The organism is Micromonospora humidisoli, from assembly GCF_016900955.1.
GTDB lineage: Bacteria > Actinomycetota > Actinomycetes > Mycobacteriales > Micromonosporaceae > Micromonospora > Micromonospora wenchangensis.
Map to the genome: position 1 here is coordinate 57,672 of NZ_JAFEUO010000006.1, position 57,671 is coordinate 115,342.

At 72.4% G+C, this 57,671-nt stretch carries 45 protein-coding genes (2 of these 45 cut by a window edge); 35 read left to right on the forward strand and 10 right to left on the reverse strand.

From position 1 onward, the window contains the following. From JQN84_RS21815 to JQN84_RS21880, 14 genes are all read left to right on the forward strand, one after another. Positions 1-323, forward strand: the final stretch of a protein-coding gene (locus tag JQN84_RS21815) for a radical SAM family protein (RefSeq protein ID WP_204960395.1). 808 nt of this gene lie to the left of the window's left edge; the window shows 323 of its 1,131 coding nt (coding positions 809-1,131); its start codon lies beyond the left edge, outside the window; it ends in the stop codon at positions 321-323. A 31-nt stretch (positions 324-354) separates the two neighbouring features. Continuing rightward, a complete protein-coding gene (locus JQN84_RS21820) occupies positions 355-612 on the forward strand; it encodes an acyl carrier protein (RefSeq protein ID WP_204960396.1) in 258 nt (85 codons plus the stop codon). After that, entirely contained in the window at positions 609-1,499 is an 891-nt protein-coding gene (locus JQN84_RS21825) for an SDR family oxidoreductase (RefSeq protein WP_239485944.1), read from the forward strand. Before JQN84_RS21820 ends, JQN84_RS21825 begins: the two co-directional genes overlap by 4 nt. A gap of 21 nt (positions 1,500-1,520) precedes the next feature. Further along, a complete protein-coding gene (gene aroA, locus JQN84_RS21830) occupies positions 1,521-4,697 on the forward strand; it encodes a 3-phosphoshikimate 1-carboxyvinyltransferase (protein ID WP_204960397.1) in 3,177 nt (1,058 codons plus the stop codon). Next, complete coding sequence (locus JQN84_RS21835; protein WP_204960398.1) at positions 4,694-5,842, forward strand: acyl-CoA dehydrogenase family protein; 1,149 nt, start codon at positions 4,694-4,696, stop codon at positions 5,840-5,842. The genes aroA and JQN84_RS21835 overlap by 4 nt, the downstream gene beginning before the upstream one ends. After that, a complete protein-coding gene (locus JQN84_RS21840) occupies positions 5,839-6,633 on the forward strand; it encodes an SDR family oxidoreductase (RefSeq protein WP_204960399.1) in 795 nt (264 codons plus the stop codon). The genes JQN84_RS21835 and JQN84_RS21840 overlap by 4 nt, the downstream gene beginning before the upstream one ends. After that, positions 6,630-8,648 (forward strand): oxidoreductase, encoded by a 2,019-nt coding sequence (locus JQN84_RS21845; RefSeq protein WP_204960400.1) that lies wholly within the window; start codon positions 6,630-6,632, stop codon positions 8,646-8,648. Before JQN84_RS21840 ends, JQN84_RS21845 begins: the two co-directional genes overlap by 4 nt. Continuing rightward, a complete protein-coding gene (locus JQN84_RS21850; RefSeq protein ID WP_204960401.1) occupies positions 8,645-10,678 on the forward strand; it encodes an ABC transporter ATP-binding protein in 2,034 nt (677 codons plus the stop codon). Before JQN84_RS21845 ends, JQN84_RS21850 begins: the two co-directional genes overlap by 4 nt. Next, positions 10,675-12,543 (forward strand): ABC transporter ATP-binding protein, encoded by a 1,869-nt coding sequence (locus JQN84_RS21855; RefSeq protein WP_307821389.1) that lies wholly within the window; start codon positions 10,675-10,677, stop codon positions 12,541-12,543. Before JQN84_RS21850 ends, JQN84_RS21855 begins: the two co-directional genes overlap by 4 nt. 31 nt (positions 12,544-12,574) lie before the next feature. Next, on the forward strand, positions 12,575-13,831 hold the full coding sequence (locus JQN84_RS21860) for a cytochrome P450 (RefSeq protein ID WP_204960402.1): 1,257 nt from the start codon (positions 12,575-12,577) through the stop codon (positions 13,829-13,831). A gap of 23 nt (positions 13,832-13,854) precedes the next feature. Continuing rightward, on the forward strand, positions 13,855-15,660 hold the full coding sequence (locus JQN84_RS21865) for a condensation domain-containing protein (RefSeq protein WP_204960403.1): 1,806 nt from the start codon (positions 13,855-13,857) through the stop codon (positions 15,658-15,660). Between the two features lie 78 nt (positions 15,661-15,738). Continuing rightward, on the forward strand, positions 15,739-17,046 hold the full coding sequence (gene fabF, locus JQN84_RS21870; protein ID WP_307821390.1) for a beta-ketoacyl-ACP synthase II: 1,308 nt from the start codon (positions 15,739-15,741) through the stop codon (positions 17,044-17,046). After that, the gene (locus JQN84_RS21875; RefSeq protein WP_204960404.1) at positions 17,043-18,128 is read left to right on the forward strand and encodes a branched-chain amino acid aminotransferase; all 1,086 of its coding nucleotides are present in this window, start codon (positions 17,043-17,045) and stop codon (positions 18,126-18,128) included. Before fabF ends, JQN84_RS21875 begins: the two co-directional genes overlap by 4 nt. Beyond that, positions 18,128-19,741, forward strand: coding sequence for a beta-ketoacyl [acyl carrier protein] synthase domain-containing protein (locus JQN84_RS21880; RefSeq protein WP_307821391.1), 1,614 nt, complete (start codon positions 18,128-18,130; stop codon positions 19,739-19,741). Before JQN84_RS21875 ends, JQN84_RS21880 begins: the two co-directional genes overlap by 1 nt. Positions 19,742-19,790: 49 nt before the next feature. Here JQN84_RS21880 and JQN84_RS21885 read toward each other — a convergent pair whose 3' ends face one another. The 6 genes from JQN84_RS21885 to JQN84_RS21910 form a co-directional block, all read right to left on the reverse strand. Continuing rightward, a complete protein-coding gene (locus tag JQN84_RS21885; protein WP_204960405.1) occupies positions 19,791-20,255 on the reverse strand; it encodes a PaaI family thioesterase in 465 nt (154 codons plus the stop codon). Between the two features lie 122 nt (positions 20,256-20,377). Next, positions 20,378-21,889 carry a family 43 glycosylhydrolase gene (locus JQN84_RS21890; protein ID WP_204960406.1) on the reverse strand — a complete coding sequence of 504 codons (1,512 nt, stop codon included), beginning with the start codon at positions 21,887-21,889 and terminating at the stop codon, positions 20,378-20,380. 78 nt (positions 21,890-21,967) lie between these two features. Then, complete coding sequence (locus JQN84_RS21895) at positions 21,968-24,013, reverse strand: family 43 glycosylhydrolase (RefSeq protein WP_239485945.1); 2,046 nt, start codon at positions 24,011-24,013, stop codon at positions 21,968-21,970. A gap of 85 nt (positions 24,014-24,098) precedes the next feature. Further along, a complete protein-coding gene (locus JQN84_RS21900) occupies positions 24,099-25,211 on the reverse strand; it encodes a cellulose binding domain-containing protein (protein ID WP_204960733.1) in 1,113 nt (370 codons plus the stop codon). Between the two features lie 517 nt (positions 25,212-25,728). Continuing rightward, positions 25,729-26,727 carry an acetylxylan esterase gene (locus tag JQN84_RS21905; RefSeq protein WP_204960407.1) on the reverse strand — a complete coding sequence of 333 codons (999 nt, stop codon included), beginning with the start codon at positions 26,725-26,727 and terminating at the stop codon, positions 25,729-25,731. 15 nt (positions 26,728-26,742) lie between these two features. Continuing rightward, on the reverse strand, positions 26,743-27,783 hold the full coding sequence (locus JQN84_RS21910; protein WP_204960408.1) for a LacI family DNA-binding transcriptional regulator: 1,041 nt from the start codon (positions 27,781-27,783) through the stop codon (positions 26,743-26,745). 390 nt (positions 27,784-28,173) lie between these two features. On the opposite strand from JQN84_RS21910, the gene JQN84_RS21915 reads away from it, so the two are divergent. The 9 genes from JQN84_RS21915 (at position 28,174) to JQN84_RS21955 (ending at position 39,404) form a co-directional block, all read left to right on the forward strand. Further along, the gene (locus JQN84_RS21915) at positions 28,174-30,450 is read left to right on the forward strand and encodes a beta-xylosidase/alpha-l-arabinosidase (protein WP_239485946.1); all 2,277 of its coding nucleotides are present in this window, start codon (positions 28,174-28,176) and stop codon (positions 30,448-30,450) included. Positions 30,451-30,460: 10 nt separating this feature from the next. Next, entirely contained in the window at positions 30,461-31,429 is a 969-nt protein-coding gene (locus tag JQN84_RS21920) for an ABC transporter permease (RefSeq protein WP_204960410.1), read from the forward strand. Then, positions 31,426-32,370: a carbohydrate ABC transporter permease gene (locus tag JQN84_RS21925; RefSeq protein WP_239485947.1), complete on the forward strand. Its 945-nt coding sequence runs from the start codon at positions 31,426-31,428 to the stop codon at positions 32,368-32,370. The genes JQN84_RS21920 and JQN84_RS21925 overlap by 4 nt, the downstream gene beginning before the upstream one ends. A gap of 78 nt (positions 32,371-32,448) precedes the next feature. Next, on the forward strand, positions 32,449-34,062 hold the full coding sequence (locus tag JQN84_RS21930) for an ABC transporter substrate-binding protein (RefSeq protein WP_281896792.1): 1,614 nt from the start codon (positions 32,449-32,451) through the stop codon (positions 34,060-34,062). Between the two features lie 77 nt (positions 34,063-34,139). Continuing rightward, a complete protein-coding gene (locus JQN84_RS21935; protein ID WP_204960412.1) occupies positions 34,140-35,696 on the forward strand; it encodes a GH39 family glycosyl hydrolase in 1,557 nt (518 codons plus the stop codon). Continuing rightward, complete coding sequence (locus JQN84_RS21940; RefSeq protein WP_204960413.1) at positions 35,693-36,376, forward strand: DUF624 domain-containing protein; 684 nt, start codon at positions 35,693-35,695, stop codon at positions 36,374-36,376. Before JQN84_RS21935 ends, JQN84_RS21940 begins: the two co-directional genes overlap by 4 nt. Beyond that, positions 36,373-38,478, forward strand: a complete 2,106-nt coding sequence (locus JQN84_RS21945) for an alpha-glucuronidase (RefSeq protein ID WP_204960414.1) — start codon at positions 36,373-36,375, stop codon at positions 38,476-38,478. The genes JQN84_RS21940 and JQN84_RS21945 overlap by 4 nt, the downstream gene beginning before the upstream one ends. A gap of 61 nt (positions 38,479-38,539) precedes the next feature. Next, on the forward strand, positions 38,540-38,983 hold the full coding sequence (locus JQN84_RS21950) for a helix-turn-helix transcriptional regulator (protein WP_204960415.1): 444 nt from the start codon (positions 38,540-38,542) through the stop codon (positions 38,981-38,983). A 10-nt stretch (positions 38,984-38,993) separates the two neighbouring features. After that, complete coding sequence (locus JQN84_RS21955) at positions 38,994-39,404, forward strand: VOC family protein (protein WP_204960416.1); 411 nt, start codon at positions 38,994-38,996, stop codon at positions 39,402-39,404. Positions 39,405-39,431: 27 nt separating this feature from the next. Here JQN84_RS21955 and JQN84_RS21960 read toward each other — a convergent pair whose 3' ends face one another. From JQN84_RS21960 to manD, 3 genes are all read right to left on the reverse strand, one after another. Then, positions 39,432-39,728 (reverse strand): hypothetical protein, encoded by a 297-nt coding sequence (locus JQN84_RS21960; RefSeq protein WP_204960417.1) that lies wholly within the window; start codon positions 39,726-39,728, stop codon positions 39,432-39,434. 144 nt (positions 39,729-39,872) lie between these two features. Continuing rightward, positions 39,873-40,250 (reverse strand): hypothetical protein, encoded by a 378-nt coding sequence (locus JQN84_RS21965; protein ID WP_204960418.1) that lies wholly within the window; start codon positions 40,248-40,250, stop codon positions 39,873-39,875. An 89-nt stretch (positions 40,251-40,339) separates the two neighbouring features. Next, positions 40,340-41,548 (reverse strand): D-mannonate dehydratase ManD, encoded by a 1,209-nt coding sequence (gene manD, locus JQN84_RS21970; protein ID WP_204960419.1) that lies wholly within the window; start codon positions 41,546-41,548, stop codon positions 40,340-40,342. Between the two features lie 380 nt (positions 41,549-41,928). On the opposite strand from manD, the gene araB reads away from it, so the two are divergent. The 12 genes from araB (at position 41,929) to JQN84_RS22030 (ending at position 56,530) form a co-directional block, all read left to right on the forward strand. Then, complete coding sequence (gene araB, locus JQN84_RS21975) at positions 41,929-43,626, forward strand: ribulokinase (protein WP_204960420.1); 1,698 nt, start codon at positions 41,929-41,931, stop codon at positions 43,624-43,626. Then, entirely contained in the window at positions 43,623-44,300 is a 678-nt protein-coding gene (locus tag JQN84_RS21980) for an L-ribulose-5-phosphate 4-epimerase (RefSeq protein ID WP_088644181.1), read from the forward strand. Before araB ends, JQN84_RS21980 begins: the two co-directional genes overlap by 4 nt. Before the next feature lie 166 nt (positions 44,301-44,466). Next, positions 44,467-45,480, forward strand: coding sequence for an ABC transporter substrate-binding protein (locus JQN84_RS21985; RefSeq protein WP_204960421.1), 1,014 nt, complete (start codon positions 44,467-44,469; stop codon positions 45,478-45,480). 62 nt (positions 45,481-45,542) lie between these two features. Then, positions 45,543-47,090: a sugar ABC transporter ATP-binding protein gene (locus JQN84_RS21990; RefSeq protein ID WP_204960422.1), complete on the forward strand. Its 1,548-nt coding sequence runs from the start codon at positions 45,543-45,545 to the stop codon at positions 47,088-47,090. Continuing rightward, complete coding sequence (locus tag JQN84_RS21995) at positions 47,087-48,157, forward strand: ABC transporter permease (RefSeq protein WP_145919611.1); 1,071 nt, start codon at positions 47,087-47,089, stop codon at positions 48,155-48,157. Before JQN84_RS21990 ends, JQN84_RS21995 begins: the two co-directional genes overlap by 4 nt. Next, positions 48,154-49,146, forward strand: coding sequence for a galactofuranose ABC transporter, permease protein YjfF (gene yjfF / locus JQN84_RS22000; protein ID WP_204960423.1), 993 nt, complete (start codon positions 48,154-48,156; stop codon positions 49,144-49,146). The genes JQN84_RS21995 and yjfF overlap by 4 nt, the downstream gene beginning before the upstream one ends. A gap of 31 nt (positions 49,147-49,177) precedes the next feature. Continuing rightward, positions 49,178-50,683 carry an L-arabinose isomerase gene (araA, locus tag JQN84_RS22005; RefSeq protein ID WP_204960424.1) on the forward strand — a complete coding sequence of 502 codons (1,506 nt, stop codon included), beginning with the start codon at positions 49,178-49,180 and terminating at the stop codon, positions 50,681-50,683. A gap of 6 nt (positions 50,684-50,689) precedes the next feature. Next, positions 50,690-51,712, forward strand: a complete 1,023-nt coding sequence (locus JQN84_RS22010) for a LacI family DNA-binding transcriptional regulator (RefSeq protein WP_239485948.1) — start codon at positions 50,690-50,692, stop codon at positions 51,710-51,712. 247 nt (positions 51,713-51,959) lie between these two features. Then, positions 51,960-54,239 (forward strand): FAD-dependent oxidoreductase, encoded by a 2,280-nt coding sequence (locus JQN84_RS22015; RefSeq protein ID WP_204960425.1) that lies wholly within the window; start codon positions 51,960-51,962, stop codon positions 54,237-54,239. Beyond that, a complete protein-coding gene (locus tag JQN84_RS22020; protein ID WP_204960426.1) occupies positions 54,236-54,556 on the forward strand; it encodes a putative quinol monooxygenase in 321 nt (106 codons plus the stop codon). Before JQN84_RS22015 ends, JQN84_RS22020 begins: the two co-directional genes overlap by 4 nt. Next, the gene (locus tag JQN84_RS22025) at positions 54,553-55,842 is read left to right on the forward strand and encodes a cytochrome P450 family protein (RefSeq protein ID WP_204960427.1); all 1,290 of its coding nucleotides are present in this window, start codon (positions 54,553-54,555) and stop codon (positions 55,840-55,842) included. Before JQN84_RS22020 ends, JQN84_RS22025 begins: the two co-directional genes overlap by 4 nt. A 16-nt stretch (positions 55,843-55,858) precedes the next feature. Next, a complete protein-coding gene (locus JQN84_RS22030; RefSeq protein WP_204960428.1) occupies positions 55,859-56,530 on the forward strand; it encodes a TcmI family type II polyketide cyclase in 672 nt (223 codons plus the stop codon). Positions 56,531-56,581: 51 nt separating this feature from the next. Here the strand turns inward: JQN84_RS22030 and JQN84_RS22035 are convergent, their stop codons facing one another. Next, positions 56,582-57,671 carry the 3' portion of a M14 family metallopeptidase gene (locus tag JQN84_RS22035; RefSeq protein WP_204960429.1) on the reverse strand. 1,346 nt of this gene lie beyond the right edge of the window, so 1,090 of the gene's 2,436 nt are visible here — the last part of the coding sequence; its start codon lies off the right edge, out of view — the gene reads right to left on this strand; the stop codon is at positions 56,582-56,584.

Sequence of the window (57,671 nt, forward strand, 5' to 3'; positions counted from 1 at the left end):
GCTACGACGTCTGCCCCAGCATCAGCGTGGACCACCCGGACCACGCCGAGCGGATCCGCAACGGCAACCCGGTCCTGGACGGCTTCGCCGTCTACGGCGCCGACTACCAGACCCTCCAGTTCTGCTGCACCTCCGGCAACTGCGCGGACTGCCGGGACAGCCAGGGCGTCTACAGCTGGCTGCTGGTCAGCATGAACCGGTTCCTCGACGACACCGGCCGGCTGGAGACCTGGCTGGAGCTGGCCGAGAGCTACTGGCGTCAGTGGTACTGGGCGCAACGGCACCACACCAACTTCGCCCGCCGCGCCCCGTTGACGGCCTGACCGATTCCCCTGCGAGACAAGGAGCACCCGGATGTCCTCACCATCGACCGAGATCACCGCCCCCGCCGTCGAGGAGCGCCTACGCGCCGAACTGATCGACCTCGGCGTCGAGGACGACGCGATCAGCACCGACGCCAAGTTCGACGCCCTGGACATCGACTCGCTCGACGTCGCCGACCTGATGGCCATGGTCGTCAAGGAGTACGGGGTGGAGATCCCGCGCAGCGAACTCGCGGACGTCACCATCGGTCAACTCGTCGAGCGGATCGTGGCGGGCGCGTCGAGTTGAGCTCGTTGCTGAGCCTGGACAAGCGCACCTACCTGGTCACCGGGGTCCTCAACAACGAGTCCATCGCCTGGCACGTGGCGGCGGCCCTGCAACGCGAGGGTTGCGAGGTCATCCTCACCTCGTACGGGCGGGTCGGCCGGATCACCCGCCGGGTGGCCGAGCTGCTGCCGTCCCGCCCCGAGGTGCTCGACCTGGACGTGATGTCCGACGCGAGCGTCGAGGAGCTGGCGGAGCGGATCGGCAGCCGGTGGGGCCAGCTCGACGGGGTGCTGCACAGCATCGCCGCCGCCCCGCCGGACGCGTTGGGGGCCGGGTTCGTCACCGCTGCGGCCGGCGGGGTGCTCGACGGGTTCCGCGCCTCGGCGTACTCGTTCCAGCAGCTCACCACCGCGCTGTCGCCGCTGCTGAGCCAGGCCCCCGGCGGTGGCGCGGTGGTCGGGCTGACCGTCGACTCGACCCGGGCGCTGCCCGGATACGGGTGGATGGGGGTCTACAAGTCGGCGCTGGAGGCGGTCTGCCGCTACCTGGCGATGCACCTCGGCCCGACCGGGATCCGGGTCAACCTGGTCGCCGCCGGGCCGGTCGAGACCGTGTCGGCGCGCGGGGTACGCACCTTCTCCGCTCTGGCCGACCAGTACGAGCAGTGGGCACCGCTGGGCTGGGACCGGGCCGACCCGGCCCGGGTGGTCGGTGCGGTGCTGTTCCTGCTGTCGGACCTGTCCCGGTACACCACCGGGCAGGTGGTGCACGCCGACGGCGGCATGCACGCCGTCTTCGGCGGCGTCCCGGCCCCCGGCCCGGCTGCCACCCCCGGCCCCGCTGCGGAGCCGGGGCCGGGGCCGGACCCGGCTCCGGCGACACCGCCGCCACCAGACACCGCCGGCTGACACACACTGCGGGGAGGGACTGTGCGTCTCGTCATCAAGGGCACGGCCGAGCCACTCGTGGGCGAGTTCGACGTCCCGGCGTCGAAGTACCACGCGCACCGGGCGCTGATGCTCGCGTCGCTGGCCGACGGGACCAGTCGCATCCACGGGGCCTGCCACGCCGGCCACGTGCAGCACACCATCCGGGCGTTGCGGGACCTCGGCACGGCCGTCACCGTCGAGGACGACGCGTTCGTGGTCCGTGGCGGCCGGTACCGCCCGGTGCGTCCGGAGGTCTCCGTCGGCAGCTCGGGCACCACGCTCTACTTCCTGACCGGGCTCGCCGCCCTGGCCGCGACCCCGGTCGGCATCACCGGGCAGAAGTACTTCCGGCGGCGGCCGATCCGGCCGCTGCTCGACGCCCTCGCGGGCATCGGCGTGCAGATCACCTCCACCGGCGGGCTGCTGCCGATCCGGGTCGCCGCCCACCCGCCGACCGGTGGCCGGGTGCGGATCCCCGGCACGCTCTCCCAGTGGATCTCCAGCCTGCTGCTGGTCAGCCCGTTCGCCACCGGCCCCACCGTGGTCGAGGTGACGGGCGAGTTCAACGAACGGTCCTACGTCGACCTGACGGTGGCGATGATGCGCCAGTTCGGGCTGCACGTGCAGGTCAGCGCGGACGGCCGCCGGTACGACATCGAACCCGGTCAGCGGCCCACCCCGGCGGTGGTCCGGCTGCCGCCGGACGTCGGTGCCGCCGCGTTCGGCCTGGCCGCGACCGCCCTGCACCCGTCCGACGTGCTGTTCCGGGGGTTGCCGGCGGTCCCCGCCGACCAGCTGGACCACCCGGAGGCGCACCTGCTGGACAGCCTCACCACCATGGGCGTGCCGCTGACCCGCGACCCGGCGACCGGCTGGATCAGGGTGCGCCACGACGGGCTGCGGCTGGCCCCGGTGCGGGTGGACTGCCGAGCGGTGCCCGACATGCTGCCGGTGCTCAGCGTCCTCGGCTCCCACGCGCACGGCACCACGGTGCTCGACCACGTGGCCCACGTACGACTCAAGGAGTCCGACCGGGTCACCGCGATGTTGCAACTCAACCGGATGGGCGGCCGGCTGCGGCTCGACGGCGACCGGCTCGTCTGCGAGGGCGTCGGCCAGTTGCGCGAGGCCGACCTGTCCTCGTTCAACGACCACCGGGTGCTGATGGCGCTGGCGGTGGCCGCCTCCCGGGCCACCGGTGAGAGCCGGCTGACCTACCCGAACGCCCACCGGATCTCCTTCCCGCAGTTCCTCGACCAGATGAACGGCGTCGGCCTCAACATGTCGGTCGACCGGGCCCGCGCCCGCCGGCTGCCCCGGCCCACCGACCCGCGCCCCGCCGGTCGACGGGCGGCCGGTACGACCGGCACCCGTCCGTCGCCGGGCCGCTCCGCCGGCCCGGCCGTGCCGACGGCCGCCCCGCCGACGTCTGCCGAACTGCCCACGCCTGCCGAACTGGCCGCCGTCCCGGTGGCCGAGCTGGTCCGTCGGCACGCGCAGGCACGCGGCGACGACGCGGCCGTGGTCGAGGCGGCCTCTCCCGGCCGGGCCGGGGTCACCACGAGCTGGCGCGACCTGGACCGGGCCGCCGACCGGGCCGCGTCGCTGCTGCGGGAGCTGGGCGTGGGCCCCGGCGACGTGGTCGCCTGGCAGCTGCCCAACTGGTCGGAGTTCGTGGTGCTCACGCTGGCCGCCACCCGGATCGGGGCGGTCTGCTGCCCGCTGATGCCGTTCTTCCGGGAACGGGAGGTGAGCCGGCTGCTACGCCGTTCCCGGGCCCGGGTGCTGGTGGTCCCCGACCGGTTCCGGGGTCGCGCGTACCTCGCCGAGACCGCGGCGATGCTGGCCGGCCCGGACGCCCCGGGCGTGGCCCACGTCCTCGTCGTCGCCGGCCACCCCACCCCGGACGGCCACCCCACCCCGGACGGCCACCCCACCCCGGACGGCCACCCCACCTCGGACGGCCGAGCCCCGGTGGACGGCGCACCCACGCCGGCGGGCACCGCCGGCCTGCCGGCGGACACCACACGCCTACGGTGGCAGTGGTTCGGCCCGGCGCTGGCCCGGCAGCGGCCCGACGACGCGGCGGCCGCCCGCCGGCCCGACCCGGCGGCCCTGGCCCAGCTGATGTTCACCTCCGGCACGTCGGGCGAGCCGAAGGGCGTGCTGCACCGCGTCGACACGCTCACCCGGGCCGCCGCCATGCAGGCCCGGCACCTCGGCCTGACCGCCGCCGACCGGCTGTTCGTCCCGTCACCGCTGGCCCACCAGACCGGTTTCCTGTACGGCATGTGGCTGGGGTTCACCATCGGCGCGCCCGTGGTGCTGCAACCGATCTGGGACGGCCGGACCGCGCTGGAGACGTTGCACCACACCCGGGCCACCTTCGTCCAGGCGGCCACCCCCTTCCTCGCCGACCTCGTCGAGGCGGTGGAGACGGGCGGGCAGCCGCCGCCGGCGCTGCGGGTCTTCGTCGCCACCGGCGCGGCGGTGCCCCGTAACCTCGCCGAGCACGCCACCCGGACCCTCGGCGCGGCGGTCTGCGGGGCCTGGGGCTCGACCGAATCGTGCCTCGGCACGCTCAGCGCGCCGACCGACGCGCCCGCACACGCCTGGGGCACCGACGGACGGGCGCTGCAGGGGGTCCGGGTCAGGGTGACCGACGACGCCGGCACCGTGCTCGGCCCCGGCACGGAGGGCAACTTCGAGGTCGCCGGGGACTGCCTGTTCGCCGGGTACCTCGACCGCCCGGACCTGACCGCGGCGGCGCTCACCCCGGATGGCTGGTACCGCAGCGGCGACCTGGCCACCATCGACGACGCCGGCTACCTGCGGATCACCGGCCGGGTGACCGACGTGATCAACCGGGGCGGCGAGAAGATCCCGGTGGCCGAGGTGGAGCAGCTGCTGCACACCCACCCCGCCGTGCGTGAGGTGGCGATCGTGGCGATGCCCGACCCCCGCCTCGGCGAACGGGCCTGCGCGTTCGTGGTGACCCGCGCGGAACTCACCTTCGCCGGGATGCAGCGGTTCCTCGACGACCACAAGGTCGCCAAGCAGTACTGGCCCGAGCGGCTGGAGACGGTGGCCGCGCTGCCCCGCAACGTGGTCGGCAAGGTGCAGAAGTTCGTGTTGCGTGACCAGATCAGCGCAACGATCGGCGAGGAGGCAGAGTGACCCAGGCCGATGACACGTCGTTCGCGACGTTGGCCCGCGAGGTCGAGGCGTTCGTCCGGGGCCCCGGCGAGGAGTACGCGGCGGCGATCGAACGCGACCGCAACGTCCCCGCGCAGCTCTGGACGGACCTGCGCGACCGGGGCTACCTGCGGCTCGCCGCGCCTGTCGACTACGGCGGGGCCGGCCTGTCCTTCACCCAGTACCTGCACCTGCTCGAACTGTTCTCGATGTCGCACGCCTCGCTGCGGATGATCGTGCACGTCTGCAACGGGGTGTGGCGCTCCATCGACCAGTTCGCCTCCGACGAGCAGCGCAAGAAGTTCGTGCTGCCGCAGGTCGCCGGGGACCTGCGGGTCGCGTTCACGCTCACCGAACCCACCGCCGGCACCGGGGCCGACCTGCGCGCCAGCGTCGTACGCGACGGCGACACCTACCTGCTCAGCGGCGAGAAGCACCTGATCACCTTCGGGGTGAGCTGCGACTACTGGCTGCTGTTCGCCAGGCTCGACGGCAGCACCGGCAAGGACGGCACGGTGGCGCTGATGGTCGACCGGCACGTCGAGGGCGTCCGGGTCGAACCGATGCCCGACACCATGGGCGTACGCGGCACCGACCACGCGCACCTGATCTTCGACCGGGCGCCGGTGCCGGTGGCCAACCGGCTCGGCGGGGAGGGCGACGGATTGGCCGTCGCGCTCGGCGGCTTCCTCACCCCGAGCCGGATCGGCGTCGCGATGACCTGTGTGGGGCTGGCCCGCCGGGCGCAGGAGCTGGCGGTCGAGCACGCCCGCGACCGGGTCACCTTCGGCAAGCCGCTGACCGCCCGGCAGGCGGTGGCGTTCGCGCTCGCCGAGAACGCCGCCGACATCGAGGCCGCCCGGCAGCTCACCCTGCACGCCGCCCGCCGCTGGGAGGCCGGGGAGAGCGACGCCGGGGCGCTGTCCTCGATGGCCAAGCTGGTCGCGGTGGACATGCTGACCCGGGTCACCGACAAGGCGTTGCAGGCGCACGGCGGCATCGGCTACTGGGAGGGCAGCACCATCGAACGGGTCTACCGCGACGCCCGTGCGCAGCGCTTCGAAGAGGGCACCAACGAGATCCAGAAGACCGTGATCGCCCGGGAGATCCTGGCGGCCGGCCGGTGACCGCCTTCCAGGGCCGTACCGCGCTGATCACCGGCAGCTCCCGGGGCATCGGGCGGGCGCTGGCGCTCACCCTGGCCCGGGGCGGCGGCTCGGTGGTGGTCAACTACAAGAAGAACGCCGAACTGGCCGAGCAGGTCCGCAAGGAGATCACTCAGCTCGGCGGGCGGGCCGTCACCGTGGCCGCCGACATGGAGCAACCCGAGGAGATCGAACGGCTCTTCGCGGTGGCCGCGCAGGAGTTCGGCACCCTCGACTACTTCGTGTGCAACGCGGCGGCCAGCTCGTTCAAGAACATCATGGACCTCAAGCCGCACCACCTCGACCGGTCGTACGCGATGAACATGCGCTCGTTCGTGCTCGGCGCGCAGCAGGCGGTGCGGCTGATGCCCGACGGCGGCCGGATCGTCGCGCTGTCCAGCTACGGCAGCATCCGCGCCTACCCGACGTACGCGAACCTGGGCGCGGCCAAGGCGGCGATCGAGTCATGGGTGCGGTACATGGCCGTGGAGTTCGCCGGACGCGGCATCAACGTCAACGCGGTCAACGGCGGCATCATCGAGACCGAGTCGTCAGGCTACTTCTACGACGTGCCCGGGATGGCCCCGCTGTCCGGGGTGCTGCCGCTGATCCCCAAGCAGCGGATGGGCACCGCCCAGGAGGTCGCCGACGTGATCGCCTTCCTGCTCTCCCCGGCCGCCGAGTACGTCACCGGGCAGACCCTGGTGGTCGACGGTGGACTGTCGATCGTCTCACCGCCGTTCAGCCGGGACCTGAGTGGTCCGCTGACATGACGGCCGGACTGGAGCGGGTGCTGCGGCCCGGCCGGATCGGCCGGCTGGTGCTGCCGCACAGGATCGTGATGGGGGCGATGCACCTGGGCTGGGACCACCGCGACGACGGCGGCCGGTCACTGGCCGCGTTCTACCTGGCCCGGGTGCGCGGCGGCGCCGGGTTGATGGTCACCGGCGGCGCGGCGGTCGACCCGGCCGGCGTCGACGTGCCGAGCTCCGGGGTGCTCGACGACACCGCCTTCCGGACCCGGCTGCGCCGGGTCGCGGGGGAGGTCGGCGCGGCCGGCGGTCTGCTCGCCCTCCAGCTCTTCCACGCCGGCCGGTACGCCCGGCCGGCCGCCGGCGGCCCGCACCCGGTCGCCCCGTCGGCGGTGCCCAGCCGGATCTCACCGCTCACCCCGGCCGCGCTGTCCACCGACGCGGTCGCCCGCATCGTCGAAGACTTCGCCCGGGGCGCGTCGCACGCGCGTGACCTCGGGTTCAGCGCCGTGGAGATCATGGGTTCCGAGGGGTACCTGATCGACCAGTTCCTCTCCCCGCTGACCAACCGGCGCGACGACGAGTGGGGCGGCGACCCGCAGCGCCGGATGCGGTTCGGGGTGGCCGTGGTGGCGGCGGTGCGGGCCGCCGTGGGCCCCGACTTCCCGGTCGTGATGCGGATGACCGGCGACGACCTGCTGCCCGGCGGCACGGACCGGGACACCGTGACGGCGTACGCCCGCGCGCTCGCCGCCGCCGGCGCCGACGCGCTCAACGTCGGGGTCGGCTGGCACGAGTCGCCGGTGCCGACGGTGCAGGCGCTGGTGCCGCCGGGGCACTGGGTGCCGGTCGCGGCTGCGGTCAAGGCGGCGGTGGGCGTGTTGCCCGTGCTGGCCAGTAACCGGATCAACCGGCTGGCCCAGGCCGAGGCGGTGCTCGCCGCCACCCCGCTGGACCTGATCTCGATGGCCCGGCCGTTCCTGGCCGACCCGGCCCTGGTCGAGCGCAGCCGCCACGGCCGGCCGGTGAACGTCTGCGTGGCCTGCAACCAGGCGTGCATCGACAGGTCGCTGGTGGGTGCGGCGGTGTCCTGCATGGTCAACCCGATCGTCGGCCGGGAGGCCGACCCGGTGCCGCCGGACGGGCCCCCACCGCGCGTCGACCCGGCGGTGCGGGCCGGGTCGACGCCGGTGGGCGGGCCCCGCACGGTGGCCGTGGTCGGTGCCGGCCCGGCCGGGCTGCGCGCCGCCCACGACCTGGCCCTGGCCGGGCACCGGGTCACGGTCTACGAGGCCGACGGGGAGCCCGGTGGCCAGTTCCGGTTGGCCTGCCGGGTGCCGGGCAAGGCCGACTACGCCGAGGCGATCCGGTTTCTCACCGCCGAGCTGACCCGGCTCGGCGGGCGGCTGCACACCGGCCGGCGGATCACCGACGCCGACGAGGACCTGCTGCGTCGTCACGACGGGGTGATCGTCGCCACCGGGGTGTTGCCGCGCCGCATCGACCTGCCCGGTGACGGGCTGCCGCACGTCCGCGACTACGGCTCGGCCTTCGCCGACGACGCGCTCGGGCGGCGGGTCGTCGTGATCGGCGGCGGCGGCATCGCCGTGGACCTCGCCCACCTGGCCAGCCAGCATCCGGACCGGCAGGTCACCGTCCTGCTGCGCGGCGGGCGGCTCGGCCCCCGGATGGGGCGTTCCACCCGCTGGGCGGTGCTGGCCGAGTTGCGCCACCGGGGGGTCCAGGTGGTGACGGGCGTGCGGGACCTGCGGATCGACCCCGACGCCGTACGCCTGGTCGACGGCACCGCAGCGGCCCGGTCCGTACCCGCCGACACGGTGGTGGTCGCCGCCGGCCAACTGCCCGCCGACGCCCTGGTGCACACCGTACGCCGGGCCGGCGTGTGGCACCGGGTGGTCGGCGGGGCCCGGGACACCACCGGGCTGGACGCGGTCCGGGCGTTCGCCGAGGGACACGACGCCGCGTTGGCGTTCCAGCGGGCCGTGCGGACCCGGCGGGTGGGGGAGCCGGCATGACCGAGGACGCGACGACGGCCGGCGTCGTGGCCGGGGTGGTCCGCCGGACCGCGGTGGACCGGTGGCGCATCGTCACCCTGCTGCCCCGGGCGGGCGTCCCGGCGGTGGCCGCCGCCGTACTGGTGAACCTGCTGCTCGCCGCCGCGCCTGTGCTGTTCGTCGTCGCGACGAGCCGGATGATCGGCTGGCTGCCGCAGGCGGTCCGCGACGGCGTCGAGTCACCGGCCTTCGGGCACCTGGTGACCGCCTTCGTGGTGGCCGCCGGGGCGCTCAGCGCCCAGCAGTTGCTGGCCCAGCTCCAGGTCACCACCGGCCTGCTGGTGCAGCGTCGGATCGACGGCGCGGTGGCCGACGAGCTGATGGCGGCCGCGCTGGGCAGCACCGGCACCGCCCCGCTGGAGGACCAGACGCTGCTCGAACAGCTCACCGAGGCGTCCCGCGAGGTCGAGCACGGCATCCAGAGCCCGGGGGCGGCGGGCGCCGGGATGCTGGCCCTGCTCGCCCGCTACGGGCAACTCCTCGGGTACGCGGTGGTCGTCGGGGCCGCCTTCGCCTGGCCGGCGGGGGTCGGTCTGCTCGTCGCCGTGCTCGCGTTCCGGCACGGCCAACGCGGCGGCCTGCGCCGCTACGCGGCGATCTACGGGTCGGTCGTGGCCCGGGTCCGCCGGTTGACCTACTTCCGGGGCGTGGCGATGGGCGGGCCGGCCGCCAAGGAGATCCGCATCTTCGGGTTGCTGCCGTGGCTGCGTGAGCAGTACCGGCAGGCGTACCTGGACTGGATGCGTCCGGTGTGGGCGCAACGGCGGCGGGTCTACCTGCGGCCGTACTTCCTCTACACGGCCGTCGGGTTGACGGTCCTCGTCGCGGTGCTCGCCGCGCTGGGGCTGGCCGGCGGGCAGGGCCAGGTGGGGCTGACCCGGCTGGCGCTGGTGATCCAGGCGGTGCTGGCGGCGGTGCAGCTCGGCGAGTTCTATCCCGAGGCCGACGTGCAGACCCAGTTCGGCATGAACGCCTACCGGGCCGTCGGCGAGTTCCGGGCCGGGATGCGCGACCGGACGTCCCCCGACGACGGCCCGACCGACGACGATCCGGCCGACGCCGACCCGGAACCGGCGGCGGGTGCGGAGCGCGCCCCGGCGGCGGACATCCGGTTCGAGGGGGTGTCGTTCCGCTACCCGCACGGCGCGACGCCGGTCTTCACCGACCTGGATCTCACCCTGCCGGCGGGGGCCTGCACCGCCATCGTCGGGCTCAACGGAGCGGGCAAGACCACGCTGGTCAAGCTGCTGTCCCGGCTGGCGCTGCCGGACGCGGGCCGGATCACCGTGGGCGGCCGGCCGATCGACGCGCTCCCGGCGGCCCGCTGGCGACGCGACCTCGCCGTCATCTTCCAGGACTACCTGCGGTATGCCACGAGCGCGGCGGACAACATCGCGCTGGGGGCGGTCCGGCACGCCGACGACCGGGACGGCATCCGGGCCGCCGCCGAGGCCGCCGGCATTCTCGCCACCCTCGACGCGCTGCCGCGTGGGTTGGACACCCCGCTGAGCGGGCAGCTGCGCGACGGGGTGGACCTGTCCGGCGGGCAGTGGCAGCGGGTGGCCATCGCACGGGCGTTGTTCGCCCTCCGGCACGGCGCGTCGGTGCTGGTCCTCGACGAGCCGACAGCCAGTCTGGACGTCCGGGCCGAGGCCCGGTTCTTCGACGAGATCATCGCCGCCACCCCGGGGGTCACCACGATCCTGATCTCGCACCGGTTCGCCACCGTCCGCCGGGCGGACCACATCGTCGTGCTGGCCGAGGGGCGGGTGGCCGAGCAGGGCTCGCACGCGGAACTGCTCGACCGGGGCGGCCGGTACGCCAGGCTGTTCACCCTCCAGGCGGAACGCTTCGCCACCCCCGCCGCCGACACCCCGCCGCCGGACCGTTCCGACGCCGGCCCTGCGCCGGACGATCCCGGCACCGGTGCGCCGGTCGACGGACCGGACGGCGGCGCGGTGGACATCGGGTCGACGCGGAGCGTCAGGTGAACCGGGGCGTGCTCTCCGCCGGCTGGGCGCTGTGGCGCACGTCGCTGCGCCAGGACCGGCGCAAGGCGCTCACCGCGCTGGTCCTGGTCGTCGCGGGTGCGGTGGCGTGGCCGCTGGTGGCGGTGCTGCTGCGGGTGCTCTTCGACGCGGTCACCGCCGGCCGGTCGGTCGCCGCGAGTCTCGCCGGGGTGGGCGTGGCGGTCGGCCTGATCGCCGGGTTGACCCTCGGTCACTTCGCCCACATCGCCTACTTCGAACTCGCCGAACTCGACGTCCTGCACGTGCACCAGGAGTTGATGGACGCCACCAACGGCACGCCGGGGATGGCGCATTTCGAGCGGTCCGCGTTCGCCGACAAGATCACTGTGTTGGAGCAGGACGTCGAGCAGCTCCGGGTCGGCCTACAGGCCGTGCTGACCGGCGTCGGCCTGGCCGTGGCGATGGCGTTGACGACGGTGGTGCTGGCCGTGCTCCATCCACTGTTGTTGCTGTTGCCGCTGGCCGCCGTGCCGCCGTTGCTGGCCGGGCGGTGGGCGGAGCGGACGGTGGACCGGGCCCGGGAGGCGGGAGCCGAGTCCACCCGCCGGGCGGCCGGGCTGTTCCGGCTGGCCACCGACGCCGCCGCCGGCAAGGAGCTGCGCATCTTCGGGCTCACCGGGGAGGTGCGGCGGCGGCACCGCGGGCACTGGCAGGACGCCACCCGACGGCTGTGGCGGGCCCAGCTGGTGGCGAGCCTGGTCCGGATGACCGGGCAGTTGGCGTTCGCCGCCGGTTACGTGCTGGCGGTGCTGCTGATCCTGCGCGACGCCGTCGCCGGCCGTCGCGGGGTGGGTGACGTGATCCTGGTCGTGACCATCGCCGCCCAGGTCAACCAGCAGGTCGCCGGAGCGGTGGGGGTGTTGCAGGACCTCCAGCGGCTGCGCAGCGTCTACCACCGGCTCGACGAGGTGCACGACCTGGTCCGCACCGCCGACCGGCACCCGACGCCCGGCGACCCGACGCCCGGTCACACCGCCGCCGGGCCGACCGTCGGTGCCGGGTCGACAGCCGCTCTCGGGTCGGTCGCCGCCGGTGCGCCGCCGGCCCGGCTGCGGGAGGGTATCCGGCTGGCCGGGGTCACGCTGTGCTACCCCGGCGGCGCGGAACCGGTGGTCGACGGTCTCGACCTGCATCTGCCGGCCGGTGCCACGGTCGCCGTGGTCGGCGAGAACGGCGCCGGCAAGACCACAGTGGTCAAGCTGCTCTGCGGCCTGCTGACGCCGACGTCCGGCCGGATCCTCGTCGACGGCGTCGAGCTGGCCGCGTTGTCCCTGCCGGCCTGGCGTGCGCGGATCGCCGCCGGCTTCCAGGACTTCGTCCGCTTCGAGCTGCCGGCCCGGCAGGCCGTGGGCGTCGGAGACCTGCCCCGCCGCGACGACGACCAGGCGGTCCGTACGGCGCTGGGCCGGGCCGGCGCCGACGACCTGGTCGGGCAGCTCGACGAGGGACTGGACACCCCACTGGGCCGCAGCCACACCGACGGGGCGGAACTGTCCGGCGGCCAGTGGCAGAAGCTCGCCCTCGGCCGGGCGTTCATGCGCGACGACCCGCTGCTGGTGGTGCTGGACGAGCCGACCGCCGCGCTCGACGCGGAGGCCGAGTACGCCCTGTTCGCCCGCTACCGCGAGCAGGCGCGGGAGGTGGCCGCCCGGACCGGTGCGATCAGTGTGTTCGTGTCCCACCGGTTCTCCACCGTGCAACTGGCCGACCTGATCGTGGTGCTCGCCGACGGCGCTGTCGCCGAGGCCGGCAGCCACGCCGACCTGCTCGCCGCCGGGGGTCAGTATGCCGAGATGTTCGAGCTCCAGGCCAGGGCGTACCGGTGACCGGCCCCCAACGATTGCGGAGGACATGGCAGTGACCAGCGCGACACGGACCGACGAGTTCGACCCCTTCTCGCCCGAGTCCATGGATGACCCGTACCCCGCCTACGCCGAGCTGCTGCGCGCCGAGGAGCCGCTGTACCTGGCCCAGCGCGACATGTGGCTGGTGATCCGCTACGAGCACGTCCGGTTGGCGGCGAAGAACCACGCAGGCCTGTCCTCGGCCGACGGGATCGCCTACCACCGCTCCACGTTGCCCGTGCTGTTCGGGCTCGACCAGCCGGACCATACCCGGCTACGCGCCCTGATCCGGCACGACTTCTCCCCGCGCGGGGTGCAGTTCTGGCGGCCGTTCATCGAGCGGGTCTGCGGCGACCTGCTCGACGAGGCCGTGGCCACCGGCGACATCGACCTGGTCCAGCAGGCGATCATCCTGCAACCGGTGAAGGTCATCACCACCATCGTCGGGGTGCCCGACGACAACCTGGCCAAGCTCAAGCTCACCGCCGGTGTGCTGGAGAGCTTCATCGCCAACGCGAAGGTCGGCGAGGACGCCCCGCAGGACCCGGACGAGAACGCGTTGCGGTTGCAGGCCGCGAAGGCGGCGCTGTCATCGGTCGCCGGACTCTCCGGCTACCTGGGCAACCTGCTCACCCGGCGGCGCGACGAGCCGGCCCGCGACGACGTGGTGTCGAAGCTGTTCGCCGCCGCGGCCACCGGCGGGGTGACCGAGAACGAGATCCTCTGGCTGTGCCTCACCCTGCTGGTCGGCGGGCAGGAGACGATGACCCACTTCCTGGGCAACATGCTCGACGCGCTGCTCAACCACCCCGACCAGTTGCGCCTGGTCCGCGAGCGGCCGGAGCTGATCGGGCCGACGATCGAGGAGACCGCCCGGTTCTATCCGCCGGTGCAGAACGTCTTCCGCACCGCCACGACCGACGTGGTGGTCGGCAACACGACCATCCCGCAGGGCGCCCGGGTGGAGCTGTCGTTCGCCGCCGGCAACCGGGACCCGCGCAAGTTCCCCGACCCGAACGACTACCGGATCGACCGGGTGACCGACGGTCACCTCGGCTTCGGGGCGGGCATCCACACCTGCGTCGGCGCGCACCTGGCCCGCCTGCAGGCCACCACGTTCCTGCGGATGCTGCTCGACCGCACCGACGACATCGAACTCATCGGTGAGCTGGTCAAGGTCAAGAGCCCGGCGTTCCGCGGGCTCGACCACCTGCCGCTGCGGTTGACGCCGAGGTCGTCCGGCCCGTTCGCGCCGGCGGCGCGGGCGTAGTGGGCACCGGGGAGGGGGACGGGGTGACCGACAGCAGCACCGACACCAGCACCGACGCCGGCGCGTTCAGTCTGGCGTTCACCGGGGAAGGGGCCGGTGCCGGGCCGCTGACCTGGGCACAGAGCGTCATGTGGGGGCCGATGCAGTGGTTCGGCAAGGAGGCGAACCAGTTCAACATCGGCCGGGCCCTGGTGTTGCCCGCACCGGTCGCGCCGGACCGGTTGACCGTCGTCCTGCGGGACCTGGTCGAGACGCACCAGACCCTGCGGACCCGGTACGTCCAGCGGACCGACGGGCCGCGCCAGGAGGTCGCCGCGAGTGGGGCGTACGACGTGGTGGTGGTCGACGACCAGGGCGACCCGGCCCGGGTCGGTGACGAGTTGGTCGCCACGCTGAGTGAGGCGGCGTTCGACCACGAGGCGCAGTGGCCGCTGCGGGTCGGCTGCGCCCGCGACCGGGCCGGGCGGATCAGCGCGGTCGCCCTCGTCGGATCCCACCTGGCGTTCGACGGCTGGGCTTTCACCACCCTCACCGGCCTGCTGCTCGACCGGCTCACCGGGCCGCCGTCGACCCCCGCCGCGCCGCCGTCGGGTCAGGCCGCGCCATCGCCGGCCCCCGCCGCGCCGCCGGCTGCCCGGCCGGCCGGTGGGGTGCCACAGCCGTTGACGCAGGCCGCCTTCCAGCAGTCGCCGGCCGGGCAGCAGACCAGCCGGCTGGGGCTGCGGCACTGGGAGCAGGGGCTGTCGGTCGCGCCGGCCTCGATGTTCGACCTGCCGACCACGCCGACGGGCGGCCAGCCCGTCGAACGGCACCTGCTGGACTCGGCGGCGGTCACCGCGGCGGCGACCGCGCTGGCCACCCGGACCCGCACCTCGTTCTCGACCGTGCTGCTCGCCCTGACCACCCTGATCCTGACCGCCTACAACGGGCACCACACCGCCGTGTTCAAGCTGATCGCCGGCAACCGGCTGGACCGCGACAGCCGCGACCTGATCGCCCTGAACACCCTGGACGCACTGCTGGTCCACCGGGTCGACGACGACGTCGACCTGCTCACCGCGATCCGGAACCTGCACCGGCCGGCGTTCGACGCGTACCGGCGGGCCCAGTGCGACCCGGCCGAGGTGCGCCGGGTGGTCGAGCGGGTCGGCCGGCGACGCGGGGTGGCGTTCGACCTGTCCGCCTACTTCAACAACGGGCACCGGGGCAGCGACTGGGCCACGACCGACCCGGACCCGGGGCCGGACCGGCTCGCCGTGCTGCGCCGCGACTCCCACTACTCCCGACTGGAGCCGCTGTCCAAGAGCGACATGAGGTTCTACGTCGCCGCCAGCAACCTGGGCGACGGCCGGTGCCGGCTCGGGCTGCTGGTCGACACGGCGTACCTGCCGGGGGCGCTCGGCGAGACCGTCATCCGGGGGATCGAGACGCTGCTGTGCGACGCGGTCGCCGAGGAGGTGCGGGTCGCCGAGATCGCCGGGCGGATCGGCCTGACCCCGGCCCGCCGGGGCAGCGACTGGGTGTCCACCCCGGCCGGTTGGGTCCGCCCGCAGGCGGTGGCGGACCTGGTCGGCGAGGTGGCCGGGGGCGTCCCCGCGGCGGCCCTCGTCGACCCGGCGGGCGACGGCGGGGTGACGGTGTACGTGGCCGCCTCCGAACGCTCGCCGCGGGAACTGCACCGGCGGGTCCTCGACGCGCTGCCCGGCCGACCCGGGGTGGCCGCGCCGGCCGGGTACGTGGTCTGCCGGTCCGTGCCGCCCGCCGGGGCCGGGCCGGACGCGTGGCGGGACGTGCCGGTGCTGGCCCGGGGATCGGGGCGCGATGCGTAGCGCGGCGGGCGGGTCACCGGATGCCGTGGACGGATGCCGGGCGTCGATGGTGACTGATAGTGTTCTATCGGTCGTTCGGTGGCGGGAGAACGGAGCCGGGGCGCGATGCTGGGGGGCGACGGCGAGATGATGACCGACGACGTCGTCATCACCGGGATCGGTGCCGTCACGCCGCTCGGCCTCGACCGCGACAGCACCTGGCAGGGTCTGCTCGCCGGCAAGTCCGGCGTCGGTCCGGTCACCGCCTTCGACGCGAGCGCGCTGCCCACCCGGATCGCCGCCGAGGTGCGCGGCTTCGAGCCGGCCGAACACTTCACCGGCAAGCAGCTGCGGCGGATGGCCCGGTTCAGCCAGTTCGCGGTGGTAGCCACCCGCGAGGCGGTCGCCGACGCCGGGCTCACCGTCGACGCCGGCAACGCCGCCCGGGTCGGCGTGGTGGTCAACGCCGCGGTCGCCGGCTTCGACACCGTCGAGGCCACCGTACGCGGACTGCTCGCCCCCGACCCGACCGCACCCCTGTCGCACTTCGTGCCGTCCTCGCTGACCAACATGCCGGCCTGCGAGGTCGCCATCGAGGTGGGCGCGCACGGGCCGGTCAACGCCAGCGCGCTGGCCTGCGCCAGTGGCGCGTACGCGCTGCTCGACGCCCGCCGGTTGATCCTGTCCGGGGAGGCCGACGTGGTCATCTGCGGCGGCACCGACGCGGCGGTCACCCCGGCCATGTTCGCCGGCCTGGTGAGCATGGGGGCGATGTCCCAGCGCAACGACGACCCGACCGGTGCGAGCCGGCCCTTCGCCGCCGACCGGGACGGCTTCGTCTTCGGCGAGGGCGCGGTGATCCTGGTGCTGGAGTCCGCCGCGCACGCCCGCCGCCGGGGCGTCACCCCGTACGCGACCGTCGCCGGTGGTGCGCTGACCAGCGACGCCTTCCACGTCAGCGCCCCCCGCCCCGGCGGGGTGTTCGCCGCCGAGGCGATCCGGCAGGCCCTCGACCGGTCCGGGGTCCACCCCGACGAGGTCGACTACATCTGCGCCCACGGCACCTCGACGAAGGCCAACGACCTGACCGAGACGGTCGCCATCCGGGCGGCCCTCGGGGCGGCGGCCGACCGGGTCGCGGTCAGCGCACCCAAGTCGATGCTCGGGCACCTGATCGGCGCGGCGGGCGCCCTCGGCGCGATGGTGTGCGCCCTGGCGATCCGTGAGGGCGTCGTCCCGCCGACGGTCAACCTGCACCAGCCCGATCCGGAGTGCGATCTGGACTACGTGCCCCACCAGGCCCGGGAGATGCCGGTACGGGCGGCGCTCACCAACGCCTTCGGCTTCGGCGGGCAGAACTGCGTCGTCGTGTTCACCGATACCCCGTCGCGAGGAGAGTCCGGATGACCGCGCAGTTCCCGCTGATCCCCACCGACCACCCCACCCCGCCGCAGACCCGGGAGGAGATCCTCGCCGACCCGGGTTTCGGCCGCTACTTCACCGATCACATGGCCACCGCGGTGTGGTCGCCCGACGCCGGCTGGCACGACCACCGGGTGGGCGCGCTGGAGCCGTTCACCATGCACCCCGGCGCGGCGGTCCTGCACTACGCGCAGGAGATCCTCGAGGGGCTCAAGGCGTTCCGGCACGCCGACGGCAGCGTCTGGCTGTTCCGCCCGGAACTCAACGCCCGCCGGTTCGCCGCGTCGGCCCGCCGGATGGTCCTGCCGGAGCTGGACGAGGAGACCTTCGTCGAGAGCGTGGCCGCGCTGGTCCGCGCCGACGAGGCGTGGGTCCCGCCGTACGGCGGTGAGCAGAGCCTCTACCTGCGCCCGTTCATGTTCGCCTCGGAGGCGTTCCTCGGGGTGCGTCCCGCCCAGCACGTCACCTACTGCGTGCTGGCCTGCCCGGCCGGGTCGTACTTCCCCAACGGGGTTACCGGCGTCACGCTCTGGGTCAGCACCACCTACAGCCGGGCCTCGATCGGCGGCACCGGCGCGGCCAAGTGCGGCGGCAACTACGCGGCCAGCCTCGCCCCGCAGCGGGAGGCCCTGGGCCACGGCTGCGAGCAGGTGCTCTACCTGGGCGGCGAGGGGCGACGCAGCATCGACGAGTCGGGCACCATGAACGTCTTCTTCGTCACCCGCGACCACCAGCTGCTCACCCCCGGCCTGGGCACCATCCTCGACGGGGTGACCCGCGACAGTGTGCTGACCCTCGCCGCCGAGCACGGCCTGGAGCCGGTGCAGCGCACCATCGACCTGGACGAGATGCGTGCCGGGTTCGCGGACGGGTCGATGACCGAGGCGTTCGCGGCCGGCACGGCGGCGGTGATCACGCCGATCGTCGGGCTCAAGAGCGACGACTTCGCCCTCACCATCGGCGACGGGGCACCGGGCAAGTACACCCAGCAGTTCCGGGATCGGCTGCTCGACATCCAGACCGGCCGGGCTGACGACCCCCACGGCTGGATGCGCCGGGTGCTGTAGTGCCCACCCCGATCGCGGTCGTCGGAATGGCGGTCCGCGCGCCCGGCGGGGTGTCGAGCCCCGACGCGTACTGGTCGGCGCTCGTCGCCGGCCGGGACCTCACCGGCGAGCTGCCCGACGACCGTCGGGCCGGGTTCGGCACGCAGTGGGACGGCATGGTCACCCGGGGCGGCTACCTCGACGCCGTGTTCGACTTTGACGCGAAGTTCTTCGGCATCTCGCCCCGGGAGGCCCGGGTCCTCGATCCGCAGCACCGGCTGCTGCTGGAGGTGGTCTGGGAGGCGTTCGAGGACGCCGCGATCCCGGTCGCCACCGTGGCCGCCGGCACCGGGGTCTTCGTCGGGGTGACCGGCCGGGACTACCGGCAGTGGCTGACCGGGGACCCGAACTCGTACTGGACGATCGGCAACGGGCACAGCTTCACCGCCGGGCGGGTCGCGTACACCCTGGGGTTGCAGGGGCCGGTGTTCGCGCTGGACACGGCCTGCTCGTCGTCGCTGGTGGCGGTGCACACGGCGGCGCGGGCGCTGGCGGCGGGTGACTGTGACGCGGCGGTCGCCGGCGGGGTCAACCTGATCCTCGCCCCGAGCACCACCCGGTCGGTGGCGCAGACCGGGGCGCTGTCGCCGGACGGCCGGTCGCGTCCGTTCGACGCCGGGGCCAACGGGTTCGTCAGGGGTGAGGGCTGCGCGATGCTGCTGCTCAAGCGGCTGGCCGACGCGCAGCGCGACGGTGACCGGGTGCTCGCGGTGCTGCGCGGCACCGGGATCAACCACGACGGCCGGACGGCGACGTTCACCACCCCGAACGTGGCGGCCCAGGCGGGGCTGATCGACACGGTGCTGGCCGCCGCCGGGATCGCCCCCGGTGAGGTCGGCTACCACGAGGCGCACGGCACCGGGACCCCGCTGGGTGACCCGGCCGAGATGTCGGCGGTCGCGGCGGCGCTCGGTCGCGCCGACGGCGCGCCGCTGCACGTGGGTTCGGTAAAGGGCAACATCGGCCACACCGAGTCCGCCGCCGGGGTGCTCGGGCTGGTGAAGGCGGTGCTCTGCCTGCATCGGCGCACGATCGTCCCGCAGGCCAACTTCCGTACCCTCAACCCGCGCATCGACCTCACCGGCACCGGCATCGAGATCCCGGTCGCCCCGCTCGCCTGGGACGACCGGTTCGGGGCCTGCGCGTCGACCAGTTCGTACGGGATGAGCGGCACGAACGCGTTCGCGGTGCTGTCGCCCGCGCCGCCGGTGCCGTCGGCCGTGCCGGCACCGGTGGACGGGTTCCCGGTGTCGGCGGCCACCGGGCCGGCGCTGGCCGAGCTGGCCCGCCGCTACGCCGACCGGCTGGCCGGGTTGCCGGCGGCGGACTTCCCGGCGTTCGCCGGCACCGCCGCGGCGGGACGGACCCGGCTGGCGCACGCGGTGTGGGTGCGGGCGTCCGGCCCGGTGCGGGCGGCCGAGGCGCTGACGGCGGTGGCCGCCGGCACCGCCCACCCGGACGTGCGGGTGCTCGGTGCGGACGATCCGCTGCCGACGCCGAAGCACCGGGTGGTGGCAGCGCTGCCGACCTACCCGTGGCAGCGGCGCACCCACGTGGTGGACCGCCCGGACTGAGCCGGGCCGGTGCCCCGGTCGCCTGGTGAACCGGCCGGCTTACGGTGGGTCAGCCGCCGGCCCGGACGGCGTGGTCGGCGCGCAGGGCTGCCCGGGTGGCCCGCGACGGCAGCGCGAAGTGCAGGGTGGACGCGGCCACCAGCGCGCCCCGGCGGTCGCTGGCGCGGGCGTCCACCACCGCCGACCGGCTGGCCAGCTTGATCACCTCGGCGGTGACCCGCAGTTCGCCGGGCTCGGCGGGTTCGAGGAAGCTGATGCTGCTGTGCGCCAGCACCATCGCCGGTGTCGGGCCGATCAGCACGGTGACCGCGACGAAGCCGGTCAGGTCCATCGCCCAGAACATCGCCGGCCCGGAGATCGTGCCGTCGAGGCGCAGTTCGAGGCAGTCGGGGCCGGTCACCGCGACGACCCGGTCGTCGTCGACCGACTCCAGGCGCAGGCGTTCGGCACCGGAGATGACCTCGGCGAGCCAGGCCCGCGCCTCATCGACCGACATCACAGCGCGGCTAGGCATGGACGCCACTATAGGCGATGACCGGGTAGCGCTCCGTCCTACGTGATCACCCTGGCGTACCGGATCCACCACCCGGACGCCCCGCCGGGCCACCCCGGGTGGGGTGGCCCGGCGGGCGGTGGTCACTCCAGCACGAACGTGGCCTCGGCGTTGCCGGTGGCGTCGGTGACGGTCCGCAGGTAGAGCAGCCCGTTGCTGTGCCGCAGGTACTGGCCGGGGTAGTTGACCGCCTCGAACGACACCCCGGCGGCGTTGGACAGGCCGGGCCGCTGCACGAAGCTGGCGTCGGCGCGGTACGTCGACGACGCGTCGTCCCGCTCGACCCACACCTCCCAGTTGCGGTGCCGCAGGTGGTAGCCCGGGAAGTTGGTGGACTCCAGGGAGACCGTGTTGCCCCCGGCCAGGCCGGGCACCAGGCGGAACTGCGAGTCGGCGAGGTTGGTCACGTTCGCCTCCAGTCGGGCCCGGTACTCCCAGTGCCGGACGAACCGGTCGGGCAGGTTGTCCGACCGCAGCCGGACCGGGGTGGCCCCGTCGGGCACCGGGATGCCGAAGTTCGGGGTGCCGTCGGCGTTCCAGTAGACCTTCTGGATGCGGGTCCGCCGATTGGGGTCGCGCAACGGGTCACCGCTGATGTCCCGGTAGTTGCGGTCGTGGTAGACGAGGATGTCGCTCTGCCCGTCCTCGGAGACGGTGAACGAGTTGTGCCCCGGCCCCCACTGGCCGGTCGCGGCGTTGCTGGTGAAGACCGGCTGCGGCGACTTCACCCAGGACGACGCCCGGAGCAGGTCGCTGCCCGCCGAGGCGGTCAACATACCGAGGCAGTAGTTGGCGTCGGTCGCGCTCGCCGAGTAGGTGAGGAAGATCCGGCCGTTGCGTTGCAGCACGGTCGGTCCCTCGTTGACCTTCACCCCGCCGCGCATCTCCCAGTCCAGGGTGGGCACGGCGATCCGGGTGGGGGAGCCGCTGAGCGTCCACGGGTTGGCCATCCGGGCGATGTAGAGGTTGGAGTTGGTGGCGATACCCGGCTCGGCCTGCGCCCAGATCAGGTAGCGCACCCCGTTGGTGACGAACGTCGACGCGTCCAGTGCGAAGGTCTCCCAGGGGGTACGGATCTGCCCCTTCTCGGCCCAGCTCGCGGTCAGCGGGTTCGCCCCGGTGCCCTCCAGGACGTACATCCGGATCGCCCAGACGTTGTCGGTGGCACCGGCGGCGAAGTAGACGTACCAGCGGCCGTCGATGAAGTGGATCTCCGGGGCCCAGATGTGCGCGCCCATGATGCCGCTGGTGTGCCGCCACCAGATGACGGTTTCGGGGGCGGTGGACAGGCCCTGGAGGGTGGTGGCCCGGCGCAGCACGATCCGGTCGTACTCGGGGGCGGTGGCAGTCAGGTAGTAGTAGCCGTCGGTGTGCCTGACGATGTGCGGGTCGGCGCGCTGCGCGACCAGCGGGTTGGTGGCCCGCACGGCGGGGGCGGCCCCGGCCGGGGCGGCGGCGCTCAGCAGGCTGGCCAGCAGGGCCAGCACGAGCAGCGCCGCCGTCCGGGTCCGGCCGGGACGGCGGCCGGGCGGCGGGGCGGTGCGGGGTGCGGTGGTGGGCGGGACCGCCGACCGGGGGTCGGGTGAGGCGGACATGCGGTGCTCCTGTCGGGGGTGGGGGATATGCCTCGCCGGCCGACCACGGGGATGGTCGGCCGGCGAGGGGGACGGGTGTTACGACTTGGCCAGGTCGAACTTCCGGACGGTCACCGCGCCACCGAGGGAACTGGTGGCGTAGTTGAACATGGCGAACCGGTAGCCCATGAAGAACTGCCAGGCGTTGTTGAGGGTGAACGCCGGGCCGAGCGAGGTGAAGTTGACCCCGTCGGTGCTGTAGGAGAAGCGGGCCTGCCGGCCGGAGCCGGGGGAGATGTCCGCGCTGACCCGCAGCCAGATCCTGCCGCCGGAGATGCCGGCCCCGGCGACCTCGGTGCCGGTGCTGGTGGTGTTCCAGTTGCTGTCCATGGTCAGGTTGTTGACCATGGCGACCCGGGTCGCGCCGTTGTCACGGCGGACGCCGATCCAGGCCGACTGGTCGCGCAGCATCGCCAGGCCGCTGCGGTCACCGTCGCGCATGGTGGAGTAGTCGAGTTCGATGGTGGCGGTGGACCGGGGACCCTGGATCCGGTGGGTCAACGTGTTGCGCGCGTTGTACAGGTCGTTGGTTACCGTCGCGGTCTGCAACCGTAGCCCGTCGTTGACCGACCACTTGGTGTTGTCCGGGTTGTGGTTCCACTCGTACTGCGGGCCGAGTGTGGTGCCGGCGAAGGTGTCGGTCCCGATCATGGGTTTGACCTGGCGTGGTGGCCGGGGCACGTTCGGGTACGGGTACGACGCACCCCAGGTGTTGTTGACCAGCTGGAGGACGGGCCAGCCGCTGGAGTTCCAGGTGACCGGGGCGAGCACCGGCACCCGGCCACCGGGGTAGGCGTCCACGAACCCCATGTAGTACCAGTCCCCGTTCTGGGTCTGCACCATGCCGCCCTGGTGCGGCACGCCGCCGCCGGCGATCGGTCCGGGCAGGTTCAGCAGCACCTGCTGCATGGTGTACGGCCCCCACGGGCTGGACGCCTTGAGGATGTACTGACCGTTGGCCGGCCGGGTGAGGAAGATGTAGTAGCTGCCGTTGCGCTTGTAGAACCGGGCCCCCTCCAGGGTGCCCACGCTCGACGGGGTGGTGAACACCTGCTGCGAGCGGACCTGGGTCTTCCCGTCGGCGGAGAGCTGGGCGACGCTGATGTTCGTGTTGCCGTACGCCACGTACATGGTGTCGTTGTCGTCGACCAGCAGACCGGCGTCGTAGTAGCACTGGTCGAGTGTGGTGTGCCTGGTCCACGGTCCCTCGGCCGACGGGGCGGTGTAGATGTAGGTCTTGCTGAAGTCGATGCAGCCGCCCCAGTAGAACGTCTTGTTGCTCTTGCGGTAGCCCAGGAACGACGCCCAGATGCCCCGGACGTAGCCGCGCCCGGCGGTCATGTCGTACTTCTGGCCGAAGTCCAGCTTGGGCACCGAGTGCCCGGCGAACTCCCAGTTGACCATGTCGTAGGAGCGCAGCACGGGCGCGCCCGGGGAGTAGTGCATGGTCGACGCCGAGTAGTAGTAGGTGTCGTCGACCCGCAGGATGTCGATGTCGGCGAAGTCCTGCCAGAGCACCGGGTTGCTGAAGGTCGACGACGGCGGCCACTGGCCCGGCGGGGTGGTCGGCGGCGGCGTGGTGGGGGGCGGTGTGGTCGGCGGTGGGGTGGTGGGCGGCGGTGTGGTGGGGGGCGGCGTGGTCGGCGGTGGGGTGGTCGGTGGCGGGGTGGTCGTGCCACCGGTGCAGGCGACTCCGTTGAGGGTGAAGCTCGTCGGCTTCGGGTTGCTGCCGTTCCACGAGCCGTTGAACCCGAACGACACGTTGGCGCCGGTGGCGATGGTGCCGTTGTAGCTGACGTTGCGGGCGGTCACCTGCGCCCCCGACTGGGTGACGGTGGCGTTCCACGCCTGGGTGACCTGTTGCCCGGCCGCGTACGACCAGGTCAGGGTCCAGCCGTCGATGGGGTCACCGAGATTGGTGATGGCCACGTTCGCACCGAAGCCACCACCCCACTCGGACGAGACGGTGTAGTCGACCGTGCAGCCGGCCGCTGCGGCCTCGGCCGGCAGGGCGACGGCTGTGCCGGCGGCGATCAGAGCGGCGGCCATGGCCAGCCGGGCCGGCAACTTTCTGTTCAATGGCATGCGGTACTCCTACTGGGGGTGGTGGGAGCCGGAGGTCGGAAGGCGTCCGGTGCCGGGGTGCGGGCACCCCGGCACCGGACGGCGGTCAGGCGACCGTGCAGGCGGTGCCGTTGAGCGTGAACGAGGACGGTCGGGCCGTGTCGCCGGTGTGGGTGGCCTGGAAGCCGATGTCGACCGAGGTGTTCGGCGCGATCGTGCCGTTGTAGGACACGTTGCGGGCGGTCACCGCCCCGCTGGTCGGGGTGTAGGTGGCGTTCCAGCCGCTGGTGATGGTCTGCCCACCGGGCAGGGTGAACGCCAGCGCCCAGCCGTTGACCGCCGTGCCGCTGGTGTTGGTGACGCTGATCGAGGCGGTGAGACCGGAGTTCCAGGAGTTCACCGTGTACGCGACCCGGCAACCCGCCGACGGCGGGGGCGTGGTCGGCGGGGGCGTGGTGGGTGGCGGCGTGGTCGGCGGGGGCGTGGTGGGCGGCGGGGTGGTCGGCGGGGTGGTCGGCGTGTTGCCGCCGAGGCTGCCGGGCACCGCCCGCAGGGCGTTGTACCAGGTGGTGGCCATCTTGCGGTAGCCGGTGGCGTTCGGGTGGATGCCGTCGGCCAGGTCGGCCGTGCCCACCGCGCTGAACATGTCCACCAGGTGCACCCGCTTGCCGGCGTTGACCTTGCTCTGCACGATCCCGGGGATCGCGGCGTTGAACGTGCGGACCGCCGACTCGGTGCCGTTGCGCGGGATGATCGTGGCGACGAAGACGTCCGCGTTCGGCGCGGTGCTGGTGATCTTGTCGATCAGGGTGGAGAGCCGGGTCGGCGCACCGGAGGCGTTGTACATGTCGTTGGTGCCGATGTGCAGCAGCACCGTGCGCGGAGTGGTGTTGCGCAGCCAGTTCACCACGTTGGCGTCGATCTGGGCGATGGTCCAGCCGGAGTGGCCCTCGTGGTCGTGGTCGCCCAGGTTGGACGGCCCGTTGAACATCGAGCCGACGAAGTCGACCCGGTAGCCGTCGGCGACCATCCGCTGCCACAGCTCGATGCGGTAGCCGCCGGGGACGTTGAAGCCGTCGGTGATCGAGTCGCCGAGGGGCATCACCCGTACCCCGCCGTTGGATTCGGCGCTGGCGGGTGCGGTCACCACCGACCCGGTGGCGACCGCGGCCACCAGGGCGGCGGTGGCCAGGCCCAGCAGACGCAGGCCGCGGCGCATGGTGGGCAGCCGTCGGCCGGTGGGTGCGGTACGGACAGGGTGGGGGTGGTCGGATCGGGGTGGCCCGGCGTTCGGGCAGCTCGTGCCGCTCATGGAAACTCCCTGGGGTGGCGCGCGGAGCGCGGTGCGGACGTGCAGCACGGCGACCGTCCCGGGATGTCGCCGTCTCGTCCGGCTCGTGGACAAGGGGTGTGCCGGCACGGGTGGCGGACGTCGCCGCGCAAACGGACCGACCGCCGTGTCCCCGGCGGATTCCCTGGAGCTGACGGGCGGAGGTGCTGCCACGCGCGTCGACCGGGAACCCGGACCGCGTCACCGGCGGTGGACGCCATGTGTGCCGGTGGCCACCGACCCCCGCAGGTGGACGAACCCCAGCAGGTGGACGAACCGGTGACCACGGCCGGAGCGTGCCCTGCGCTCCCGCCGCGATGCACCATATCGTGTTATCGCTAACATCGGCAACAGATCGGTGCGCGACGATGCCCGGGTGAACTACCGGCCGGTCACCGCCCGGCGGTCACCGCGTCGCGTCGTCGGTGGCTGGGCGCAGCAGTGGGTCGAGCCAGCGCAGTTGCCGTTCGACCTGCCACGCCTCACCGCCCTCGTGGCCGTTGAACGGGTAGGTGTGCAGCTCCCGTGGCGGTGTCCCCTCCCGGCCGTTCGCCGCGCCGTACTGGTTGTAGGCGGCGAAGCCGGTGCTCGGCGGGCAGACGTTGTCGCGCAGGCCGATGCCGAAGTGCGCGGGTGCGGTGGCGCGCCGGGCGAAGGTCACCCCGTCGACATAGGACAGCGTGTGCCGCACGGCCTCCTCGACCTGCCGGTGCACCGCCAGGTACCTGGCGATCTCGCCGTACGGGGCGGCGTCGGTCAGCTCGATCCCGCGTTGGACGTCACAGAGGAACGGCGCGGTGCTCAGCAGCGCGGCGAGGTCGTCGCACAGGCCGGCCACAGCCAGGGCGAGCCCGCCACCCTGGCTGTTGCCGAGGGCGGCCACCCGGGCCGGGTCCACCCCGGGCAGTGCGCGGACGGCGTCGACCGCGCGGACCGCATCGGTGATCAGCCGGCGGTAGTGGTAGTCGTGGGGGGCGAGGATGCCCCAGGTGGCGGGCCACGGGCCGCCGGGTGCGCCGTGCGGGTCGGGGGTGTCGCCCGCGCCGTGCAGCCCGGACTGACCCCGGTTGTCCATCAGCAGGTGCGCGTACCCGGCTGCCGGCCAGGTCAGCCGCTCGTGCGGCAGGCCCCGGCCGCGTCCGTAGCCGGCGTACTCGACCACGGCGGGCAGCACGGCGTCGACCCCGGCCGGGCGGGTGTACCAGGCCCGCACCGGGTCGCCGGCGAAGCCGGCGAAGGTGACGTCCCAGGTGTCGACCAGACGCAGGTCGGTCCGGTGCGGGCGGACGTCGACCAGCACCGGCCGGCCGCGCGCCGCGTCGAGCGTGTCCCGCCAGAACCGGTCGAAGTCGGCCGGTTCGACGACGGTCGGCGCGTAGCGCCGCAGGTCCTGGATGGATGCCATGGGTTCCTCGGGTGCTCAGGGACGGGTGGTGGCGGGTGGGGCGGTGCTCTCCCGGACGACCAGCTCGGTCACCAGGTCGATCCGGCTGGTCGCCACCGTCGCGCCCCGGGCCAGCTCCAGCAGCATCTGGGTGGCGGTGCCGGCCATGTCCCGCAGGGGCTGGTGCACGGTGGTCAGCGGCGGGTCGGTCCAGCCGGCGACCGGCAGGTCGTCGTACCCGATCACCGAGAGGTCGTCGGGGACCCGCAGGCCGAGCCGGCGGGCGGCCCGGAGCACGCCGATGGCCTGCAGGTCCGAGCCGGCGAAGATCGCGGTCGGCCGGTCGGGCCCGGCGAGCAGCTCCAGGCCGTGGGCGTGCCCGCCGTCGACGTAGAAGCTGCCGTAGCGCACCAGGTCGACGTCCACGGGCAGGCCGATCTCGTCGTGGGCGGAGCGGAAGCCGGCGGCGCGGGCCTGGCTGCACAGCACGTCGCGGGGCCCGGAGATGACGGCGATCCGTCGGTGGCCCAGCTCCAGCAGGTGCCGGGTGGCCAGCAGGCCGCCGTTCCAGTTGTTGGAGCCGACCGTCGGCACCGACGCCGAGGTGGCGCTGTCGGTGTCGACGACCACGAACGGGATGCGGTGTTCGGTCAGCATGAGCTGCTGCGGCGGGGTCGGGTGGCAGAGCACGAAGAGCAGGCCCAGCGGACGCCTGGCGACCAGGGCGTCCAGCCGACGGGGCGCGGGCCGGTGTGCCCCGTCGAGCTGGGAGATGGCGATGCCCAGCCCGGCGGCGGAGGCCACCGCCTCGACCCCGCTCATGATCTCCATCGCCCAACCGGAGTTGAACTCGTGGAAGACCAGGTCGATCTGGTCGATCCCGGGCGACTGCCGGCGGATGCGGCGGCGGTAGCGGTGGCGCTCCAGGCTCTCCTCGACCCGCGCCCGGGTCTCGGCGGCGACGTCCGCCCGCCCGTTGAGCACCTTCGAGACGGTCGCCACGGAGACGCCGACCTCCTCGGCGATGGTGGCGATCGTGGCCGAGGCCTGTGGGGTGAGCGGGCGGGACGCGGTCATCGAAGCCTCACCAGGCACGTCCGAAAGTTTCGGAGAACTCTAGCACGTCCGGTTCGAAACCGGGATTCGACAGTGCCCGAAGATTTTGACGGGGGTGAATGTCCTTTCCGGGACCAGTGCGGTCAGATATCCCAATTGAGGACCTTGACATGCGCCAGCAATGCCTCCTAAGTTGCCCGAAAAAGGTAACGCGCTGTTTACGAAATTTTCGAACCCCCCGCCGTCGCGTGGTGCCTGTTCCGGCGGGCGCGGGCGGGGAGTGTCGAAGGTGAGGGGTGTGGCATGAGAAGTCAGGTGCCCGTCGACGACGGTCCGGCATCCCGCGGAACCCAACCGTGGCGGGACCCCCGACGCTCACCCGCGCAACGGGCCGACGCACTGGTTCCGCTCATGTCGCTGGAAGAGAAGATCGCCCAACTCGTCGGCGTCTGGGTCGGCGCGGAAGCCTCCGGCGAGGGGGTCGCCCCGCACCAGGCCGACATGATCGACGGCGCACCACCGTGGAGTGAGATCATCCGGCACGGGCTCGGCCAGCTGACCCGCCCGTTCGGCACCGCACCCGTCGACCCCGTGGCCGGGGCCCGCTCGCTGGCCGCCTCCCAGGCACAGATCGCCGCCGCGAGCCGGTTCGGCATTCCGGCCCAGGTGCACGAGGAGTGCCTCACCGGCTTCGCCGCCTGGCGGGCCACGGTCTATCCCACCCCGCTGGGCTGGGGCGCCTCCTTCGACCCGGAACTGGTCGAGGAGATGGCCGGCCGGATCGGCCGTTCGATGCGGGCCGCCGGCGTCCACCAGGGACTCGCCCCGGTGCTCGACGTCACCCGCGACTACCGCTGGGGGCGTACCGAGGAGACCATCGGGGAGGACCCGTACCTGGTCGGGACCACCGGGGCGGCGTACGTGCGAGGGCTGGAACGCGCGGGTATCGTCGCCACCCTCAAACACTTCGCCGGCTACTCCGCCTCCCGGGGCGGCCGCAACCTCGCCCCGGTGTCGATGGGCCCCCGGGAACTGGCCGACGTCATCCTCCCGCCGTTCGAGATGGCCCTGCGCCTCGGCGGGGCCCGCTCGGTGATGAACTCGTACGCCGAGATCGACGGCCTGCCCGCCGCAGCCGACGAGGGACTGCTGACCGGGCTGCTGCGCGAGGAGTGGGGCTTCACCGGCACCGTCGTCGCCGACTACTTCGCGGTGCGCTTCCTGGAGACCCTGCACGGGGTGGCCGGCGACGCCGCCGACGCCGCCCGGCTCGCCCTGCGCGCCGGCATCGACGTGGAACTGCCCACCGTGGACGCGTTCGGCGAACCGCTGGTGGCCGCCGTGCGCTCCGGCGCGGTCGACGAGGCGCTGATCGACCGGGCCCTGCGCCGGGTGCTGATCCAGAAGATCGAACTCGGGCTGCTCGACGAGGACTGGCAGGAACTGCCCGAGGACGCGGCGAACCTGCGGCTCGACGACGAGACCAGCCGGGACGTCGCCCTGCGGCTGGCCCGTGAGTCGGTGGTGCTGTTGCGCAACGACGGCGTGCTGCCGCTGGCCCCCGGCCGGCGGGTCGCCCTGGTCGGCCCGGTCGCCGACGACCCGATGGCCCTGCTCGGCTGCTACTCCTTCCCCAACCACGTCGGGGTCCGCCACCCCGAGCACGGGCTGGGCCTGGAGATCCCCTCGCTGCGCGACGAACTCACCCGGCTGGTGCCCGGCCTCGTGCACGAGCCGGGCTGCGCGATCACCGGCGACGACACCTCGGGCATCGCGGCGGCGGTCACCGCCGCGGCGCAGGCCGACGTCTGCGTGCTCGCCGTCGGTGACCGCGCCGGCATGTTCGGCCGGGGCACCTCCGGCGAGGGCTGCGACGCGCCCGACCTGCGACTGCCCGGCGTCCAGGCCGACCTGGTCCGGGCCGTGCTCGACACCGGCACCCCGGTGGTGCTGGTGCTGATGACCGGCCGGCCCTACGCCCTCGGCCCCGACCACGAGCGCGCCGCGGCCGTCGTGCAGGCGTTCTTCCTCGGCCAGCGCGGCGGGCAGGCGCTCGCCGAGGTGCTCACCGGCGCGGTGAACCCGTCCGGCCGACTGCCGGTCAGCGTCCCGCGCGACGCCGGGGGCCTGCCCGGCACCTACCTGACCCCGCCGCTGGGCCGCCGCTCCGAGGTGTCCTCGATCGACCCCACCCCGGCGTACCCGTTCGGCCACGGGCTGGGCTACACCACCTTCGCGTGGTCCGACCCGGTGGTGTCCGACGCCGGGGAGACCGGCGGGCCGCCGGCCTGGCCGGTCGACGGCGAGACGACGGTACGGATCACCGTGCGCAACACCGGCGACCGGCCCGGCACCGAGGTGGTGCAGCTCTACCTGCACGACCCGGTGGCGCAGACCACCCGACCCGTGGTCCGGCTGGTCGGCTACGCCCGGGTGCCGCTGGACCCCGGCACGGCGGCGCGGGTCAGCTTCACCGTGCCCGCCGACGTCGCCTCGTTCACCGGGCGCGACGGCCGGCGCATCGTCGAACCCGGCGACGTCGAACTGCGCTTCGGCCGCTCCAGCGGCGACCCGGCGGCCACCCTGCCGCTGCGCCTGACCGGTGCGCAGCGGCAGGTCGGCGCGCGACGACACCTGCTCACCGCGGTACGGGTCGAGCCCGCCGGCACCGACCCGCAGGCCGGATAGGAGGCCGAGGATGACATCCCCGACGCTACGGCCGCCGCCACCGGCCACGGCGACACCCACCCCGGTCCGGCGTCGCCGGCATCCCTGGCGGCGGGCCCTGCGCCGGGACTGGCAGCTCTACTCGCTGGCCGTCCTGCCGCTGCTGTTCTTCCTGGTCTTCCGCTATCTGCCGATGATCGGCAACGTGATCGCGTTCCGCCGGTTCAGCCCCGGCGGCAGCGTCTTCGGCGAGTACTGGGTGGGCCTGCGGTACTTCCGGCTGTTCCTGGCCGACCCGACCTTCTGGCAGGTGTTCACCAACACCCTGGTGCTGGGAATGCTGACCCTGCTGTTCTGCTTCCCGCTACCGATCGTACTGGCGCTGCTGCTCAACGAGGTCCGGGCGCGTCGACTCAAGCGGTTCGTCCAGTCGGTGTCCTACCTGCCGCACTTCCTGTCCATCGTGATCGTCGCGGCGATGGTGATGCAGCTGCTGTCGATGGACGGCTCGGTCAACCAGCTGGTCCGGGTGCTCGGCGGGGAGGGCGTGCCGTTCCTGCAGCAGCCGGGATGGTTCCGCGCCGTCTACGTCTCCTCGGAGGTCTGGCAGACCGTCGGCTGGGGGACGATCCTCTATCTGGCGGCGCTCACCACCATCGACGAGAACCTGTACGAGGCGGCCCGCATCGACGGGGCCAACCGCTGGCGGCAGACCTGGCACGTCACGCTGCCCGGGATCCGACCGACGATGGTGACGCTGCTGATCCTCAACATCGGCACCTTCATGGCCGTCGGGTTCGAGAAGATCCTGCTGCTGTACAACCCGCTGACGTACCCGACCGCCGACGTGATCTCCACGTACCTGTTCCGGTTGGGCTTCGAGTCCAGCAACTTCAGCTACGCCGCCGCGATCGGCCTGTTCGAGGCGGTGATCGGGTTGATCCTGGTGCTGGGTGCCAACACCATCTCCCGCCGTACGGTGGGGACGAGCCTGTGGTGACCGTGGCCCCCGGCACGGCCGGCCCGAAGACCCCGGCGGCCCGCCCTGCGTCGCGCCGCCGCCGGGGCATCCGCCCGACCCGGGGCTACCGGGTCTTCCAGGCGGTCAACGCCGTGGTGCTGACCCTCGTGGTGGTCGTGACGCTGTACCCGTTCGTCAACATCGTGGCCCGGTCGCTCAGCGACGAGGCGCCGATCATCGCGGGGAAGGTCAACCTCGTCCCGCAGGGCTTCAACCTCACCGCCTACCGGCTGGTGATGTCCGACCCGATGTTCTGGACGAACTACCGCAACACCGTGGTCTACACCGTCGTCGCCACCGCGATCTCGATCGTGCTGACCACCTGCTACGCGTATGTGCTGTCCAAGCACCAGCTCAAGGGGCGGGGGGTGCTCGTCGGGATCGCCGTGTTCACCATGTTCTTCTCCGGCGGGCTGATCCCCAACTACGTGCTGGTCACCAGCCTGGGCATGAAGAACAGCATCTGGGCGGTGGTGCTGCCCAACGCGATCAACGTGTTCAACCTGCTGGTGATGAAGGCGTTCTTCGAGAGCCTGCCGGTGGAGTTGGAGGAGGCCGCCGCCGTCGACGGGCTCAGCACGTACGCCACCCTGCTGCGGATCGTGCTGCCGCTGTCCAAGGCGATCATCGCCACGATGGTGCTGTTCTATGCGGTGTCCTTCTGGAACTCCTGGTTCACCGCGTTCCTCTACCTCGACCAGCAGGAGCTGTTCCCGGTCACGGTCTATCTGCGCAACCTCATCGCCGGGGCGACCGGGGCGCAGTCCGCCGGCGGGGTCGCCGAGTCCGACGCGGTGCAGGCGGCGGCGACCATCCAGGCCGTGACCATCGTGCTCACCACCCTGCCGATCCTCGCGGTCTACCCCTTCATCCAGCGGTTCTTCGTGTCCGGCGTGATGCTCGGCGCGGTCAAGGGGTAGCCCGGCCGACCGCTCCACCCCGCCCACCCCACCATCCGACCGAAAGGACGAGCCATGTTCCACAGGACGCGGCGCCGCGTGGCGATAGCCGCTGCCGGGCTGCTCACCCTCACCCTCGTCGGGGCCTGTTCCGACGACGCCCCGGACGCCAAGGACCTCGACGGCAACCGGGCCGGCGCGATGGCCGACTACGGGATCGACAAGCAGTTCACGGCCACCGAGCCGCTCTCCTTCCCCATCCTCTACAACAACCACCCGAACTATCCGCTCAAGGACGACTGGCTGTTCTGGTCGGAGCTGACCAAGCGGACGAACGTCAAGCTCGAACCGGTGGCCGTGCCGCTGAGCGACTACGAGCAGAAGCGCAGCCTGCTGATCGGTGCCGGCGACGCCCCGCTGATCATCCCGAAGACGTACCACCCGGCGGAGAACGCCTTCGTCTCCTCCGGCGCGATCCTGCCGGTGAGCGACTACCTGGACCTGATGCCCAACCTCAAGGACAAGATCGCCAAGTGGAACCTCCAACCGGAGTTCGACACGCTGCGACAGTCCGACGGTAAGTTCTACCTCCTGCCCGGCCTGCACGAGAAGCCGTGGGCGGAGTACTCGATCGCGATGCGCACCGACATCCTGGAGCAGCTCAACCTCCAGGTCCCCAAGACCTGGGATGAGCTGTACACGGTGCTCAAGGCGATGAAAGCGCGCTACCCCGACACCTACCCGTACTCGGACCGGTGGAGCAAGCCGAACCCGGGCGGGGAACTGCTGAGCATCGTCGGCGCCGCGCACGGCATCCGGACCGGCTGGAGCTGGAACCCCGCCACCTGGGACCCGGCGGCCAAGAAGTTCGTCTACACCGGTGCCACCGAGCAGTACAAGCAGGTGATCGTCTACCTCAACAAGCTGGTGGCCGAGAAGCTGCTCGACCCGGAGAGCTTCACCCAGACCGATGACCAGGCCCGGCAGAAGCTCGCCAACGGCAAGTCCTTCGTGATCGGCAGCAACGCCCAGACCCTGGTCAACGACTACCGCCCCGACCTGGCCAAGACCCTGCCGAACGCCAAGCTGACGAAGATCCCGCTGCCGGTCGGCCCGGCCGGCGAGATCAACCCGGCCAGCCGGTTGGAGAACGGCGTCATGATCTCCAAGAAGGCCCGGGACAGCAAGAACTTCGTGGCGATGATGCAGTTCATCGACTGGCTGTACTACTCCGACGCCGGTCAGGAGTTCGCCAAGTGGGGCGTTGAGGGCACCACCTTCAGCAAGGACGCCGCCGGCAAGTACACCCTCAACCCCGACGTCGACATGATCGGGCTCAACCCCAAGGGCAGCAAGCACCTGCAGAAGGACTTCGGCTTCGGCAACGGGGTGTTCGCCTACGGCGGCAAGCTCGACCTGGTGCAGTCGTTCTTCTCCCCGGAGGAGATGGAGTTCCAGAAGGTGATGAACGCCCGCACGCCGCTGCCGGTGGACCCGCCGGCCCCGCTCACCGACGAGGAGCGGGAGCAGGCGTCGCTGTGGGAGACCCCGCTGAAGGACCACGTCGTGCAGAACACGCTCAAGTTCATCCTCGGCCAGCGCCCCCTCACCGAGTGGGACGCCTACCTCGGCGAGCTGAAGGCCAAGAACGCCGACCAGTACATCGGCCTGGTCAACAAGGCACACGAGCGGTTCGAGAAGGACAACGGCTGACCGACCCGGCCCGCCGGGACCCGCAGCGGGTCCCGGCGGGCCGGGCACCGGACCGGCGAGCACCGGAGGACACCACGATGCGGATCACCGTTCCCGCCCGACCCGTGGGGCGGCTCACCGACGCCTGGCGGCGGTGTGTCGGCACCGGGCGATTCGAGTTGGCCCTGCGCCGCGACTACCAGGACTCGCTGGCCCTGATCCAGCAGGACATCGGGTTCCGGCACATCCGGGGGCACGGCCTGCTCAGTGACGGCGTCGGCGTCCACCGCCCCTACCGGCACGGCGGCGAACGTCTGGTGCACCACTCCTTCACCTACGTCGACCAGGTCGTCGACGCCTACCTCGGGTTGGGCATCCGACCCTTCGTGGAGCTGGGCTTCATGCCCGAGGCGTTGGCCTCCGGCGAGCAGACGGTGTTCTGGTGGCAGGGCAACGTCACCCCGCCCCGCTGCTGGTCGGAGTGGGCCGACCTGGTCCGCGCCACGGTGGCCCACCTGGTCGACAGGTACGGCCTCGACGAGGTGCGCAGCTGGCCGATCGAGGTGTGGAACGAGCCGAACCTGCCCGACTTCTGGCAGGGCGCCGACCGCGACGCCTACCACCGCCTCTACGAGGTCACCGCGCACGCGGTCAAGGAGGTCGACGCCGGGTTGCAGGTCGGCGGCCCGGCCATCTCACCCGGCGCGGACGACTGGTGGGCACCCTTCGCCGACTTCGTCACCACGCACGACGTGCCTGTCGACTTCGTCAGCCGGCACGCCTACACCTCCGGCCCCGCCCAGCACGTGCCGTTCGGCACCCACCAGACGCTGTCCCCGGCGTCGTCGCTGCTGGAACAGTTCGCCGCCCCGCGCCGGCACCTGTACGGCACCGCGCTGGCCGACCTGCCGGTGCACATCACCGAGTTCAACTCCTCCTACCGGCCGGACAACCCGATCCACGACACGGCCTTCCACGCGGCCTACCTCGCCCCGGTGCTGGCAGCCGGCGGCGACCTGGTCGACTCCTTCTCGTACTGGACGTTCAGCGACGTGTTCGAGGAGGTGGGGGTGCCGACCGCGCTGTTCCACGGCGGGTTCGGCCTGCTCACCCACCGCCAGATCAAGAAACCCACCTACCACCTGTACGCGTTCCTGGCCCGGCTCGGGGGCGACGTGCTCGCCCGGGGCGCGGACCACCTGGTCACCCGGCACCCCGACGGACGGGTCGCCATCCTGGCCTGGGCGCCGGTGGACGTGACCGGCCTGCACCCGGTGCCCGACAGACATCCGCTGGCGCTGTCGGTGCCGGTGGCGTCGGCCACGACGACGGGCGGGGAGGCCACCTCGGCCTTCCTGCTCCGCTCCTCGGTCAGCGAGGACGCCGGCAACGCCTGGACGGCCTGGAGCGAGATGGGCCGCCCCCGGTCGCCCCGCCCCGGGCAGCTCGACACCCTGCGGGAGGCCGCCGAGCCGGCCCGCTCGCATCGCGCCCTGCCGGTCACCGCCGGCCGGGTCGACCTCGACCTCGACCTGGCCCGGCACGAGGTCACCCTCGTCGAGTTGGCGGCGGTACGCGACGAGACCCCGCCGTGGTGGGACGGTGCCCGGCTGCTCGGCGGCCCGCCGTCGACCGACCGGGACGGGCGGCCGTGAGCGCGCAGACCTGGCGGGAGGTCGGCGACGGCCCGTTGTCGCGGGCCGCCGCCACGGTGTACACCGTGCTCGTCGTCGGGTCGCTGCTGATCCTCACCACTCTGCCCGGACTGGTCCCGGTGCTCCTGCTCAGCCGTGACGCGAGCAACCTGCCGCTGGTGGCGCTCTGCCTGCTCCCGGTCGGTCCGGCCGTCTCCGCCGCCCTGTACGCCCTGCACCACCAGCGCCCCGACCTGACCGACCTGCGGCCCGCCGCCCGGTTCCGGCAGGGCTACCGGGCCAACCTTGCGCAGGCGCTGCGGATCTGGGCGCCGCTGCTGCTCTGGCTGACCGTCATCGCGGTCAACCTCACCCACCTGCCGGTCGCCGCTGTCCCCACCGGATGGGCGGTGCCGCTGCTCGCGGTCGGGGTGGCGGTCACCCTGGTCGGCGGCAACGCGCTGGTGATCGCCTCGCTGTTCACCTTCCGCACCCGGGACGTGCTCCGGCTGGCGCTGTACTTCCTGGTCCGTACGCCCACCGTCACCGTCGGCACCGCCCTGCTGCTGGCCGCCGCCGGGGCGCTGACCGTGCTCGTCTCCGAGGCGCTGCCGGTGCTGCTGGCCGGCCCGTTCGTCCTGGCGTACCTGCGGGTCGCCACCCCGATGACCGACCTCGTGCGGAAGGAATTCACCCGATGACCAGCCCCGCCAACGCCCCTGTCACCGCGACCGACCCGGCGTCCCCGCCGCCGCACCCGGCGTGGCTGCCGCCGGAGGCGTTCCGGGCGATCGGCGCGCGTCGGGTGCTGGTGCACGGCGAGGGTCCGCCCGTCGAGACGGTCCACGACGAGGTGGCCCGCGCCTGCGCCCGGTACGGCGGCCGGGTGGAGCGCACCGCCGCCGGGCCGGTCGACCTGGTGCTCGCCCTGCGCGACTCGGGACCACTGCCCGAGGTGGTGCCGCCCGCCGCGAGGACGGCCCCGGACCCCGACGGCGGGTCGCCGGGCGACGAGGGCTTCCTGCTGACCCGCTCCGACGGCGTCACGATCGTGCTGGCCGACGCCCCGGTCGGACTGCTCTACGGGCTGTTCCACCTGGTCCGCCTCGGCGAGGCCGCGTTCACCGGGGAGCAGCCGGCGCGCACCCACCGGCCCGCGCTGCGCCGCCGGATGCTCGACCACTGGGACAACGTGGCGGTGCATCCGGTGATGGGGCAGGTGGAGCGGGGCTACGCCGGCGGGTCGATCTTCTGGCGGGACGGCCGGCCGCGCGGCGACCGGGAACGGCTGCGGGCGTACGGGCGGCTGCTCGCCTCCACCGGGGTCAACGCGATCTCGGTGAACAACGTCAACGTCGGCCCCACCGAGGCGCTGCTGCTCACCGAGCGGCTCGACGACGTGGCCGAGATCGCCGACCTGCTGCGCCCGTACGGCGTGCGGGTACACCTGTCGGTGACCTTCGCCGCCCCCGTGCTCCTCGGTGGCCTGCCCACCGCCGACCCGCTCGACGAGCAGGTGCGCGACTGGTGGGAGAGCACCACCCGCCGGGTCTACGCGCGCGTCCCCGACTTCGGCGGGTACGTCGTGAAGGCCGACTCGGAGGGGCAGCCCGGCCCGTTCAGCTACGGCCGCGACCACGCCGACGGGGCCAACCTGCTGGCCGCCGCGCTCGCCCCGCACGGGGGAGTGGTGCACTGGCGGGCGTTCGTCTACGACCACCGGCAGGACTGGCGGGACCGCACGACCGACCGGGCCCGCGCCGCGTACGACCACTTCGCCCCGCTGGACGGGCGGTTCGCCGACAACGTCGTGCTCCAGGTGAAGTTCGGCCCGGTCGACTTCCAGCCCCGCGAGCCGGTTTCGCCGGTGATCGCCGCCATGCCGGCCACCCGGCTGGCGGTGGAGTTGCAGGTGACCCAGGAGTACACCGGCCAGCAGTGGCACGCCTGCTACCTCGCCCCGTGGTGGCACGAGGTGCTGGCGTTCCGGCTTTGGGGGCCGGGGGAGCGCAGCGTCGCCGACGTGCTGGCCGACGTGCCCGGTCCGGGACCCCGCCGGGGCGGCGACCTGGTCGCCGTGGCCAACGTGGGCGACGACCCGTTCTGGTGCGGGCACCCGCTGGCCCAGGCCAATCTGTACGCCTTCGGCCGGCTGGCCTGGGACCCGCGGCTCGACCCGACGGCGCTCCTCGACGAGTGGATCGACCTGACCTTCCCGGCGTCGACGGTCGGTGACCCGACCCTGGTCCGCGAGACGCTGCACGCGGTGCTGGACGACTCGTGGCGCATCTACGAGCGGTACACCGCCCCGTTGGGTGTCGGCTTCATGGTCAACCCGGCCGGCCACTACGGGCCGGGGGTCGACGGCTACGAGTACAGCCGGTGGGGCACCTACCACTTCGCCGACCGCGACGGCGTCGGGGTGGACCGGACCCGGGCGACCGGCACCGGCATGACCGGCCAGTACCCGCCGCCCTGGTCGCAGGTGTACGAGTCGCTGGAGCAGTGCCCGGACGAGCTGCTGCTCTTCTTCCACCACGTGCCGTACTCCCACGTGCTGCACAGCGGCAGCACGGTCATCCAGCACATCTACGACACCCACTTCGCCGGGGTGGCGGAGGTGGAGGCGATGCGGGACCGGTGGGCCGGGCTGGCCGGGGTGATCGACCCGGCGGTGCACGAGCGGGTCACCGAGCGTCTCGCCGAGCAGTTGCGCTGCGCGACCGAGTGGCGGGACCAGGTCAACACGTACTTCTTCCGCAAGTCCGGGGTGCCCGACGCCCGGGGCCGCCGCATCCACTGACCGCCCGCCGCGTCTCGTGCCGGCGTGGACCGACCCGCCGGGACGTGGCACGATCACGAGGGTGACCGGCAGATCCGCCTCCGACCAGCACCTGCGCGACCTGGCCCGGCTGCGTCGGGTGCGGGACCGGATCGACCGCGAGTACGCCAGGCCGTTGGACGTCGAGGCGCTCGCCCGGGGGGTGCACATGTCGGCGGGTCACCTGAGCCGGCAGTTCCGCCGCGCCTACGGCGAGGCACCCTACTCCTATCTGATGACCAGGCGGATCGAGCGGGCGATGGCGCTGCTGCGCCGGGGCGACCTGAGCGTGACCGAGGTCTGCTTCGCGGTCGGCTGCGCCTCCCTGGGCACCTTCAGCACCAGGTTCACCGAGCTGGTCGGCATGCCGCCGAGCAGCTACCGGGCGCTGGCGGCGCAGGGGTCGGCCCAGTTGCCGCCGTGCCTGACCAGACAGGTGGCCCGGCCGGTCAGGAATCGAGAAGCACCCGCCCCGGTCATCACCTAGCGTGAGCGGCATGGATCTCACCATCGACACCTGCGTCCTGCCGCACGACGACCCGGACGCCTCGCTGGCCTTCTACCGCGACATCCTCGGCTTCGAGGTCCGCAACGACGTCGGCGGGGGGAAGATGCGCTGGATCACCGTCGGGCCACCCGGCCAGCCCGGCACGTCGATCCTGCTGGCCCCGCCGGCGGTCGACCCCGGAATCACCGACGAGGAACGTCGGACCATCGCCGAGATGATGGCCAAGGGCACCTACGGCTGGCTCATGCTGGCCACCCCCGACCTCGACGCCACCTTCGACAAGGTGCAGGCCGGCGCCGCCGAGGTCGTCCAGGAGCCGATCGACCAGCCGTACGGGGTGCGCGACTGCGCCTTCCGCGACCCGGCCGGCAACCTGATCCGGGTCAAGGAGCTGCGCTGACCCCCGCCCGGCCGGTGGGGTGGCCGGTCAGCAGTAGGTCCAGTCGCCCCACTGGTCGGTCGGCACGTTGCAGGTGCTGCCGCGGGCCCAGGTCCCGTTCGAGTAGTAGAAGTTGACGGTCACGAACCCGCGCCACCACCACCCGTAGAGCTGACCGTAGCCGGACGAGTCGAGCGGGATCGAAGGGGAGTAGACCCAGTCGCCCGACTGGTTGTATCCCTCCAGGTAGACGAATCCGTAGGCCGGGCCGCTGTAGTTGAAGGCGATCTGCTGGCCGTTCGAGCCGGCCACCGCCGCCGGGGCGGCGGCCGTGACGGCGACCACCGTGACGGCCGTACCGACAGCGATCCTGCCGATTCTCGTCGGTATCCGCATGTTCACCTCTTCTGACCGGGGCGTCGACGTGGCTGGTGGCGACTGGAGGGACACGGGTCGGTCTCCTGCTGCCGGAGGGAGCGGCGGTCGCCGTCAGAAGCAGGAGGTCCAGTCCGAACCGCTCTGCTCGGTCGGTACCCAGCAGGTACGGCTGTCCCGGCTGGTCCCGTCGGCGTAGTAGAAGTGCACCGTGACCCACCCCTTCCACCACCAGTCGCTCAACGCCCCGTAGCCGGTGGCACCGAGGTAGATCGACGGGGAGGTCACGTACTGCCCGTTGTTGTTGGTGCCCTCAAGGGTGGCGCGGCCCCAGGCGGGACCCCAGTCGAAGTAGACCTGTTGCCCGTTCGAGCCGGCCCGGGCCGGCGTCGCGGCGGACAGGCCACCGGCCACACCGACCGCCATCGCGACGGTCGTGGCGAGGAGCCGGCCCGTCCGCGCCCGGCCCGCGGCGGTCCGTGCTGTCGTCATGGCATCAACCTCATTCCACCGTGTCCATCCGTGTACGTACGGTAGACCTTGGCGGGTCGGATGCCCAGACGTCCCGGCCCTTCCCGTGCTCACCAGGGGTGGACGGTGCCGTCCTCCAGCCGGTTGACCGGCAGGTACGCCGGCGCGTACGGGTAGCGGGCCGCCGCCTGTTCGTCGATGTCCACGCCGAGGCCGGGGGTCTCCGCCGGGTGCAGGTAGCCGTCGGCGTAGTGGTAGCCGTGCGGGAAGACCTCGTCGGTGGCGTCGGTGTGCCGCATGTACTCCTGGAGGCCGAAGTTGGGGATGGCCAGGTCGAGGTGGAGGGCGGCGGCCATGCAGACCGGGGAGAGGTCGGTGGCCCCGTGCGAGCCGCTGCGCACGTGGTGCAGCGCCGCCAGGTCGAAGATGCGCCGCAGGTGGGTGATGCCGCCGGCGTGCACCACCGTGGTGCGGATGTAGTCGATGAGCTGCTCCCGGATGAGCTGGGCGGCGTCCCAGACGGTGTTGAACACCTCGCCGACGGCGACCGGGGTGGTGGTGTGTTGGCGGATCAGCCGGAACCCCTCCGGCAGTTCGGCGGGGACCGGGTCCTCCATCCAGGTCAGCGCGTACGGTTCCAGGCTCTTGCCCAGCCGGGCGGCCTCGATCGGGCTGAGCCGGTGGTGCACGTCGTGCAGCAGCCGCAGGGTGGGGCCGAACTCGTCGCGTACCCGGGCGAAGACCGTCGGGACGTGCGCCAGGTAGCGTGCGGTCGACCAGGTGGCCTCGCTGGGCAGGGCCGCGTCGGCCGGCTCGTAGAACATCTTGTCGGCGCTGACCCCGTAGGTCTTCGGCAGGCCGGGCACGCCGCACTGCACCCGGACCGCCCGGTAGCCGAGGTCGACGTAGCGGGCGACCTCGGCCAGCACGTCCTCGACGGTCTCGCCGTTGGCGTGCCCGTAGACGGTGACCCCGTCGCGGGACCGGCCGCCGAGCAGCTGGTAGACCGGCAGGCCGGCGACCTTGCCCTTGATGTCCCACAGCGCGGTGTCCACGGCGGCGATCGCGCTCATCGTCACCGGTCCCCGCCGCCAGTAGGCGCCCTGGTAGAGGTACTGCCAGGTGTCCTCGATCCGGGCCGGGTCGCGCCCGATCAGCAGGGGCACGACGTGGTCGCGCAGGTAGGACGCGACGGCCAGTTCCCGGCCGTTGAGGGTGGCGTCCCCGACGCCGGTGACGCCCTCGTCGGTGACGATCTTCAGGGTGACGAAGTTGCGGCCCGGACAGGTGACGATGACCCGGGCGTCGACGATCCTCATGCGGCCTCCTCCGGATGGCGACGAAGGCCGTCTGGTCCGTCTCGGGCGGACGAGGGCCGTGGTCCATCGCGCGGGCACGGCAGGTGGGCGCGACGACGCCGGGGGACCGGTCGTCGCCGGTCCGGCCCGGCTCCGGGCCCGCGCGGTCGCCCCGAAGTCTGGAACCGCCCGCGCAGGCGTGTCAAGGGTCGGCCCGACCGAACGGATGTGACCGCTCACCTGTTCCGCGTATGTCGGCTGCTCGATGGCTGGTCGGAGCGGTGATCGTGGATGCCGTGCCGGGGCCGCTCAGGATGGTTACGGCAGTGTTACATGGATGCGCCTTGACGGATTCCATGTGAGCGCTAACACTTGCCCCCAACGATTGAACGGAGAACGGCATGGATGCAGGCGCGAAGCCGCAGGACCGGTACGTCGTCGGCGTCGACTACGGCACGCTGTCGGGTCGGGCGCTGGTGGTGCGGGTCGGCGACGGCGCCGAGCTGGGCACGGCGGTGCACGAGTACCGCCACGCGGTGATGGAGACGACGCTCGCCGTCGACGGCCAGCCCCTGCCGGCCGACTGGGCGTTGCAGGACCCGGACGACTACCGCGATGTGCTGCGTGAGGCGGTGCCCGCCGCGCTCGCCGCGAGTGGCGTCGACCCGGCCCAGGTGGTCGCCATCGGCATCGACTTCACCGCCTGCACCGTGCTGCCCACCCTGGCCGACGGCACGCCGCTGTGCGAGCTGCCCGACCTGCGTACCCGCCCGCACGCCTGGGTGAAGCTGTGGAAGCACCACGCCGCCCAGCCGCAGGCCGACCGGATCAACGAGCTGGCCCACTCCCGGGGCGAGTCCTGGATCGGCCGTTACGGCGGCAAGATCTCCGCCGAGTGGCAGTACGCCAAGGGGCTGCAACTGCTGGAGGAGGACCCGGAGGTCTACGCCCGCGCCGAGCGCTGGATCGAGGCCGCCGACTGGATCGTCTGGCAGCTGTGCGGCGTCGAGACCCGCAACGTCTGCACCGCCGGCTACAAGGGGCTGCTCCAGGACGGCCACTACCCGTCCCCGGCGTACCTGTCCGCGTTGAACCCCGGCTTCGCCGACTTCGTCGCGAAGATCGACGGACCGTTGGCGCAGCTCGGCGCGCGGGCCGGTGGGCTCACCGCGCAGGCCGCCGCCTGGACCGGGCTGCCGGAGGGGATCGCGGTCGCCGTCGGCAACGTCGACGCCCACGTCACCGCCGCCGCCGCGCAGGCGCTGACCCCCGGCCGGCTGGTCGCCATCATGGGCACCTCCACCTGCCACGTGGTCAACGGTACCGAGCGGGCCGAGGTGGCCGGCATGTGCGGCGTGGTCGACGGCGGGATCAGCGCCGGTTCCTGGGGCTACGAGGCCGGCCAGAGCGGCGTCGGCGACATCTTCGGCTGGTACGTCAAGCACGCCGCCCCCGCCGGCTTCGCCTCCCACGAGGAGCTGACCGCCGCCGCCGCGGCCCAGCCCGTCGGCGCACACGGCCTGGTCGCCCTGGACTGGTGGAACGGCAACCGCTCGCTGCTGGTCAACCACGACCTCAGCGGGGTGCTCGTCGGGCTCACCCTGGCCACCCGCCCGCCGGACGTCTACCGCGCGCTGCTGGAGTCCACCGCGTACGGCACCCGCATGATCATCGAGGCGTTCGCCGAGGCGGGCGTCCCGGTCGACGAGCTGATCGTGGCCGGCGGGCTCACCAACAACAGCCTGCTGATGCAGATCTACGCCGACGTGACCCGGCGTCCGCTGGGCATCATCGGCTCGGCGCAGGGCCCGGCCCTCGGGTCGGCGATCCACGCGGCGGTCGCGGCCGGAGCGTACCCCGACGTGCCGACCGCCTCGGCGGCGATGGGCCGGGTCGACCGTGAGGTCTATCGGCCCGACCCGGAGCGCGCCGACGCCTACGACGCGCTCTACGCCGAGTACCGCCGGTTGCACGACCACTTCGGCCGGGGTGGCGACGACGTGCTGCTGCGGCTGCGGGCGATCCGCAACGCCGCCCGCCGTCCGTCCGTCGCGCCCGCCGCCGAACCGACCACCGACCCCCTGGAGGTGCCGGCATGACCCTCGACCTCGACGCCGAGGTGGCCCGGCTGCGCGAGCAGGTGGCCACCCTGCACGGCGAGCTGGTGCGCTACAACCTGGTGGCCTGGACGGCCGGCAACGTCTCGGCCCGGGTGCCCGGCCGGGAGCTGATGGTGATCAAGCCGAGCGGGGTGTCCTACGACGACCTGCGGCCCGACAACATGATCGTCTGCGACCTCGACGGCGTCGTGGTCGACGGCGACCTCTCGCCGTCCAGCGACACCGCCGCCCACGCCTACGTCTACCGGGCGATGCCCGAGGTCGGCGGCGTGGTGCACACCCACAGCGGGTACGCCACCGCCTGGGCCGCCTGCGGCGAGGCGATCCCGTGCAACCTCACCGCCCAGGCCGACGAGTTCGGCGGCGAGATCCCGGTCGGTCCGTTCGCGCTCATCGGCGGGGACGACATCGGCAAGGGCATCGTGGCGACCCTGTCCGGGCACCGCTCACCGGCGGTGCTGATGCGCAACCACGGCGTGTTCACCATCGGCCGGGACGCCCGCGCCGCGGTGAAGGCCGCCGTGATGTGCGAGGACGTGGCCCGCACCGCCCACCTGGCCCGGACGCTCGGCACCCCGGTGCCGATGGCCCAGGCCGACATCGATTCCCTCTACGACCGCTACCAGAACGTCTACGGGCAGTCGGGGCCGTAACGCCCGACCGTCCGTCCTCGCCACCGGCCCGCCCCGGCGGACCGGTCGATCCACCGCAACCCGATGCTCCACCCCTGGAAGGTCCGGTCCGTCCGGCGTGCCGTGCCGGCCGGTTCTTCCGCGCACGCACCATCCCCCACCTCATCCCCGTACAAGGAGTCTTCACATGGCGAAGACCGGTATTACCCTCACCCGGCGCGGCCTCGGCGCGATTCTCGCCGCCGGCCTGCTGGCCGGCGGCCTCGCCGCCTGCGGCAACAGCGACACCGGCGGTGACAGCGACTCTAGCGGCGGCGGCAGCGGCAAGCTGGTCATCGGCTTCTCGCAGGTCGGCGCGGAGAGCGGCTGGCGCACGGCGAACACCAACTCGATCAAGGAGTCGGCCACCGAGGCCGGCTACGAGCTGAAGTTCGACGACGCGCAGGGCAAGCAGGAGAACCAGATCAAGGCGATCCGCAACTTCATCCAGCAGAAGGTCGACGTGATCGCCTTCTCGCCGGTGGTGGAGTCGGGTTGGGACACCGTGCTCAAGGAGGCCAAGGACGCCAAGATCCCGGTGATCCTGACCGACCGGGCCGTGGACTCGGCCGACAAGAGCCTCTACAAGACCTTCATCGGCTCGGACTTCGTCAAGGAGGGCCGGCTCGCCGGCGAGTGGCTGGTCAAGGAGAAGGCGTCCGCGGCCGGCCCGGTGAACATCGTCGAGCTGCAGGGCACCACCGGTTCGGCCCCGGCCAACGACCGCAAGAAGGGCTTCGCCGAGGCGATCGCCGCCAACCCGAACCTGAAGGTCGTCGCGTCGCAGAGCGGTGACTTCACCCGGGCCGGCGGCAAGCAGGTCATGGAGCAGTTCCTCAAGGCCAACCCGAAGATCGACGTGCTCTTCGCGCACAACGACGACATGGGCCTGGGCGCGCTGGAGGCGATCACCGCGGCGGGCAAGACGCCCGGCAAGGACATCACCATCATCACCATCGACGCGGTCAAGGACGGCATGCAGGCGCTGGCCGACGGCAAGTTCAACTTCATCGCGGAGTGCAGCCCGCTGCTCGGCCCGCAGCTGATGGACCTGGCCAAGAAGGTCAAGGCCGGCGAGGAGGTCCCCGCCCGGGTCGAGACCGAGGAGACCACCTTCACCCAGGAGCAGGCCAAGGCGGCCCTGCCCAACCGGAAGTACTGATCCGACCGGAGGCCGCCGCGTTCGGCGCGGCGGCCTCCGCTTCCGACGAAAGGTTCGGTGGGATGTCGGAGAGGCATCCGGTCCTGACGATGACCGCGATCAGCAAGATATTCCCCGGGGTCCGCGCCCTCGACGGCGTCGACCTGCGGCTCTTCCCCGGTGAGGTGCACGCCCTGATGGGCGAGAACGGCGCCGGGAAGTCAACCCTCATCAAAGTGCTGACCGGCGTCTACGGCACCGATTCCGGCACCATCACCCTCGACGGCGCGGAGGTTTCCTTCTCCGGCCCGATGCAGGCCACCGCCGCTGGGGTGAGCACCGTCTACCAGGAGGTCAACCTCCTGCCCAACCTGTCGGTGGCGGAGAACATCTACATCGGCCGGGAGCCGCGCCGCCTCGGCGCGGTCAACTGGCGCGAGATGCGCCGCCGGGCCAGGGACCTGCTCGCCCGCATCGACCTGCACATCGACGTCACCGAACTGCTCGGCAACTACTCGCTGGCCGTGCAGCAGATGGTCGCTATCGCCCGCGCGGTCGACATCCGGGCCCGGGTGCTGATCCTCGACGAGCCGACCTCCAGCCTGGACGCCGACGAGGTGGCCCAGCTGATGCGGATCATGCGGCAGTTGCGTGACGACGGCATCGCGATCATCTTCGTCACCCACTTCCTCGACCAGGTCTACGCCATCGCCGACCGGATCACCGTGCTGCGCAACGGCCGGCTCGTCGGCGAGTACCTGACCAGCGAACTGCCGCAGATCGCGCTGGTGGAGAAGATGATCGGCAAGGAACTGGACGCCCTGGAACGCCTCGACGAGGCGACCAGCGGCGAGGACCGGGCGGCCCTGGAGTCGGGCACCCCGCTGGTGGCGGCCGACGGGCTCGGCCGATCCGGTTCCGTCGCCCCGTTCAGCCTCACCATCCACCAGGGCGAGGTGGTCGGCCTGGCCGGGCTGCTCGGCTCGGGGCGTACCGAGGTGGCCCGGCTGTTCTTCGGCGCGGACCGCGCCGACGCCGGCCGTCTCGCCGTGGACGGCACCCCGGTGACGATCCGTAACCCGGTGGCCGCCATCGACCGGGACATCGCGTTCTGCTCCGAGAACCGCCGCACCGAGGGTCTGGTCGGCGAGCTGTCGGTGCGGGAGAACATCATCCTGGCGATGCAGGCGGCCCGGGGCTGGCTGCGGCCGGTACCCCGCCGCCGGCAGGACGAACTGGTCCAGCACTGGATCACGGCGTTGAGCATCCGGCCGGCCGATCCGGAGATGCCGGTGCGCAACCTGTCCGGCGGCAACCAGCAGAAGGTGCTGCTGGCCCGCTGGCTGATCACCGAACCCCGGCTGCTGATCCTCGACGAACCGACCCGGGGCATCGACATCGGCGCCAAGACCGAGATCCAGCGCCTGGTGGCGCAGCTGTCCGACGGCGGGATGGCGGTGTTGTTCATCTCCGCCGAGCTGGAGGAGGTGCTGCGGCTCAGCCACAAGGTCGCCGTCATGCGGGACCGGCAGCTGGTCACCGAACTCACCAACGACGACACCCTCGATGCCGCCCGCGTCATGCAGGTCATCGCCAGCGGCAGCTCCCAGGAAGGGTCGGTGCCGGCATGAGCACCGTACGGGCCCGCGCTGCGGGCGTCACCGGCCACCGGCTGTTCTGGCCGCTCGTGGTGCTGGTGCTGCTGCTGGTGGCGAACGCGATCTACCGGCCGAGTTTCCTGTCGGTCGAGCTGAAGAACGGCCACCTCTACGGCAGCCTGATCGACATCGTCCGGCTCAGCGCGCCGCTGATCCTGGTCGCCCTGGGCATGTCCCTGGTGATCGCCACCGGCGGCATCGACCTGTCGGTGGGCGCGGTGGCGGCGGTCGCCGGCGCGGTCGCCTGCCTCTACATCAGCGAGCAGCCCGACCAGAACAGCCTGGGCGTGGTGCTCACCGCGGTGGCCCTCGGCTTCGGGGTGGCCCTGCTGCTCGGGGCCTGGAACGGCATCCTGGTCGCCGGCATCGGCATCCAACCGATCATCGCCACGCTGATCCTGATGGTGGCCGGCCGGGGCCTGGCCCAGCTGATCGCCGAGGGGCAGATCATCACCATCAACAGCGGGCCGTACAAGGTGATCGGGGTCGGTCACCTGCTGACCCTGCCGTTCGCCATCGTCATCGCCCTCGCGGTGACGGTGCTGGTGGCGGTGCTGACCCGGCGTACCGCGCTCGGCATGATCATCGAGTCGGTCGGCGGGAACGCCGAGGCCAGCCGGCTGGCCGGCATCCGCTCCCGCCGGATCACCTTCCTGGTGTACGTGGTGAGCGCCGCCTGCGCCGCCATCGCCGGGTTCATGATGACGGCGAACGTCTCCAGCGCCGACGGCAACGCGGTGGGCCTCTGGGTCGAGCTGGACGCCATCCTGGCCGTGGTCATCGGCGGCACCGCGCTGGCCGGCGGCCGGTTCTACCTCGGTGGCACCGTGGTCGGCGCGCTGCTCATCCAGACCCTGACCACCTCGGTCTACGCCATGAACATCGACCCGCAGACGTCCCTGCTGTTCAAGGCGGTCGTGGTGATCGTGGTCTGTCTCATCCAGGCCCCGGCCTTCCGGGCGCGGTTCCGCCGTCGGCGCAGCGTCCCGGTCACGCCGGTGGAGCCGGTCGGCACAGAGAAGGAGCAGGTTCCGGCATGACCACGACCCCGTTGGCCGCTTCTCCGGGCCGTGCCTGGTGGCGGGTGCCACCCCGGCACGTGCCGGTGCTCGCCACCGCAGCCCTGCTGCTGGTGATGTATTCCATCGGTGTTTCGCAGTACCAGGCGTTCTCCAACATCCAGGTCGTCTTCAACGTCTTCATCGACAACGGCTTCCTGCTGGTCGTCGCGGTCGGGATGACCTTCGTGATCCTCACCGGCGGCATCGACCTGTCGGTCGGGTCGGTGGTGGCGATGACCGCGATGGTGTCGGCCTCGTTGCTGGGCAACGGCCTGCACCCCGCCCTGGTGCTGGTGATCGCGCTGCTGATCGGCCCGGTCCTCGGGTTCGCGATGGGCTGCGTGATCCATTTCTTCGACATCCAACCCTTCATCGTCACGCTCGCCGGGATGTTCTTCGCCCGGGGCGTGTGCACCTGGATCAGCACCACCTCGATCCCGATCACCGACGGCTTCTGGACCAGCGCCGCCCAGCACCGCATCCACCTCGGCGAGAACTTCGTCTCGGTCGGCGCGTTGATCGCCGTTGCGGTGGTGGCCGTGGCGGCGGCCGTGCTGGCGTACACCCGGCTGGGCCGCAACGTGTACGCCGTCGGCGGCAACCAGCAGTCCGCGCTGCTGATGGGCCTGCCGGTGGGCCGTACGAAGATCGCGGTCTACACGATCAGCGGGCTCTGCTCGGCGATCGGCGGCATCCTGCTCTCCTTCTACACCCTCTCCGGCGCGCCGCTGATCGCGGTGGGCATGGAGCTGGACGTGATCGCGGCGGTCGTCATCGGCGGCACCCTGCTCACCGGCGGGTCCGGCTACATCTTCGGCACCCTGCTCGGGGTGCTGGTGCTCAGCATCATCCAGACGTTGATCACCTTCGACGGCACCCTCAACTCGTGGTGGACCAAGATCGTCATTGGTGGCCTGCTGTTCGTGTTCATCCTGCTCCAACGCCTCGTCGGCATCCGCACCAAGTAACCCTCGCCAGCCCCACCGGAAGGCAACGCCCATGACCAACCCATCCCCGGTCGCCGAGGTCTGGTTCCTCACCGGCAGCCAGGGCCTGTACGGCCCGGAGACCCTGCGCCAGGTGGCCGAGCAGTCCCGGCGGATCGCCGAACGACTCGACGCCGACCCGGCCGTCCCGGCCCGGGTGGTCTGGAAGCCGGTGCTGACCTCCAGCACCGAGATCCTCGCCGTCTGCCGCGACGCCGCCGTGCAGGGCGCGGTCGGGGTGATCGCCTGGATGCACACGTTCTCCCCGGCCAAGATGTGGATCTCCGGGCTGGACGCGCTGCGCACCCCGCTGCTGCACCTGCACACCCAGGCCAACGTGGAACTGCCCTGGTCCGAGATCGACATGGACTTCATGAACCTCAACCAGGCTGCCCACGGCGACCGGGAGTTCGGGTACGTCCAGACCCGGCTCGGCGTCGCCCGCAAGACCGTCGCCGGGCACGTCAGCGACCCCAAGGTGGCCGCCCGGATCGGCGCGTGGACCCGGGCCGCGATCGGGCACGCCGAGATGCGGTCGCTGCGGCTGGCCCGCTTCGGCGACAACATGCGCGACGTGGCGGTCACCGAGGGCGACAAGGTCGAGGCCGAGCTGCGCTTCGGTGTCTCGGTGAACACCTACGGGGTCAACGACCTGGTCGACGCCGTCGACGCGGTCGCCGACGCCCGCATCGACGACCTGGTCAAGGAGTACGACGACAGCTACCGGCTGGTCGACACGCTGCGCCCCGGCGGGGACCGGCACGACTCGCTGCGCTACGCCGCCCGGATCGAGGCGGGGCTGCGCGACTTCCTCGATGCCGGCGGGTTCCGCGCCTTCACCACCAACTTCGAGGACCTCGGCGGGCTGCGGCAGCTGCCCGGCCTCGCGGTGCAGCGGCTGATGGCCGACGGGTACGGCTTCGGCGGCGAGGGCGACTGGAAGACCTCGGTGCTGGTGCGCACGCTCAAGTCGATGGCCGTCGGCACCACCGGTGGCACCTCGTTCATGGAGGACTACACCTACGACCTGACCCCGGGCCGGGAACTGGTGCTCGGGGCGCACATGCTGGAGGTCTGCCCGACCATCGCGGCGGCCACCCCGAACGTCGAGATCCACCCGCTGGGCATCGGCGGCCGGGAGGACCCCGTCCGGATGGTCTTCGACGCCCAACCCGGCCCGGCGGTGGTGCTCGGCCTGGCCGACATGGGGGAGCGGTTCCGGCTGGTCGCCAACGAGATCGACGTGGTCGCCCCGCCGTACCCGCTGCCGAAGCTGCCGGTGGCGCGGGCGGTGTGGCGGCCCCGGCCGGACCTGGCCGCGTCGGCGGAGGCCTGGCTCACCGCCGGCGCCCCGCACCACACGGTGCTGTCCCAGGCCGTCGGGGTCGAGGAACTGCACGACCTCGCCGAGATGGTCAGCACCGAGTTGGTCGTCATCGACGCCGACACCACCCCCCGCCGGTTCGCCGACGAGCTGCGCTGGAACCAGGCCTACTACCGCCTGGCCCGGGGTTTCTGAGCCGCCATGGGCCAGCAACGGCCCGAACGCGCCGCGGTGATGAGCGACGTCGCGCAACTCGCCGGGGTGTCGCACCAGACCGTGTCCCGGGTGCTCAACAACCACCCGAGCGTTCGGCCGGAGACCCGGGAGCGGGTGCTGCGTGCCGTGCACCAGCTCAACTACCGGCCCAACGCCCTGGCCCGGGGGTTGGCCGGCAGGCGCTCCCGGGTCATCGGTGTGGTCAGCTTCGACACCATCCTGTTCGGCCCGGCGGCCACCCTGCTGGGCATCGAACGGGCGGCCCGCGCCGCCGGGTACGGCATCAGCATCGTCACCCTGGAACGGCTGGACCGGAGCGGGATGCGCTCGGCCATCGACGCGCTGACCGAGCAGTCGGTGGCCGGCGTCGTCGTCATCACCCCGATGATGACGGCGTCGGTCGCCGTGCACGGCCTGCCCACCGGGGTACCCGCCGTGGTGGTCGAGGCCAGCGGGGAGCGCGGTGAACTGCCGAGCATCTCCGTCGACCAGGTGGCCGGGGCCCGGCTGGCGGTGCGGCACCTGCTCGACCTCGGCCACGAGACGGTCTGGCACATCGCCGGCCCCCGGGACTGGCTGGAGGCCCGGGACCGGGTCGACGGGTGGCGGCAGACCCTGGAGCAGGCGGGCCGCCGCGTGCCCCCGGTCATCGTCGGCGACTGGAGCCCCCGGGCCGGCTACGAGCTGGGGCAGTCCCTGGTCGAGCGCCCCGACGTGACGGCGGTGTTCTGCGCCAACGACCACCAGGCACTCGGCCTGCTGCGTGCCCTGCACCAGCGGGGCGCGCGGATTCCCGAGGACGTCAGCGTCGTCGGCTTCGACGACATCCCCGAGGCCGAGTACCTCTCCCCGCCGCTGACCACCGTGCGGCAGGACTTCGACGAGGTCGGCCGCCGGTGCGTCGCGGCGCTGCTGGAACTCTTCGACGGCACCGGCGTGGGCACCCCCCGCCCCCAGGTCGAGCCGGAGCTCGTGGTCCGCGCGAGCAGCGGCAACCGCCGGCCCTGACCCGCCCGCCCGCCTGGGCGGGCCCCTTCGGCTGCGCGGTGCCGCCCCGCGACCCGTACCCGGTGGTGGCAGGCCGCCCCTGAGTCGGACCGGTGGGTCGTCCCGGTGGCGTCAACGGGCGGCGGCCCGGGTCTGCCCGCCGGTGACGGCGGGGTGACGTGCGCTGCGACAGGGTCGGACGGCGACGGCCGGTGCGGGTGCCGGCGGTCGGGACCCTCGTCTCGGGCAGGCCGTCAAGGGAGACCCCATGATCAGGACAATGCTCCGGGTCCGCGCGCGCCCCGGCGCCGAACAGCGCGTCCGGTCGGCATGGCGGACGGCCGCGGCGCAGATCGGCACGCTGCCCGGCAACCTGCGCCGGGAGCTGTTCCTCGACGCCAACGACCCGCACACGTTCGTGCTCGCCACCGAGTGGGTCGACGACGACGCCCTACACGACTACGAGAACGGCCCGGTGGCCGCCCGGCTCGCCGACGCGCTGCGCGACGGGTGTGAACCGGCCACCGCCGACGACCACCTGATGATGCGCGACGAGCCGGACGGGCACCCGACGATCCTGGTGGACGTCGAGGTCACTGTGCCCGCCGACCGGCTCGCCGAGTTCCACCGGGGCCACGCCGAGGTGACCGCCCGGATGGCCGCCGTCCCCGGCTACCTGCGTGAGGACCTGCTGCGCGAGCCCGACTCGGGCGTCCACCACATCTTCGCCGAGTGGCGTACCGAGGCGGAGTTCCACCGCTGGGTCGCCAACCCGGCCCACGCGCGGGAGGAGGCCGGGCCGATCGCGTCGTTCCTGCTCGACTTCCGCCGCCGACTGTTCCACCTCGCGACCCGTCCCGGCGACGACCGGGCAGCCAGCACCGGTAGGGAGACCGACGTGCACACGACAACTGACGTACTCATCGTCGGGGCGGGGCCGACCGGGCTGACCGCCGCCGTCGAGCTGGCCCGGCGCGGCATCGACTGCCGGGTGGTGGAGAAGTCGGTGGCCCCGCCCGGCCAGGCCGACAAGGCGATCGGGGTGCACTGCCGCACCATGGAGATCTGGGCGGAGCAGGGCATCGTGCGGGAGGCGATGGACGCCGGGATCTGGCTCACCGGCAACGTGGTGTTCGTCAACGGCACCCAGACCCACCGGATGAGCTGGGAACTGCCCGGCCTGCCGTACGCGCACCTGGGCCTGCCCCAGTACGAGACCGAGCGCATCCTCACCGAACGGCTGGCCACCCTCGGCGTCCGGCCGCAACGCGGCGCGGAGCTGACCGGGTTCACCCAGGGCTCGGACGGCGTGCTGGCCAGCCTCACCCTCGCCGACGGCAGCATCCGCACCGTCCGGGCGAAGTACCTGATCGGTGCCGACGGCGCGCACAGCCGGGTCCGTCACCTGCTCGGGTTGACGTTCTCCGGCGGGTTGGGCCGGTTCCCGCAGCTGTTCATGCTCGCCGACGTCGACGTGAACTGGGACATGCCGCCGGGGCACCTGCTGCGGTTCCTGCACGAGACCGACGGCCGGATGGACGGCATGCTGGTCTGCGTACCGCTGCGCGGAGCGGGCCGGTACCGGATCGCGACCCTCGCGCCGCCCCGGTTCTTCGCCCAGACCGGCGGCCGGGACGCCCCGCCCGGGTTCAGCGAGGAGTTGGCCGAGCCGACCCTCGACGACGTGCAGGCGGCGCTGGACCGGTTGGCCCCGCACGGTACCCGGGCGACGAACCTGCGCTGGTCGTCGGTGTTCCGGATCAGTCACGGCATCGTCGACAGGTACGGCCACGGCCGGGTCTTCGTCGCCGGGGACGCGGCCCACCTGCACCCCCCGGCCGGCGGACAGGGGATGAACACCGGCATCCAGGACGCCTGGAACCTGGCCTGGAAGGTGGCGTTGGCGGTACGCGGGGTCGCCGCCCCCGGCCTGCTCGACAGCTACGAGGCCGAACGCCGCCCGGAGGGCGAGGAGATCGTCGGCCGCGCGGTACGGATGGCGTTCACCGACGAACTGGACCGCGCCGACCTGGAGCGGCAGTTCCTCCAGGAGATGTCGCTGCTCCTCAGCTATGCCGACAGTCCACTGGTCGGCGAGTGCGTCACCGATCCGGACGGGCTGCGCGCCGGCCCGCGCCCCGGCGACCGCGCACCCGACCTGGGCGGGTTGCGGCGGCAGGGGGTGGGGCACCCGTTGCGCCTGCGCGACCTGACCGCCGGCACCCGGCACACCCTGCTGCTCTACGCCGACGCCTCGGCCGATCCGGCGGCGGTGGCCGCCGTGCCGGGGCTCTGCGCCGACGTGCGCGCCCTGAGCCGGGGCGAGGTCGACGCCTACCTGCTGCTCAGCCCGGACGCCGACGATCCGGGACTGCTCGCGCCGCCGGTGGTGCGCGACGCCGGGGACGAGTTCCGTACCCGGTACGGGGTGACCGGTACCGCCCTGTACCTGATCCGCCCGGACGGGCACGTCGGCTTCCGCAGCCAGCCGTTCGACGCCGACGCCCTGCGCAAGAACCTGCACCTGGTCTTCGGTGGTACGCGATGAGGCCCGTACGCACGGTGCTCGCCATGCGTACCCGGGAGGGCTGCGCGGAGCGGTTCGAGGCGGAGTGGCTCTCGGCGGCGGAGCAGATCCGGCAACTCGACGGGTGCCTGCGCCAGGACCTCGTCCGGGACGCCGACGACCCGCGCAGCTACCTGGTCATCAGCGACTGGGCGGACCGGGAACGGCTCGACGCCTTCGGCCGCAGCGAGCACCGCGACCGGCTGCTGCGGGTGGTCCGCGACCTGCGGGAATCCGCCGAACGACACACCTACCAGGTGCTGCACAGCATGCCCAGCGCGCCCGAGGAGACCAGATGACCGAGCCGGTGCCCGCCGCACAGCTCTACACCGAGCAGTTCGCCGTCGACCCGTACCCGTCCTTCGCCCGGCTGCGCGCGGACGCGCCGGTCTGCCCGGTCAGCTCACCCCGGTTCGACTCGTACCTGCTGACCCGGTTCGACGACGCGCGCACGGCGTTGACCGACCCCCGGCTGTCCAAGGACCTCTACGGCCCCGGGCAGCACTACCTGCAACTCTTCGGGCCGAACTCCGAGGCGCTGAACCGCAACATGCTCAACTCGGACCCGCCGGAGCACACCCGGCTGCGCCGGTTGGTGTCGCAGGCGTTCGCGCCCCGCCGGATCGAGGCGCTGCGCCCCCGGGTACGGCAGATCGTCGACGACCTGATCGACGGGTTCGTCGCCCAGGGGCGGGCCGAGCTGATGCACGACTTCGCGATCCCGCTGCCGATGGTGGTGATCTGCGAACTGCTCGGGGTGCCCCGGACCGACCAGGAGCGGGTGCTGGACTGGACGCAGGTGATCCGTACCTCCGGGTCGTCGCGGCGACCGCCGGAGCAGGAGCGGGCGGCGGTCGGCGAGGCACAGGTGCGGCTGCACCACTACCTGGCGGAGCTGGTGGCCGCCAAGCGGACCACCCCGGCCGACGACATGATCAGCGCGTTGATCGACGCCTGCGACCAGGACGGCAGGCTGTCCGAGGCGGAGCTGGTCACCACCACCTTCCTGCTGTTGTTCGCCGGGCACCAGACCACCGCCGACTTCCTGGGCAACGCGACGGTGGCCCTGCTGACCCATCCCGACCAGCTCGACCTGCTGCGGAACACCCCGGAGCTGCTGCCCTCGGCGATCGAGGAGTTGCTGCGTTTCGACGGCCCGCTACCGGTGGCCAGTCCCCGGGTCGCCACCGAGGATGTCGAGTACGGCGGGGTGCGCATCCCGGCCGGGTCGATCGTCGGTGTCGTGCTCAACGCGGCCAACCACGATCCGGCGCACTTCGTCGACCCGGACCGGCTGGACCTGCGCCGGGTCCGGGGGCCGCACCTGGGTTTCGGCCACGGCGTGCACTACTGCCTCGGTGTCTCGCTGGCCCGGATGGAGGCCCAGCTCGGCCTGGCGGCGCTGCTGCGCCGGCTGCCCGGGTTGCGCCTGGCCGTGCCGCCGGCAGAGTTGCGCCGGTTGCCGGCGGCGTCGCCGTTCCGGGGTCTGTTGGAGCTGCCGGTCCGGTTCGCCGCGTCCGCCCCGCCGGTGTCACCTCCGCCGGCCAGTCGTCCCCGCCCCACCGAGCCGACCCGTACCGTCTGATCCCCGAGGAGTTCCGATGACCTTCCGCAACCTGATCGTCTGTCGCATGGTGCCGGGCAGCGAGCAGACCGTCGCCGACGTGTTCGGGTACTACGACCGGACCACCCGCCCGCAGGACCTGGGCGTGGTCGGGCGGACCCTGCTGTCCTTCCACGGCCTCTACCTCCACCTGATCGAGCGGAACGCGGACCCGAAGGTGACCGGGCAGACCCGGGGCCTGCCCGCCTTCCAGCAGATCGCCGAGCAGATCGCCCCGTACGTGACGCCCTACCCGAGGGACTGGAGGAACCCGTCGGACTCGGTGGCGAAGGAGTTCTACTCCTGGACGCCGGACGAGCCGCCGGCCGCCGGGGGTGAGCCGAGCCGGACGGTGATCGTGGCCCGGATCAAGCCCGGCGCGGAACCCACCGTGGCGCAGATCTTCGCCGAGTCCGACGCCGGTGAGCTGCCCACCCTGATGGGGGTCACCGGTCGGTGGCTGTACTCCATCGACGACGTCTACCTGCACGTGCTGGAGCGCACCGGGGAGGCGTTCGACGGGGCCGTGCGGCAGGGCCACGACCAGCCGGCGTTCGCCAAGATCATGGACGATCTCAGCCCGTACATCAGCCCGTTCGACCCGGACACCTGGGGCAGCCCGCTGGACGCGGTGGCGACGGAGTTCTACCGGTGGCGGGCCGAGGACTGAGCCGGTCGACCGGCGGGGGCCCGGTGGCGCGGGCCCCCGCCGGTGTGCCCGTCAGCCGGTGGGCAGGGTCGCCCAGCCCCGGTTGAAGGTCAGGCTGTCGTCGTCCGGCCGGTAGTTGCGTTCGATGTTGCCGGCGGCGTCCACCGAGAACCAGTGGATCTTGGTGCCGACCGGGACGGTCAACGTCTCGGCCCCCTCCCGGATACCCGCCGAGGCGTACAGGGTGGATGCGAACGTCGGCTTGCTGCCGTCGAGGGTGTAGAACACCGCCGCCGGCTCGCTGACGTCGAACCGGACGCTGACCGAGCCCTCGGTGGCGCTCGGCGTGACCGACAGGGTGCTGGTCGGCCGCTTCTTGTCCTTGTCGTAGTCCCGGGCCACCCGCAGCAGCTCGACCAGGCCGTTGCTGAACTCCATGGTCTCCTGGTGCGCCTCGTCCCAGGTGGGCTGGAAGCTGGTGCCGACCTCGAAGTTCCAGGCGTAGATGCCGTACTTGTACCAGAGCATGTCGCCGGAGTTACCCGCCGCCGAGTACAGCACGTCGGAGATCGGGCCGGTGCGGGCCGGGGTGACCGCCATGTTGCGGTGCCGCTTGATCGCGGTGAGGATGCGCGACGACGCGCCCCAGAAGAACGACTCCTCGGCCAGCGTCGGCCGGGGCGCGGAGATCCGGCCCGGGGTGGCGTACGCGCCCGGCGACCACATGAAGTAGTTGCCGGAGGAGTGCAGGTTCATCGAGAACTTCATGTTGGGCCGCTGGGCCAGCCAGTCGACGTTGCGGTTCTCCGGCTCGGACAGCTCGCTCGGCCCGGCGTAGGTGTCGCCGGTGCAGCTCGCCGACGCCCCCGAGTAGCCGTCGAAGAGGCTGTACTCGGTGTAGTTGCGGTTGTTGTCCACCCCCCACGAGTTGCGGGCCAGCGCGTCGGTGGCACCGCCCGGCGCGCAGTGGTTGGTCATGTTGCGCCGCTGCGAGGCGTAGTCGTAGAACGAGTAGTGCCCGCCGTCCGGGTTGATCGACGGCACGATCCAGATGTCCAGGGTGCGCAGCAGCTGCTTGGTGTTCTCGTCGGTGGCGTGGTTGCGCAGCAGCCGCTCGGCGGTCTCGACGGCCACCAGCGGCGGGACCCACTCTCGAGCGTGC

Coding starts and splice junctions, on each gene's coding strand:
- JQN84_RS21820 (WP_204960396.1), top strand. CDS start 355: ATGTCCTCACCATCGACCGAGATCACCGCCCCCGCCGTCGAGGAGCGC.
- JQN84_RS21845 (WP_204960400.1), top strand. CDS start 6,630: ATGACGGCCGGACTGGAGCGGGTGCTGCGGCCCGGCCGGATCGGCCGG.
- JQN84_RS21850 (WP_204960401.1), top strand. CDS start 8,645: ATGACCGAGGACGCGACGACGGCCGGCGTCGTGGCCGGGGTGGTCCGC.
- JQN84_RS21875 (WP_204960404.1), top strand. CDS start 17,043: ATGACCGCGCAGTTCCCGCTGATCCCCACCGACCACCCCACCCCGCCG.
- JQN84_RS21885 (WP_204960405.1), bottom strand. CDS start 20,255: ATGCCTAGCCGCGCTGTGATGTCGGTCGATGAGGCGCGGGCCTGGCTC.
- JQN84_RS21890 (WP_204960406.1), bottom strand. CDS start 21,889: ATGTCCGCCTCACCCGACCCCCGGTCGGCGGTCCCGCCCACCACCGCA.
- JQN84_RS21895 (WP_239485945.1), bottom strand. CDS start 24,013: ATGCCATTGAACAGAAAGTTGCCGGCCCGGCTGGCCATGGCCGCCGCT.
- JQN84_RS21900 (WP_204960733.1), bottom strand. CDS start 25,211: ATGCGCCGCGGCCTGCGTCTGCTGGGCCTGGCCACCGCCGCCCTGGTG.
- JQN84_RS21905 (WP_204960407.1), bottom strand. CDS start 26,727: ATGGCATCCATCCAGGACCTGCGGCGCTACGCGCCGACCGTCGTCGAA.
- JQN84_RS21910 (WP_204960408.1), bottom strand. CDS start 27,783: ATGACCGCGTCCCGCCCGCTCACCCCACAGGCCTCGGCCACGATCGCC.
- JQN84_RS21915 (WP_239485946.1), top strand. CDS start 28,174: ATGTCGCTGGAAGAGAAGATCGCCCAACTCGTCGGCGTCTGGGTCGGC.
- JQN84_RS21920 (WP_204960410.1), top strand. CDS start 30,461: ATGACATCCCCGACGCTACGGCCGCCGCCACCGGCCACGGCGACACCC.
- JQN84_RS21935 (WP_204960412.1), top strand. CDS start 34,140: ATGCGGATCACCGTTCCCGCCCGACCCGTGGGGCGGCTCACCGACGCC.
- JQN84_RS21945 (WP_204960414.1), top strand. CDS start 36,373: ATGACCAGCCCCGCCAACGCCCCTGTCACCGCGACCGACCCGGCGTCC.
- JQN84_RS21955 (WP_204960416.1), top strand. CDS start 38,994: ATGGATCTCACCATCGACACCTGCGTCCTGCCGCACGACGACCCGGAC.
- JQN84_RS21965 (WP_204960418.1), bottom strand. CDS start 40,250: ATGACGACAGCACGGACCGCCGCGGGCCGGGCGCGGACGGGCCGGCTC.
- manD (WP_204960419.1), bottom strand. CDS start 41,548: ATGAGGATCGTCGACGCCCGGGTCATCGTCACCTGTCCGGGCCGCAAC.
- araB (WP_204960420.1), top strand. CDS start 41,929: ATGGATGCAGGCGCGAAGCCGCAGGACCGGTACGTCGTCGGCGTCGAC.
- JQN84_RS21980 (WP_088644181.1), top strand. CDS start 43,623: ATGACCCTCGACCTCGACGCCGAGGTGGCCCGGCTGCGCGAGCAGGTG.
- JQN84_RS21985 (WP_204960421.1), top strand. CDS start 44,467: ATGGCGAAGACCGGTATTACCCTCACCCGGCGCGGCCTCGGCGCGATT.
- JQN84_RS21990 (WP_204960422.1), top strand. CDS start 45,543: ATGTCGGAGAGGCATCCGGTCCTGACGATGACCGCGATCAGCAAGATA.
- JQN84_RS21995 (WP_145919611.1), top strand. CDS start 47,087: ATGAGCACCGTACGGGCCCGCGCTGCGGGCGTCACCGGCCACCGGCTG.
- yjfF (WP_204960423.1), top strand. CDS start 48,154: ATGACCACGACCCCGTTGGCCGCTTCTCCGGGCCGTGCCTGGTGGCGG.
- araA (WP_204960424.1), top strand. CDS start 49,178: ATGACCAACCCATCCCCGGTCGCCGAGGTCTGGTTCCTCACCGGCAGC.
- JQN84_RS22010 (WP_239485948.1), top strand. CDS start 50,690: ATGGGCCAGCAACGGCCCGAACGCGCCGCGGTGATGAGCGACGTCGCG.
- JQN84_RS22015 (WP_204960425.1), top strand. CDS start 51,960: ATGATCAGGACAATGCTCCGGGTCCGCGCGCGCCCCGGCGCCGAACAG.
- JQN84_RS22020 (WP_204960426.1), top strand. CDS start 54,236: ATGAGGCCCGTACGCACGGTGCTCGCCATGCGTACCCGGGAGGGCTGC.
- JQN84_RS22025 (WP_204960427.1), top strand. CDS start 54,553: ATGACCGAGCCGGTGCCCGCCGCACAGCTCTACACCGAGCAGTTCGCC.
- JQN84_RS22030 (WP_204960428.1), top strand. CDS start 55,859: ATGACCTTCCGCAACCTGATCGTCTGTCGCATGGTGCCGGGCAGCGAG.